The organism is Hallella faecis, from assembly GCF_018789675.1.
Classification (GTDB): domain Bacteria; phylum Bacteroidota; class Bacteroidia; order Bacteroidales; family Bacteroidaceae; genus Prevotella; species Prevotella faecis.
Genome location: NZ_JAHKBE010000017.1, coordinates 1 through 54,461, shown reverse-complemented (window position 1 = coordinate 54,461; position 54,461 = coordinate 1). Strand labels below are relative to the sequence as shown.

Here is a 54,461-nt window from a genome sequence, read left to right as displayed (position 1 = left end):
TTCTCATGGCTCTCGCTTGCACTATCTTTGCATAAGATAGGCTGCACTCGGCCATCCGAGAACAAGTTCTCATGGCTCTCGCTTGCACTATCTTTGCATAAGATAGGCTGCACTCGGCCATTCGAGGGCGAATTTTCATGGCGCCCACTTGCATTCGTTTTGTACGGAAATCAATTCACAGCAATAAATCTATCAGAAATGGACAAAGAAAAAGAAAAAGGGGCAGTAGTGTTGCCCGAAAACGCGTTTCGCGAGTTGAAGGACGGCGAGACCTACGAACCTCTTATGAGTCCCAACAAGACTTACCGTGAGGTCACTCCCTGGTCGGTTACCTGGGGTTTGGTCATGGTGGTACTGTTCTCGGCTGCCGCCGCTTACCTTGGCCTGAAGGTGGGACAGGTGTTTGAGGCCGCCATTCCCATTGCCATCATCGCCATTGGTCTCTCTACGGCCACACACCGCAAGAATGCGCTGGGCGAGAATGTCATTATCCAGAGCATCGGAGCTTGCTCGGGCGCTGTTGTTGCTGGCGGCATCTTTGTTATGCCCGCCATCTACATGCTCGACCTGCAGGCCGACTTCATCAAGATTTTCATCGCCGCCGCATTGGGTGGCATCCTGGGCATTCTCTTCCTCATTCCTTTCCGTAAGTATTTTGTGAAGGATATGCATGGAAAATATCCCTTCCCAGAGGCCACAGCCACCACGCAGGTGCTCGTGTCGGGTGGCGAGGGAGGCTCACAGGCCAAGCCGTTGCTCGTAGCTGGTTTGGTAGGTGGTGCCTACGACTTCATCGTTGCCACCTTTGGTTGGTGGAACGAGAATGTCACCTCACGCATGATTGGTCTCGGTCAGGACCTGGCCGACAAGGCCAAGTTGGTGCTGAAGGTGAACACCGGAGCCGCTGTGCTGGGCTTGGGCTACATCATTGGCCTGCGCTATGCCGCTATCATCTGCGCCGGTTCGGTGTTTGTGTGGTGGATTATCGTGCCGCTCATGGCCGTCATCTTCCCCAACACGGTGCTCAACCAGTGGGATCCCACCATTACCATCACCGTAGGCGACATGAGTCCTGAGGCCATCTTCACCAGTTATGCGCGTAGCATGGGCATCGGCGCCATCGCCATGGCCGGCATCATCGGCATCGTGAAGAGCTGGGGCATCATTCGCAGCGCCGTATCGCTGGCCGCCCATGAGATGAAGGGCAAGAGTCCTGACTCGGCTGGGGTGCAACGCACACAGCGCGACATCTCGTTTAAGATTATCGCCATTGGCAGCGTGCTGACCCTGCTGATCATCTATGCCTTCTTCTTCTTTGGGGTGATGAATCTCAACCTTCTGCACGCCACGGTTGCCGTGTTGGTGGTAGCCATCATCGCTTTCCTCTTTACCACGGTGGCCGCCAACGCCATTGCCATTGTGGGTAGCAATCCTGTGTCGGGCATGACGCTCATGACCCTCATCCTGGCCTCGGTGGTCATGGTGGCCGTAGGTCTGAAGGGTAGCGCTGGCATGCTGGCCGCTCTGCTCATGGGTGGTGTGGTGTGTACGGCTCTGTCGATGGCCGGTTCGTTTATCACCGACCTGAAGATTGGCTACTGGTTGGGTACCACACCCAAGAAACAGGAAGGATGGAAATTCCTCGGAACCATCGTGTCGGCTGCCACTGTGGCTGGTGTGATGATTCTGCTCAACGAGACCTATGGCTTCAAGGGCGACGCCCTGGCCGCTCCGCAGGCCCATGCCATGGCTGCCGTTATCGCTCCGTTGATGAGCGGTCAGGGAGCGCCTTGGCTGCTCTATGGCATCGGTGCCGTGATTGCGTTGGTGCTCGATCGTTGCAAGGTGTCGGCATTGGCCTTTGCCCTGGGTATGTTCATCCCCATCCAGCTCAACCTGCCGTTGCTTATCGGTGGCGCCGTCAACTGGTTTGTGGGTAGCCGCTCTAAGAGTGCCGAGGAGAATAAGGCACGTGTGGACAAGGGCACTCTTATAGCAAGCGGTTTCATTGCTGGTGGAGCGCTGATGGGCGTGGTGTCGGCCCTGATGAAGTTTGGTGGCATCGAGTGCTCGGTTGCCGACGCTTGGTGGCAGAACCCCATGTCGGAGGCCGTCTCCCTGTTGGCTTATGTCATGCTGATTGCCTACTTCGTGAAGGCTACACGTACGAAGAAGTAACCTTGGTAGGTATGGGCGGCCGATGCGTGTTGCGACATGCGCCGGTCGCTTATGCCACATTTATAAATATCAACAACAAATCCGCAACGCCCGTATGCTGGACGTTGCGGATTTGTTGTTGTTATAACGTGATGCTTAGCTCCCCGTTCTCACGTGGTCGCGAAAGAAGTGCGGGGGTGTTCGTGTGTATGCGAAATATGTCGACAAGCATCTCCCTTTTTTAACACTTATTCGTCAGCAAGTGTGAGATTGGTTGCAAACACGCGATTCTTGACGCGTCTTGTAACTGTCATGTATTCAGCTACTTATCATTAAAGCGAATCTTGTGCTATTTCTTGTCCAGCCTCCCGTCTTGCGAAACATGCCTAACCGCATTGCGAAACATGCCCGATCGTGCCTCGAAACATACGCAACCGAGGTGCGAAACATGCCTTTACGCAACTCGATACATGCCCAACCGCAACCGCATGGCTCGTTTTTGGGGCTTCCATCTCGTAAAAACGGCTGTTTCATTCTCTATTTCACGCAAAATCCTGACACAACTTTTTACCCAAAATTTCAAACAACCTTTGCTGCGTTACCATGAGCCATTCAATCTCACCGAATGGTGATGTTATTTTTAACCCGAATCGGTCTAATGACTGCTTTGGGTTAAAAGCAAATCCGCAACGCCCACGTTGTAGGCATTGCGGATTCGGTATGCTATGGCCCCCGCTCATGAAGGCGGATTGGCCGATGTCGGGGATGATTACTTAGTGGCCTGCTCAAACCGCTGCATGAGCCATGCGTTTTGCTCCTCGATGGTCATGTGCGAGTTGTCGAGCTCCAAGGCATCGTCGGCCTTGCGCAAGGGCGACACCTCACGATGCGTGTCGATATAGTCGCGCTCCTGCACGTTCTTCAGGATGTCGTCGTAGTTGGCCTCGGCGCCCTTTGCCTTCAACTCGTCGTAGCGACGTTGCGCACGCACCTCGGCCGATGCCGTTACGAAGATCTTCAGTTCGGCTTCGGGGAATACCGTTGTGCCGATGTCGCGTCCGTCCATCACGATGCCCTTGTCGCCGCCCATGCGCTGCTGCTGCGCCACGAGCGCCTCACGCACAAACGGGATGGCCGCAATCGGACTGACGTGCGAGCTCACCTCCATGCCGCGGATGTCGTTTTCCACACACACACCGTTGAGGTACGTGTCGGGGCGCCCCGTCTCCGTGTTGAACTTAAACGAGATGTTCACCTCGGGCATGAGTTTTTCCAGTTGGTCGGCCTTCACCGATCCGTCCTCGTTGAAGAGGTGGTGGTTCAGGGCGAAGAGCGTCACCGAACGGTACATGGCGCCCGTGTCTACATAGACGTAGCCTATGCGTCGGGCCAAGTCTTTGGCCATTGTGCTTTTTCCGCAAGAGGAAAAGCCATCAATAGCTATCACAATTTTCTTCATAGTGGTTATTTGTATGTTTTCGTTTCTACAACACGTAGCTCACATTGAACAGCAACGAACTGCTCGACACGTGGTACTTGGCGTAGGCAATGTTCAGTTTGAATCGGTTCAGGTTGAGACCGCCACCCAGCGACAGACCCGCTCCGTTGCTGCTCTTGCCATCGGTCGACTGTATTTTCATCTCGTTGGCCCTCCTGAAGTTGTATCCGCCGCCAATCCATATCTGGTCGGAGAGTTGGAAGTCGGCGCCCACCACGAGGTGGTTGATAAACTTATACTTGGGGTGGTTGATGTCGACCCATGTGAGATGTAGGCGAAGGGGCACGTTGGCAAACGCTTTCGATACGCCAATTTGCACGTCGAGCGGCATCTTGTCGTACTCCTCGTCGTAGGCCTTGAGCTGTCCGCCCAGGTTCTTGGCCACCATGGAGACCGACCATTGGTGCTTGTCGTCGAAATAGTTGAGGCCCAGGTCCACGCCGAACGCCACCGATGAGTAGTCGCCTATGAACGATGAGATGAGCTTGGCGCTGATTCCGCCTGCGATGTGATTGGTGAGCATATACGAGAAATAGCCCGCCATGGAGATGTCACGTGCCGAGAACTCGCCCGTCTGCACATTGTTTTCGTTCATCTCCTTCATCTTGCCATAGTCGAGATACTGGCCGCTGACGGCCCATGAGGCCCGCTCCTTCACCACGCGGTTGAACGAGGCGCTGGCCGTGTTGACCCCCGACATGTAGCTCATGTAGTTGAGGTTGATCGTCTTGTCGGTAACCGAGGAGAGCAAGGCGGGGTTATGGAAGATCATCGTTTCGTCGTCTTCGATGAGCGAAACGTTGTCGCCTCCCAAGGCGGCAGCGTGGGCGCTGACAGGCAGTCGGAGGAAATTATATCCTGTTTGGCTTTCGTCCTGAGCATGTGCCATCAGCGACGAGAGCGTTAACAGAAGGGCAAAAACCGCTTTTTTCATTTAAATTCTCTAATTATTGGGCAAAGATACGGCTTTTTTCAATATTTACTGTAAATTTGCATAACGTTTATCGTATAGATAACGCATGTAGGGAAAGATTATTGCTTGTCCATGGAAATCAAAAAAAACATCAGCGCAGACTTGGAACGGAGGAGGACGGGATTCTTCCTGCTCGGGCTTATCCTGTCGCTGTCGGTGTTCTTCGTGGCCATGGAGTATACCTCCTGGCCCGACAATGGGGCTGACGATGAAAGTGTGCTCGACGATATGGCGCAGGACATTGCCCTCATGCCTGCCATGGACACCCACGACATGATATCGGCTGTGTCGGCTCCGGCGGCGAAGGCTGTAACCAATAAGGTGGAGGAAAGCGCTGAGGCGGCCGACAATTCCGAAAAGATAGCGCCCGTTACCAGCAAGCTCGTCATAGGCGATGGTGAGGGCGTGCAAAAGGACGCCAACGTGACCGAGGCCCTGCCGCAAATCACCGTGAGCCAGGATAGCGATGTGCTCCGCACGGTGGAGCAACTGCCCGAGTTTCCCGGAGGCATGGTCGAATTTATGAAATGGCTGACACGCAACCTGAAATATCCACCTTATGCGCAGGCACAGAAGATCCAAGGCAAGGTGGTGGTGTCGTTCCTTGTCAATAAGGATGGCAGCATCGCCAGTCCGAAGATAGAGAAATCGTGCGACCCCATACTCGACCGCGAGGCCCTACGCGTCATTCGCATGATGCCCAAGTGGAAGCCCGGCCTCATGAACGAGAAGCCGTGCCGCACGATGGTGGCCGTGCCCGTCAACTTCCAATTGTGATAATCAATCAAGAAAAATATAGAACCATGATGTTTACTGCCGATGAACTTTTAAACAAGGTAAATGTATTTTTAGACAATCTGCCTTACGACCGTGAGCCCAAGAGTCTCTATGAGCCCGTGAGCTACACCCTCTCCATGGGTGGCAAGCGCATCAGACCCGTCTTGATGCTCATGGCCTACAACCTGTTTAAGAACGACCCCGAGAGCATCTTGATGCAGGCCGTGGGATTGGAGACCTACCACAATTACACCCTGCTGCACGACGACCTCATGGATAACGCCGACCTGCGTCGTGGCCACGAGACCGTTCACAAGCGTTGGAATGCCAATACGGCCATCCTTTCGGGCGACTCCATGTTGGTGCTGTCGTACCAACGCATGGCCAGCGGCCTGACCGACAAGCTCAAACCGGTGCTCGACACCTTCACCGAAACGGCTTTGGAGATAGGCGAGGGCCAACAGTATGACATGGAGTTTGAGACGCGCGACGATGTGGCCGAGGCCGAATACATAGAGATGATACGCCTCAAGACGAGCGTGCTCCTGGCTTGCGCCCTGAAGATTGGCGCCATCATGGCCGACGCTTCGCCTGTCGACGCCGACAACCTTTATAAGTTTGGTGAGCAAATTGGTTTGGCTTTCCAGTTGCAAGACGATTACCTCGATGTGTATGGCGACAGTAAGGTGTTTGGAAAAGAAATTGGTGGCGACATCACTTCCAACAAGAAAACCTTCATGCTCATCAACGCCTTCAACCACGCCAACGCCGAGCAGCTCGAGGAGTTGAAGCGTTGGGTGGCTGCGCCCACGTTCGACCGCAAGGAGAAGGTGGAGGCTGTGACACGCCTGTATAACGAGATAGGCATCGATAAGATGGCCCAAGAGCGCATCGCCTACTATTTTGAGCAGAGTAAGAAATATCTCGACGCTGTTGGTGTGTCGGCTGATCGCAAGGAGGAGTTGCGCCAGTATGCCCAGCGTATGATGAAACGACAATATTGATCGGAGCCTATTGCGGTTCCGTTCTTGTCCTTATTTTATTCGGAAAGATGATAAATGTGATAGATACCCATACGCATCTCGATGCCGTGGAGTTTAACGAGGACCGCGCGGCGGTCTTTGAGCGTGCTCGCGCAGCAGGTGTGTGCAAAGTGTTTTTGCCAGCCATCGACCTCAAGACGGCCCGCTTCATTATGGCTTTGAGCCAGGCTTACCCAGGCTATGCCTACCCCATGGTGGGATTGCACCCCGAGGAAGTGCGGGAAGACTGGTTTGAACAGTTGACGGAGTTGGCCAATATTATTCGGGCCGACAGGGCTGAGGCCAAGGAGAAGGGCGACGCTCGCGGGCGCATCATCGCCATTGGCGAGGTGGGGCTCGATTACTATTGGAGCCGCGAGTTTGCCCAAGAGCAGCTCGAGGCCTTTAAGATGCAGGTGCAATGGTCGGTCTCTACGGGCCTTCCCCTGATGATCCATTGTCGCAAGGCGCAAAGCGAGATGGTGCGTGTGCTGCGCAAGTACAAGTCGAATTTGCCTGGTGGCGTGTTCCATTGCTTCACCGGAAACCAGAAAGAGGCCGAGGAGTTGCTCTCGTTTGATAAGTTTGTGCTTGGCATAGGCGGTGTGTCCACCTTCAAGACCAGCCATCTGCGCGAGGATTTGCCGGCCGTGGTTCCCATGGACCGCATTGTGCTCGAAACCGATAGTCCCTATATGGCTCCCGTGCCGCATCGCGGACAGCGTAACGAAAGTGCGTATGTCATGGATGTGCTTTCCACGTTGGCGAAAAGCTATGGCGTGACCCCCGATGAATTGGCTCATCAAACCAACGAAAATGTGAAACGGGTGTTCGGTATCGAGGCGGTTTCAGACGTCCAATGTTAAACCATTAAAGAAACTTAAAAGTTACAGCTTTGTGCTTGCTTTCTTTTGGAAAGGAGTATCTTTGCGCTCGCAACAGAGATTTGCAGATTCAAACACATGAGGAAAGGTGCTCGAGTGGCTGAAGAGGCACGCCTGGAAAGCGTGTAACCGCCTAAAGCGGTTCGGGGGTTCGAATCCCCCTCTTTCCGCACCATGCGTTTGATAGTTGTGGCTTTAATCGATGTAAAGATGAAAAAGAAAATTGCATATCTCGCCATTTCCCTTGTGTTTGTTCTTTCTGCGTTGACGGTGGGCGTGCAGCCTGCTGAGGCTCAAGGTGCGCCGGCTACAGCCCAGGCGGCATCGGCAACGGCTCCATCGGCGTCCGCTTCGAAAGAAACGAAGGATAGTACGGCGACTGAGGCTGGGCAAGACAGCCTCGACAATGAGGCGTTGATGGACGAAACCATGGCCGTTGATAGCGCCTCTGTGGCCCCGGTCGAGGAAGTGGGGTTCCACAAGGCCTTGAAGACAAAGTTTATCGAGGGTAACGCAGGGTTCATGTCGCTGGTGGCCCTGGCATTGGTTTTGGGCTTGGCCTTTTGCATTGAGCGCATCATTTATCTCAGTCTTTCGGAGATCAACGCCAAGAAATTCATGAAAGACCTCGATGCGAAGATCATGAGTGGCGACGTGGAAGGCGCCAAGGCGCAATGCCGCGACACCCGAGGCCCCGTGGCATCCATCTGCTATCAAGGCTTGGAGCGCATTGGCGAGTCGATGGATAACGTGGAGCGGAGCATCGTTAGCTATGGTTCGGTGCAAAGCGCCAATCTCGAAAGGGGATGCTCATGGATTACCTTGTTCATCGCCATGGCACCGTCGCTCGGTTTCCTCGGCACGGTGATAGGCATGGTGATGGCGTTCGACCAAATCCAAACGGCGGGCGACATCAGTCCGACCATTGTGGCCGCGGGCATGAAGGTGTCGCTCATCACCACCATCTTCGGTATCATTGTGGCCCTGATATTGCAGGTGTTCTACAATTACATCCTTTCAAAGATCGATCATTTGACCTCACAAATGGAGGAGTCGGCCATCACTTTGCTCGACTCTATGATGAAATATAAACTCACAAGACAATGATTACGCTTCCCCATCGTTGGCGGCAACTGCCTGCGGAGAAGCTGTCGTCGAAAGTGCTGGGCCTGCTCATAGCCCTTGTTATCTTGCTGTTCGCATTGTTTGGACTGGTGGGTTACAACCGTCCTTACGATGAGGACCCTAACTTTGTGGCTCCTCTTTTCACGGATGTGCTCATCGTCTTCATGGAACTGTTGGTGGTTTTGGCCATGGGTTGTGCCGTGTGGTCGATGACGAGAAGCCTGAAGGTCAGAGGGAAGAGTGAGGCTTATGAGAACAATGTGCCTATCAAGAAGATAGGGTATGTTGTGTCGTGGGGCACGGCTGCGCTGCTCTTGCTGTCTTTTCTCTTGGGATCGGCCCACTCTATGGTCATCAATGGGGTGGAGTATACGGATGAGTTTTGGCTCAAAACGGCCGATATGCTCATCGTGTCGTCGCTGGTTCTGATAGTCGTTGCTATCGGAGCCATGGCGTATGGTGCCACAAATTTTATGAGGAGAGATCATGTTCGCTAAGCGTAGACATCAGGTTCCTGGACTGAACACCACGTCGACGGCCGACATCTCGTTCATGTTGCTCATCTTTTTCTTGGTGACAACAAACATGGATGTCGACAAGGGCTTGACGCGACAGTTGCCCCCGGCCGATAAGCAGGAGCAGCAAGTGTCGCAGGTGGAGAAGGGAACGCTGATGACCCTGACCATCACCAAGGACAACGCGCTGCTCGTTGACGGTAAGCCTACACCCGTGAACAAGGTGTGTGGACTGGCCGAAGCGTTTGTGAGAAGGGTGGGGCGCAAGCATCTGGTGAAGATTGAGGCGGCTCCCGAGGCCAACTACGACATCTATTTCCAATTGCAAAACCAATTGGTGATGGCTTATGGACGCCTGCGCAACGAAGCGGCCATGAAGACCTATGGTAAGCCTTTCGCTAAGCTTACAGAGGAACAGCGTAACCATGTGAAAGACATCTGCCCTCAGCGCATCGCTGAGGATTATGGGCAGGCTGCCGTTTCGGCGGCGAATGCTTACGGTGTGGGCGAAACGGAGGCCGCTGGTACGGGAAAGGAGGAACGCCCATGAGCATGTTCAAACGACGTAAATACGAGGTGCCAGGACTGAACGCAGCATCGCTTCCCGACTTGATCTTTACCGTGTTGTTCTTCTTCATGATTGTCACCCACATGCAGAAGGTGGCCGTAAAGGTAAAATATCAAGTGCCGCAGGGAACGGAGCTCACACGCCTGACTAAGAAATCGGCTGTTACTTACATCTATATAGGTTATCCTTCCGATGGATTGAGACGTAAGGTGGGTGGAGACATTCGCATCCAGTTGAACGATAAGTTCGCTTCGCCCGAGGATGTTGCCGATTACGTGAGTGCAGAGAAGGCTCGCATGTCGCCTTCCGACCAACAGCAAATGATGGTTTCCATCAAGGCCGATCGACACACCCCGATAGGCTTGGTCAACCAAGTGAAGCGCTCGCTCCAGCAAGCCAAGGCGTTGCGCATTAGCTATTCGGCTACCGAAACGAAGGAAAGAAAATAAGCATAGCGCGTTAGAGGCGCCTCAGGACGTTCGTGTTGCACCCTGGTAGGACGTTGACTATGCCTTGTTATTGCGCTTGTGGTAGGAAGGCGTGCCGTTTGTTGGGCGATAACCTGCTACTTGTTTTTTCGTGAAATCTCATGGGGTGGCAAAGCGTCTTTGGCCCCTACCAACAATGGTCGCTATATGCGAATTAATGATGAGTTTTGTATGTAATCTTGCATTTTTATGTCTTGTTTTTTGACCTGTGTGAAAAAACTGTGTGTTATGGGTGAGTATTTGTGTCAATCTGAAATAAATATGTGTTGAAAAGTTGCCAAATAGAATTATTATTGCTAACTTTGCGCAGTAATAAAAATAACATTATGGCAAATCATCGTTTGGATGCTTTAGACAGAAAGATACTAAAATTAATCTCTGCTGATGCGCGCATTCCCTTCCTTGAGGTTGCGCGCGCTTGTAATGTAAGTGGTGCTGCTATTCACCAGCGTATTCAGAAGCTTACCTCGCTGGGCATTCTGAAAGGATCCCAGTTTATCATCGATCCAGAGAAGGTGGGCTATGAGACGTGTGCCTATGTGGGCCTTTATCTGAAAGACCCCAGTGAGTTCGATGCAGTAGTTGAGAAACTGAAGGCTATTCCTGAAGTAACGGAGTGTCATTACACTACGGGCGGATACGACATGTTTATCAAGATCTATTCAAGGAACAATCATCATCTGCTCAATATCATTCACGATAAGTTGCAGCCTCTGGGCTTGTCGCGCAGTGAGACCATCGTTAGCTTCAATGCCGTGATCGACCGTCAGCTTCCCATCTTTGACAATACGGATGAGGAGGAAGACGAGGACGACGGCGAAGATTAAGCCATCCAATCGGTCATTAGGCCAATAATAGGAAAACAATTAGGACATTATAGCTTCCTTTTCTATTCTGATGACCTATTAGAGTTAAATCGTAGGAACCCCTTTATCTGTTAGAACGATACGTAATGAAGGAGAAGCCTGTGTGCTTCTCCTTTTTTATTTCTGTCCATTGGCTTCGGTCTATCTCGGGGAAGAAGGCGTCGGCGTTGGCCGGGCTGTCGTCGACCCTTGTGAGATAGATGACCGATGCCCACGGGAGTGCCTGCTCGTAGACGCTTGCCCCGCCAATGACAAACACGGTGTTGTCTGCCGATGCGCCTTGCGCGTCGCCCACCGAATGGCCGCTTGGGGCGTTGCAAGCCTCAAGGGCGCTCTCCAACGATGGGAACACTTCGCAACCAGGAATACTCTCGACCGTTCGGCTCACAACCATGTTGCGCCTTCCCGGCAGTGCGCCATGAGGCAACGAGTAGAACGTGTGGCGTCCCATGATAATGGTGTGCCCCATGGTAAGCTGTTTGAAGTGGGCCATATCCTCTGGGATTGACCATGGCAAGCGGTTGCGGTAGCCGATGGCACGATTGCGCCCCATGGCTACAATGATGGCGATGGTCATAACACGTTGATGGGTTGTTCGGGCAGATGCGTGGTCTTGATCTTCCATTCTTGGGGATAGAGGTTGTTGGCCCTATTGCCGATGTTCTTGCAAAAGCCAATGGCCTGTCCCCGATAGGTGAGCAGCACAATGCCCTGCGGGGTGGTGGGCGATAGGCTGATGGCCTCTTTTCGGAGGTAATGGATAGCTTGTTCCCAACCGATTTCCACTTGCGTGAAGGCGCTGCGGTTGAGCGCTGTCGACAGGGCCAGTGAGGCGGCGGGAACGAGTTGCTTGCCCTTGGGAACGCCCAGGCCAACGCCCGCATGGATGACGTGCAGTGATTTGGCGGCCTTTTCGTATAATGGCAACCAGCGTGTGGGAATGGCGCGAACGATGGTTGGCGTTTCCACCACGGTCCAAGCGCCCTTGCCTGAGGCCCCATTCTCCTGAAGCCACAGTTTGGCCACTTTGGCGTATGCACTTTGTTGGGTGTGCGCAGCGCTCTGGCGGTCTTTCTTACGGCGTGGCGCCTCGTCGTTGTCCTGCTTTCTCAGTACCGCCATGAAGATGCCTTCGCCTGGCGTGAAGCCCGGTATGAACCTGCAAACAGGCAACAGGCCCTCGTCTTCTCCACCATGCTGAGCTGCCGAGAGCCCGGTGCCCAAGGCGCTGGTGACGTGCCATGACGGGTCGACCGGTATGCTGATGAGTTGGGCTCCCAACTGGTCGATGATCCATTGGATGTTCTTCTCGTCCTCGTGCTCGTTGTAAGTGCAGGTGGAGTAAACCAATATGCCCCCCGGCTTGAGACTTGGCCAGATGTCCTCAATGATGCTACGTTGCAGTTCGGCGCATTTCTCCACGTTCTGTGGGCACCATTCCTGGATGGCCTGTGGGTCTTTGCGGAACATACCCTCGCCTGAGCAGGGCACGTCGGCCAGGATGAAGTCGAACGCCAGGTCGGCCTTGCGGAAGTCGCGTGGATAATTGTTGGTTACCACCATGTCGGGATGTCCCTGTTTCTGCACGTTCTCCGAGAGGATGGAGGCGCGTACCTTGATGGGCTCGTTGGCCACCACGACGCTCCCCTCGGGCAGTGCGGCGCGTAGGGTAGTGGTCTTGCCTCCCGGTGCGGCACACAGGTCGAGAGCCACAACAGGGCTGTCGACCAGATGTCTCACCACATGATGGATAAACATCGACGACGACTCTTGCACATAATAGACACCCGCATGGAGCAGGGGGTCGAACGTGAAGTCGGGGCGGTGGGGTAGCACGCGGCCCTCGCCACACCACGCAATGGGGGCGAAATTCTTGTCTGCCGCCAGTTCGCAGCCTGTGATCTTAAATGGGTTCAACCTGATGGTGGTTTGCGGCGCCTGTCGCAAGGCTTCGCAAAACTGCGCATATCGTGCCTCGCCAAACAAGGGTTTGGTGCTTTCTTCGAAGGCTTTGGGAAGAGCAATGTCGTTGGACATAAGTCAAAGTGTTAGTGTATCGTACCTCATGATTGGGAGGAAGAACGCATGGTTCCTCCTCCTTTGTCATACGATGTTTAGTCGAATATAATGCTGTAGCCATCCTCCTGAAGGTCTTTCTTGGATCCTTCAGTTTTCTTCTTGGGCTGTTTTTTTAATTTACCTTGTTCGTCAAAGAGACCGTAGGTGGTTCTCAGCACCATAAATTCGGTACGGCGGTTCAGCTGGTTGCAAATTTCCTGCTTCTTCTCGTCTTTCAGAGCCTTGATGAATTCCTCGGTCAGCACATCGCCCTCTTTGAGGAACGGGTATTTCTCTGTGAGCTTTTTCTTCACGGTCTTGGGTTTCAGCTTGCCGTAACCCACAGGTGTGAGTCGATCGGCGGCAATGCCGTGCTCAATGAGATAGTTGACCACCGATTCGGCCCTTCGCTGCGAGAGTCGCTCGTTGTAAGCCTCCGATCCCTTGTAGTCGGTGTGGGCGCTGAGCTCAATGGTGACATTGGGGTTCTCGTTGAGCAACGTAACCAGTTGGTCGAGCGCCGTCTTGGAACTGTCGCGCAGGGTGGCCTTGTCGAAATCGTAAAAGATGTTGTCGATGAGTGTGGGGGCTGAGATGTTGGCCAAGGCAAACTGCAAGGTCGTGTCGCGGCTCTCCTTGGGATTGGTCAGTGCGCGAACCTCCTCCTTGTGGTTGAGGAATCCCTTGCAGGTGGCTAAGAAAAGATACGTGACGCCCTCGTTGAGCACCTTGGTGAACGAGCCGTCGGATCGTACCGACAGTTTTTCGTTGGTGCCGTCGTCGCCCACCACGTACACCTCAGCCGCGGGCAATTCGTAGCCGTCCATTTCGTAAACCCATCCTTTCACCGTTTGAACAATCTCTGGGTTGTAGAACGAATAGATGTGGTCCCAACCACGACCGTCGCCTCGGTTTGATGAGAAGAAACCTTGGTTGTGCGGCCCCTCGAAGGTCATGCCAAAGTCGTCGCCTTGCGAGTTGAGCGGATAGCCTGGATGGGAGAGGTGGTATTTGTGATCCTTGCCTATCTTGGCAATGTAGATGTCGAGTCCTCCCAATCCCTTGTGGCCATTGCTTGAGAAGTAGAGGTCGCCGTTGGGTCGGAACGTTGGGAACATCTCGTCGCCGGGTGTGTTGACCGGCTCGCCCAAATTTTCCACTCCGCCAAAGCCGCCCGCTGTCAGGCGTACGCGCCAAATGTCGAGTCCGCCCTTGCCTCCTGGCATGTCCGACACGAAGTAGAGCCACTCACCGTCGGGCGATATGGCCGGATGGGCAAAACTCGACAGGGTGTCGTTGCTTAGCTTCACCTCCGACGCCTTGCTCCACGCTGCGTCCGACCGGTTCGACTTCACGATCTGCGCATAGCGGGGATACGACGGGTCGGTGGCGCATTGGGTGAGATACATCTCGCGTCCGTCGGGCGAAAAGCAGCACACTCCTTCGTCGTAGGCGGTGTTGAGGCCACCGTTGACAGGTTCGGGCTTGCTCCATTTGCCCTTGTCGTCTTTCTCAGAGAAGAACACGTCGGCTGGTTTGGTGCCCGTTATGCCGCTCAACTCATCGCCTTGCGCCTCGTTGCGGGTCGACGTGAAATACAGTTGGTCGAACTCGTCGCCAAACAACATGGGCGAGTATTCGGCGCGTCGTGAGTTGAAGATGTCCATCTTCTTCACGGTGTATCGGCTGCCCTGTTCCTTGATGGTGGGCGCGTCCTTGGAAGATTCCAATCCCTTGCGCGCCAATACGTTGTCGGGCATGGAGTCGAGCACGAGTTGGAACTCGGCCGCGGCCTCCTTGTAACTGCCGTTTTTCATGAGCAGTTGTGCCAAGGACAGGTGGTCTTGCGTCTTGGCTTGGTTGTATCGGATCACGTTGCGGTAGGCGGCAATGCCCTTGGCCGTTTGCAAGCTCTTGTCGTAACACAGCGCCATCTTACCAGCAGCCACCCCGCGCTTGTCGCGCTGCTTAGGTGGAATCTTCTGGTAAGCCTGCTTAAACTCATTGGCGGCATCGAAATATTCACCCAGGGCAAGATACTTCTCGCCCTTCTTCATGTTCCTTTCTGCACCGCAAGAGGTCAATACGGCGAGTGCTATCAGGAGGAAGCACAATGATGATATGTAATGAGGCTTGGTCATATAGATATAACGCAGAACGGCGGGTGTTATTATAGATAAGGTGGGCAATAGGACCATTATTTTTAATTTCACGGCGTTTGGATGCTACGCATTTTGCTTCCCGAGTGCTCAGAGCGGGCTTGTCATGCTATCGCTTAGGTTTGGCTCCGATACGGTGAGTTGTGAAAAAAGCCAATGGTGTATAGATGCTGGCTTTCGATAGAATTCAATCTGCACACAACATACTATGATTTCAGGTCGTCTTGCATTTTTCGTTGAGAAATAGTGCCTGTCTCGGGGGAATTCACTATCTTTGCATAAGATAGGCTGCACTCGGCAATTAGAAAGCAAGCTTTCATTGCGCTCGCTGGCACTATCTTTGCATAAGATAGGCTGCACTCGGCTTCACCTCCATTCGTGCGAGAGTTGCACCTGTTATAATAATTGATGTAAGGAAATGAAAAACATTATCACTATTTTGGCCGTATGGCTCTGCTGCATAGGGGCTACAGCACAAGTGCGCTCCCAAATGACAGCCTTCCCTGGTGGAAAATATCAAATATACCGAGTGGCTCTGCAAGACAAGCGGGGTTGTAAGGCGTCGCTTAAACATCCTGAGAAATTCCTTTCGGAGAAATCATTGCGCCGGCGCGCCAAGCAACATCTGCTGGTCGATTCAACGGACCTGCCCCTCTCGCGCACTTATCTGAAAAAGATGACAGAGCAAGGCTTTGCGATCATCGGTGGCAGTAAGTGGAACAATACGGTGCTGGTGAAGGACACCTGTGCATCGGCTCCCCAGCGCCTCTGTGCGTTGCCGTTCGTAACATCGGTGGTGAAGGTCTTTGGAGGAGTCGACTCCGTGAAGCTCACGCCTCCCTCCACGGTGAGGCCCGACACGCTTATCGCCCGATACAAGGCGAAAACCCGCTATGGACAAGGCGAGCATCAGATAAGCATGCTCAACGGACAAAAACTGCATGAGGCGGGGTTCAACGGCAAGGGCATCCTCGTTGCGGTGATCGACGGTGGCTTTATGAACGTTGATAAGATTGGTTATTTGAAGAACGTGAATATTGTGGGTACGCGCGATTTCGTGTATCCCTATACGGCGAATCTCTATGATGAGCGTGACCATGGCACCGAGGTGCTCTCCACCATTGCCGCCAATAGCGACAGCGTCTTTGTGGGAACGGCTCCGGGGGCATCCTTCTTGTTGTTACGGAGCGAGTTTGGACCGTTGGAGAATCTTGTGGAGGAGGACTTTTGGACGCAGGCTGTTGAGTATGCCGACTCGGTGGGTGCCGACATCGTGACATCCTCGTTGGGCTATACTGAGTTTGACGACAAGGCTGCCAGCCACAAATATCGCGAGCAAGACGGGCGCACGGCTCTCATCTCGCGCACAGCATCGATGATCTCGGGCAAGGGTATGATTCTTACCAATAGCGCAGGCAACACAGGCGCCGCCGAATGGAAGCGCATTGGATTCCCAGGCGACGCTCACGACGTTCTCACGGTAGGCGCTCTCGCTCCCGATAGCACGAACACCACGTTCAGCAGCGTGGGTCCTACTTACGACGGACGTGTGAAACCCGATGTGATGGCAATGGGTGGTTACTGCACCGTTATCAATGGAAAGGGCTTGGTGGCACATGCCAACGGCACTTCGTTTTCCACGCCCATCACTTGCGGCTTGGTGGCTTGCCTGTGGCAGGCGTTGCCCAACAAGACGGCATCGGAAATCATGCAGCTTGTAAGGGAGTCGGCAGATCGTGCCGATTACCCCGATAACATCTTTGGATATGGCATTCCCAATTTTTGGAAAGCCTATCAGATGGGTCTGAACAAATAACACGCTAAACGACAACGCATGGAGGGCAAGCCACTGACACTTTACGAACTGAACTCGCTGGTGCGCGGGGTCATCGAGTCGACACTCAACGCAGGCTACTGGGTTGAGGCCGAGCTGTCGGAGGCGCGTGAGGTGAGGGGGCATTGTTACATGGAACTCATCCAGAAGGAACCGTTCTCCTCCACTCCTGTGGCACGTGCTTCAGCCAAGTGTTGGAAGAACCGTTGGGGTGCGTTACGACCCAAGTTTGAACGCGTGACAGGTCAGCCGCTTCATGCCGGACTGAAGGTCTTGCTTTGGGTGACAGCCAGTTTCCACGAGGCTTACGGCTTTGCATGGATTGTGCAGGACATCGATCCAACCTACACCTTGGGCGACATGGCGCGCAAGCGCATGGAGATCATCCGCCAGCTGAAAGCGGAGGGAGTGTTTGAGTTGCAGAAGGAGCTGTTGTTTCCCATGTTTGCCCAGCATGTTGCTGTTATCTCATCAGAGAACGCTGCGGGCTATGGCGATTTCTGCAACCAACTCCACAACAACTCCCACGGCTTGTGGTTTTCAACTACCTTGTTCCCGGCCGTCATGCAGGGCGACCAAGTGGAACCTTCTGTCATCGACGCGCTCAACCGCATTTATGACGAGGCCGACCGCTTCGACGTGGTGGTTATTATAAGAGGTGGCGGCGCAACGGCCGACCTGAGCGGTTTCGACACGCTGGCGTTGGCAGAGAACGTGGCCAACTTCCCCATCCCCATCATTACGGGCATAGGCCATGAGCGCGACGAGAGCGTGCTCGACATGGTGGCCTACCAACGGGTGAAAACCCCGACAGCAGCAGCGGCTTACATCATCGACAACCTGATGGCGGTGAGTCTGCTGCTTGACCGATGCCAGGAAACCATCGTGCAACGCATCGGGCAGCGCCTTTCGTTGGAACATGCACGTCTCGATCGCGCTACAGCGCGCATTCCCACACTTTTCTCATTGGTGAAAGCCCGACAGGAATCCCGTCTCGACCGGCTCTCTACAGCTATCGCAAGCCACATGCGTGAGCTGCTGGCCAAGGAGCAGTTTCGTCTCGACCGACTCGCCTTGGGCATGGCGCCATTGGTTCAAAAGAAGATGGACGGTGAGAAACATCGCATCGAACAACTTGCGTTGCGCGCCAAAAGTCTTGACCCCAACGTGTTGCTGGCGCGCGGATACAGCATCACACTGGTCAATGGACGCATTGTTCGCGACCCCGACACACTGCAGGTGGGCGACGTGGTGGAAACCCGTGTGGAGAAAGGGTCGTTCCTGTCGACAGTCAAAGAAACACATACCCAACAACCCTCATAAAACTATAGAAAGCCATGGCCAAAGAAACCAAATACGAAATGGCGATTAGCCAACTCGAGGAAATCGTGGAACGACTGGAAAACAACCAGTTGGGAATCGATGAGATGACCGCCCAGCTGAAAAAGGCGCAGCAGCTTATCAAGCTCTGCAAAGACCGTCTCACCAAGACCGACGAGGAGATTCAGAAAATCCTCGGCGAAGGAAAGAACTAACAAACACAAGGAAATACAGCGCCTAAAAATTGCAAGTGATGATTATTATTTATACCTTTGCAAGGTGACTGTATGTAGAACTCTTAACAATAGATATTATGAAAGATTTAGACTGGGGTAAATTGACGTTCGGTTATATGAAGACCGACTACAACGTGCGTTGCTACTACCATGATGGTAAGTGGGGCGAGATCGAAGTATGCAGCGATGAGTACATCAACATGCATATGGCAGCCACCTGCTTGCACTATGGTCAGGAGGCTTTTGAAGGCCTCAAGGCTTACCGTTGTCCTGACGGTAAGGTGCGCATTTTCCGCGTGGAAGAGAATGCCAAGCGCCTGCAAAGCACTTGCGACGGTATCGTCATGCCGCAGGTGTCGACCGAGATGTTTGTCGAGATGGTGGAGAAAGTGGTAAGGCTGAACCAAGAGTACATCCCTACATACGAGAGTGGTGCAACGCTTTACATTCGTCCGCTGTTGGTCGGTATAACACCGCAGGTGGGTGTGCATCCTGCTCACGATTACCTCTTCATGATCTTCGTAACACCCGTGGGTCCCTACTTCAAGGGGGGATTCCAATGCAATAAGTACGCCATCGTGCGCGACTGGGATCGCTCGGCTCCGCTCGGAACAGGCGTGTATAAGGTGGGTGGCAACTACGCCGCTTCGCTCAAGGCCCACATGTTCGCTGCTTCGAAGGGTTACGGATCGGAGTTTTATCTCGACGCCAAGGAGAAGAAGTATGTCGACGAGTGCGGTGCAGCCAACTTCTTCGGCATCAAGGATGGCACGTATGTCACTCCGAAGTCTACATCGATCTTGCCTTCTATCACCAACAAGAGCCTGATGCAGATTGCCGAAGACCTCGGATTGAAGGTGGAGCGCCGCCCCGTCCCCGTGGAAGAGCTCGACTCTTTTGAGGAGGCTGGCGCTTGCGGTACAGCCGCTGTGATATCGCCCATCTCTGAGCTCGACGACCTCGATACGGGAAAGAAGTATGCGTTCGGCGACAAGCCCGGACCATGGTCGACCAAGCTCTATGAGACGCTGCGTGGCATTCAGTATGGAACGGTCGAGGATAAGCACGGTTGGACAAGGGTTGTCATCGACTAATCTGACACGACCACTCCCGTTGGGCATCGTTCCAACGAAGCATAAATAACAAGAGCCATCGTCTTTTTCGGTTGCCATAAAACCGAAAGGATGATGGCTCTTGGCGTTTTTGAGGCACAAGACAATCGCTTTTGCCGCATATTTTTGTAACTTTGCAGCCAAAAAACATCAATATGGGAAAAGGTAAATTAGCCAAATTTGCAGAGATGAAGACCATGAAGAACGTCTTCGAGTATCCATTCTCCGTTGTCGACAACGTGCCCTTTACCATGAAGGGACATTGGCGTGAGCAATATTTCAATAACGATAATCCCATCGTTTTGGAGTTGGGATGCGGCAAGGGCGAATACACTGTGGGCTTGGGGCGCCTGTTTCCCAATGTCAACTTTATCGGCGTTGACATAAAGGGAGCGCGTATGTGGACCGGAGCCAAGCAAGCGCTTGAGGAGGGGTTGGACAATGTGGCGTTCCTGCGCACTAATATCGAGATTATCGACCGTTTCTTTGATCCGGACGAAGTGCAGGAGATATGGCTTACTTTCTCCGATCCGCAGATGAAGAACCCGCGCAAACGCCTGTCGTCGACCTATTTCCTGGAGCGTTATCGCCACTTCTTGGTCGACGGGGGAATTATGCATCTGAAGACCGACTCTAACTTCTTGTTCACCTACACCCGTCTGATGGTGGAAAAGAACCAGTTGCCTGTCGAGGTGTGCACGGAGGATTTGTATCACGATACGCCTGCCGCCATCGTCGATTCGCCCATTCTTTCCATCCAGACCTATTACGAGTCGATGTGGATGGCGCGTGGGCTCAACATCCGATACATGCGTTTCCATTTGCCACATGAGGGACAACTGCAGGAACCCGAAGAGGAAATTGAACTCGACGACTATCGTAGTTACCACCGCACAAAGCGCAGTAGTTTGAAGACTGCCAAATAAACTCCAATCTGGTTATTAGACCGAAACGGGAAGATTGTTAGGCTGTTATAACTTTCCTCAATTCTGGTTAGCGTTTTTCCGGCATCTTGCTTCCATTCTCGTCTCGTCATCGCCTGTTATGGCTTCACCGCGCCTATGGCAGCCTGCTTGAAAAAAGCACTGACAAGAATGGAAATCTAATGACAGGTTTGGGATAAGTCGACTGCGAAATATGCCTTGCGTACGGAAGGCTTCAAGACGAAACAACAATACGGAAACAAATACAGGCTGAGAGTTGCATTGTAAAACGCTATTGAAGAAAGCGTTGCAACCCTCAGCCTGTAGTGTAAAGGCCGGTGTGTTATAAGGCCGGTTGGGTGGGGAATACGTAGAAATGGCGGTCGGGATGGTAATCGATCATCCATTGGTCGACGACGATGTGGTTGTCGAGGGCTTTGATAACCAATGTGTGATAGCCACCTTTCAGTTTGATGTCTGTGGTTCGCAAAGCCTGTCCGCGTAGCACATTCACTTTCCAACGCTCTGAGCGATAAGGCTCCTTGAGTGAATAAATCACGGGGTCGCCATCGTCTATGCTGATGGAATAACGTATGTCGCCATTGTCGTTCGACTGCGTGGGAATCAGCGCGGTGTAAAGTACAGCGTTGCCATCCTTGGCGTAAAAACGATAGGTCAACGATTCGCCCTTGGGCAGTTTGACAGCTTTCATGGAGTGGCCCAGCATCTCTATGGGTTGTGCCCCGTCGGTTGCCGATTGGTAATCGCAGGCGTTTCGCACCACGCAACCATCCTGTTCCATCTTCGCTTCGAGCGGTTCCTGCACATACTTGCGCATCTCTTCGGCGGTCACCTCGCCAGGAAGCGAGGGCGCTTGGAATACTAACAGACTGCGGGGAGCCATGTCCATCAGCCCGTTCCATTTGCCGTGGGCCATTTGCTTGTTATAATATTCGGTGAGAGTCTGTATCTCTTGATAGGCCTTTACGCTTCTCACGGCAGCCTCCAAGGCTTCTTCGTCCCTATGGAAGTTCTCCTTTCGAGCGATATGGCGTGCCTCTTGGGCTTGCAACTGCTTCGTGGCCATAGCGGCCGCGCAATAAACAGGATACTTGATGGCTGCGAAGAAGGCATCTTTGAGCTCCGGACGAATCATTTGTTCGGCTGCGGCGATCTTGTGCTTCACGGCCTCATAATCGTTCAGGTAACGTTCCAACTCATTGCCAAACTCGTCGGCAGAGAACTCTGTGTCTTGCACGGGTGACCATCCGTTCTTATAGCGGTTCCGATCAAGCTCCACCTGGTTCCATCCCATAAACTCCGGACGGCGTATGCCGCAGAGATGATAGAACTCTGTCATGGCTTCAGTAAGCGGTGCGGCGGCTTCCTCGCCAAACTGCTGCGTGAGCCAGTCGCGTAGATGTTGCTGTAGTGATGAGGCTGTAACCGAATTGATATTCCACGCCATGTCCATAAACAGCGACAGGTCGTAGGCTGCCACCTTGGGATCGTGCACATTGGCAATCCAAAGGCGTTGGGCGTTATGGTCCCACGCCTCACGCATCTCCGAATAAACCAAACCGGGTTGCGTGGTGGTCAGCCACAGGTAATCGTGGGGGCGACCCCAATAAGAAAGGTGGTAATACACACCGCTGCCACCTGCGCGTTTTTGTTCAGCGGCATCGGGTAGGCGGGTCAGGTAACCATAGTTGTCATCACACCACATGAGCATCACGTCATCGGGCACCTTCAGGCCGGATTCGTATATCTGTAGCACCTCCTTGTAAGGAATGAACACCTGCGGCACTTTCTTTAGGTCGCGGTTAACGGTTTGATGAAGAATGTTGCGTTGCTCGTCGATGACGCTCTGCAAGGCCTTTACCCGATCGACATTCCCGCCCACGCCTTCCATCGAGCCATCGTGAATGCCACGCATGCCCAACGTGTAGAGCCCGTCCATGTGGGCCGTCTCCTGAGCGCGCTCACGCCAATAGTTTTCTACCTGCTTGCGGTTGGTTATCCAGTTGTACGGTCCCCGCTGCTTACTGTTCCACTCGGCCACATTGTTCCTTAGAATGGGCTCGCAATGCGATGATCCCAACACGATGTCGAACGAATCGGCCACCTCCTTGTTGCCTTTTACCTGGAAGAATCCATCGGTCCCCTCGTGCATGGCAGGCCACAGTGTGTTGGCGCGCAGACGAAGCAACAGTTCGAAGAGACGGTGATAGTAGCGAGGGCCTATGATGCCTGATTTTGAATGGGCGTCGACCAATTGTTTGTCCCACACGCGTGTGGACCAGTCTTCGTCGTTGATAAACACGCCTCGGTACTCCACCGATGGATGTTGTAGGGTCTCAAATTGCTCATTGAGCACCAGGTAATGTTTGCGCTGTGGTGTCACGTCACCCCAATCTATCCAGGGCGAAACACCCGCCTTGCGCGAAAGCTCCAAAATGCCGTATGCCGTGCCGCGACCATTGCTGCCTACAATCACGACCTTGCCATTGCGGATGCCCATCCAGAAGGCATCGGGCTTGGCAATGAATTTCTCAAGGGGAATCTTATAACCAGACAGACGCTTGAACTCCTTGTTGTTCAGCATGTCGAGCTGGTATATTTCTATCTTGCCCTCACCCTTGCGAGCCGATTTGCCAGTGACGGCTTTCATGTCGGCGGAAAACATGTCCAAGGCCTTGGCGACAACGGTTCCATAGTTTTTTTGAGTAGAGTAGGTGACATGGCCACCCGCGTACCACACCACATCCTTGGCCGACACGGTGGTCGACAAACCAAGGATGGCATGAAGAAGGAGGTATCTGATTTTCATGAATACGAATATGTTATGATGGGGTTCAGCAGAACCTTTTGTCATCCTCGCCCTCAACAGGCAATGCGTTCCGGTTGACCGCGAAGGTGAAAGATCAGTAGCAAAGTTACTGAAAAATGGTAGAACAGAGGAAGATTCTTCCTTAAAACCATCATTCTCAATAAAAAAAGTAGTAATTTTGCGTAGAAATAGAACCGAGAAACGGTTTGGCCCAACCCACCGATGGGCTGCAAATGGCGTTTCTCCGATGAAATACAAAAACATAATATGACCCAAATGACGATTTATCCCAAGCTGATTACAGATGCATTGGCCACCGTGACCTACCCAGGAACCAAGAAGAACCTGGTGGAAAGCGAGATGGTGGCGGACGACATCCGCATCAATGGCAACAAGGTGAGCTTTACGCTCATATTCCCTCGCGACACCGACCCATTCATCAAGTCGACCATCAAGGCTGCCGAAGCAACCTTGAAGTACAAGTTGGGCGAGGACGTTGAGGTCACCATCTCTACCGAATTTACCAGCGCTAAGCGTCCTGAGCCCGATAAGTTGCTGCCTCAGGTGAAGAATATCATTGCCGTAAGTTCAGGTAAGGGAGGCGTAGGTAAGTCGACCGTGTCAGTGAATCTCGCCATCGCTTTGGCCAAGTTGGGCTACAAGGTGGGATTGCTTGACACCGACATCTTCGGTCCGTCGATACCCAAGATGTTAGGCGTCGAGGGCGAGCGTCCATACGCTGTGGAGAAAGAAGGCCGCCAACTCATTGTCCCCGTTGAGAAATACGGCATCAAACTGCTGTCGATCGGTTTCTTCGTAAACCCCGAAACGGCAACCCTTTGGCGTGGCGGAATGGCTACGTCGGCGCTGAAACAACTTATCGCCGACGCCGATTGGGGCGATCTCGACTATTTTATCCTCGACACCCCTCCTGGCACATCCGATATCCATCTGACCCTGTTGCAGACATTGGCCATCACGGGCGCTGTTATCGTGTCGACCCCGCAGAAGGTGGCGTTGGCCGATGCGCGCAAGGGAATTGACATGTATAAGAACGACAAGGTGAACGTTCCCATCCTTGGTTTGGTTGAGAACATGGCATGGTTTACGCCCGCCGAACTGCCCAATAACAAGTATTACATCTTCGGCAAGGAGGGATGTAAGAACCTGGCCAAGGAAATGGGTTGTCCGTTGCTGGCCCAGATTCCTATCGTTCAGAGCATTTGTGAGGACGGCGACGACGGTCAGCCAGCTGCAACGAAGACCGACACTGCCACTGGTTTGGCGTTTATCAATCTCGCCCAAGCCGTGGTGACAACTGTCAATGTGCGAAACAAGAATCTGCCTAAGACTCATATCGTGCAGATTAAGAACGAAGGCTAATCATCGCAGGGTGGCATAGCCGATACCTACGCATGGCCAATTGGTCCCAAGTGCGTAGGATCAAAAGCATTATGGGTGCCGGGTAAATAACAGGATTTGCGTCCTATGTTATTTGCCCAGCACCTTTTTTCATAGCCTACGCGTCACCCGCTACCTTATAAATAGGTACGCCAAGTGGCTTTATTTTGATTTTTATGGCATATTTGTCGTCACTATCTGTTGCAAAAGTGCACATCTATTCGGATATTTTTGTAACTTTGCGGTAACAATGAACAACGATAACAAGAAAGCTACATTGGAGCTGGGCACCAAGCCCGTAGGCTCCCTTCTGCTGCAATATGCGCTGCCGGCCATCATTGCGATGACCGCCTCGTCACTTTATAACATCATCGACCGCGTATTCATTGGTCAGGTGGTGGGCGCCGAGGCCATTTCCGGCCTCGCCATTACTTTCCCGTTCATGAATCTGGGCGCCGCGTTTGGTGCCGCCGTGGGTGTTGGAGCGTCTACTTCCATTTCGGTGAAGTTGGGACAACGCGACTATCTGACGGCAGAGAATTTGCTTGGCAACACCGTTACGCTCAACCTCATCATTGGTATTGCGTTCAGTTTGGTTTGCCTGTTGTTCCTCAATCCCATCTTGCGTTTCTTTGGAGCCAGTGATGCCACTTTGCCTTACGCACGCGATTTCATGGAGATTATTCTTGCGGGCAACGTGGTGTCGCACATGTATTTCGGCATGAACGCCGTGCTTCGTGCGGCCAGCAAGCCTCGTCAGGCTATGATGGCCACTATCTTTACCGTGGTGATGAACATCTTGCTCGACGTGGTGTTCATCCTTTGGTGGCACTGGGGCATTCGCGGAGCTGCCTTGGCCACAGTGCTTAGTCAGTCGATGGCTTTGTGCTACCAGATGCATTTGTTTACCAACAAGCGTGAGTTGCTCCATCTTAAGCCTGGTATCTATCGCCTGAAGAGCGCCTTGGTGAAAAACATTATAGCCATTGGCGTGTCGCCCTTCCTGATGAATGTGTGTGCCTGCGTGGTGGTTATCTTCGTCAACAACCAGTTGGTGCGCTTGGGTGGCGACATGGCTGTGGGCGGCTATGGCATCGCCAACGCAGTGGCCACGGTGTTCGTCATGTTCGTTTTGGGCTTGAACCAAGGCATGCAGCCCATTGCCGGTTATAACTACGGAGCGCAAAATATGCACCGCGTGCTGCGAGTGCTCAATCTGGCCATTGTCTGCGCCACCTGCATCATGGTGGTGGGCTGGGCGGTGGCCATGTTCCTGCCTCACACCATAGCGCGCCTGTTCACCACTGATAGCCGACTGATTGATATGGCCGTCACTGCCATTCGGTTTGTCCTTTTGGTGTTCCCCGTCATTGGGTTCCAAATGGTGGTAACCAATTTCTTCCAGTGCATAGGCAAGGTTCGCATCAGCATCTTCCTCAGTCTATCGCGGCAATTGCTCATCCTTGTGCCCCTGTTGGGCTTGTTGCCCCTGTTCTTCCAGCTCAATGGCGTGTGGTATGCCATGCCCGCCTCCGATGCGGCGGCCTCGGTCATAGCCTTTTTCGTCATGGCCAATTACATTGGAAAACTCAAGGCCCAGGTGAAGGAGCGTCAAACAACACTTACCCATTGAAAACATTTCGTGATATGAACGATAAGAAAATCATCATCAACGTTGGCCGCCAGATAGGCTCGGGAGGCCGCATCGTGGCACAGCAGTTGGCCAAAGACTTCGGCTGCAAGTTCTACGACAAGGAGCTCCTCAACCTTGCCGCCAAGGAGAGTGGCTTTAGCGAGAAGTTCTTTGAGCAGAACGACGAGCAGAAGGGCTTCCTCAAGAACCTCTTCCATGTGCACGTCCCTCTCTTGGGAACCAGCGATTTCTATAAGAACGACTTCTCACAAGAGAGCCTTTACCAGTTCCAGAGCGACGCTATCCGTAAGGCTGCCAGTGAGGGCAGTTGTGTGTTTGTGGGTCGCACTGCCGACTATGTGCTGCGAGATGAGCCCAATATGGTGTCGGTGTTCATCACGGCCAATATCGACCAGCGCATTCAGCGTGTGTGTAAGCGCCACGGTTTTGACCGAGCCACGGCCCGCAAGTATATCCGCAACCATGAGGAAGAGCGCGCCTCGTATTACAATTATTACACCGGTAAGCAGTGGGGCCACAGTGAGAGCTACGATCTCTGCATCAACTCATCGCTTCTTGGCATTGAGGAGACGGAACAGTTTATAGCTGAGTTTATCCGCAAGCGCTTCGGATTGTAAGAGGACAAAGGAGGAAAAAATCATGAAGATTGGCATCATATCGGACACCCACGGCTTTTGGGACGACAAATACGCCACCTACCTCGGCGAGTGCGATGAGGTGTGGCATGCTGGCGACATTGGCAGTATGGAGGTGGCCGATAGGTTTGAGGCCTTGGGACCTCGCTTCCGCGCTGTTTATGGCAACATCGACGATTACGACATGCGGTCGCGCTATTGTGAGCTGTTGCGTTTTGAGGCAGGCGGTGTCGATGTGCTGATGAAGCATATTGGCGGTTACCCCGGCCATTACGACCGCTCGGTGGAGCGCATCATGCGCACAAGGCCGCCTCGGTTGTTTGTCTCCGGACACTCGCACATCCTCAAGATCATGCCCGACAAGCAGTTGGGCCTGCTTCATGTCAACCCTGGAGCCGCTGGGCATGCGGGCTGGCAAAAAGAACGAACGTTGGTGAGGCTGACCATAGAGCATGCTACCTTTACCGATTGTGAAGTGATAACCTTGGGAGTAAGATAAATGGACAAATACGCAAAACAGCTGAACGATTACCTCGAGCTGATGAGTCGGTCGACGCTTCTCGTAGATGATGGCGACCGCCGCAACATGAAGGTGCTGCTCACCATGCTCGGACCTATCGATGAGCAGATCATCGAGGCGCGTTATGGTCTGTTTGGCCAAGAGCGCATGCCTATCGACGACATTGCTCGCCGTTACCGACTTGCCGCAGAGAACCTCGTTGATATCATAGAGAAAGACTTGCGGCGGTTGGCCATCACGCCCGAGTGGCAGATGTTGCTCAGGCGTTTCAGTCCGTTGGTCAGGAGCCGGTTGGGACTGGAGCCCTGACATTACTGACAACGGTTAACAAGAGTTTGAAACAACTAAATATAGGGATCGATGAAAAAGATATTGTTGCTTGGCTCAGGCGAACTGGGCAAGGAGTTTACGATTGCCGCCAAACGGGCTGGCCAGTATGTCATTGCTTGCGACCGTTACGATGAGGCGCCAGCCATGCAGGTTGCCGACGAGCGCGAGATTTTCTCCATGCTCGACGGTGATGCGTTGACTGCCGTTGTGGAGAAGCACCATCCCGACATCATTGTGCCGGAGATTGAGGCCATCCGTACCGAACGTCTCTTCGACTTTGAGCGCGAAGGCATTCAAGTGGTTCCGTCGGCCCGCGCCGTGAACTACACCATGAACCGCCGCGCCATTCGCGACCTTGCCGCCCAGCAGTTGGGACTGCGCACGGCTAAGTATTTCTATGCCAAGACGTTTGATGAGTTTAAGCGTGCTGCCGACGAGATCGGATTCCCCTGTGTGGTGAAGCCCCTGATGTCGTCGTCGGGTCACGGACAAAGCTATGTCCATAACGACGACGAGTTGCGCGAAGCCTTCCGCGAGGCCATGGAAGATGGCCGTGGCGATGTGAAGGAAGTTATCATCGAGGAATTTATCGACTTCGATTCGGAGTTCACCCTGCTCACCGTAACCCAGAAAAACGGTCCCACGCTCTTCTGCCCGCCCATTGGTCATGTGCAGAAGGGTGGCGACTACCGCGAGAGTTGGATGCCTTACGCCATTCCTGAGGAGTCGTTGCGCCAGGCCGAGCATATCGCAGCCGAGGTAACTGCCGCCCTGACCGGTTATGGCCTGTGGGGTGTGGAGTTCTTCCTCACCAAGCAGGGCGAGGTAATCTTCTCTGAGTTGAGTCCGCGTCCCCACGATACCGGTATGGTGACCTTGAGCCACTGCACCAACCTCAGCGAGTTTGAACTTCATTTCCGCGCTGTCATGGGTTTGCCCATCCCCGCCATCCATTTGGAGCACAGTGGCGCGTCGGCCGTTATCCTCTCGCCTGTTGAGAGTCACGAGCCATTGGACTACAACCTGCTCGACGTGTGTTCCGAGGACCGTTCACGCGTTCGCATCTTTGGCAAGAAGGATGCCCACGTGGGTCGCCGCATGGGTGTGGTGATCTGCTACGATGAGGTGGGTTGCGATATCAATGCCCTGCGCGATAAGGCCAAGCGTTTGGCCAAGACGGTGTTGGGCACCGATCCTTACATGAAAAAATAATCATTCACATGGAAAAGACAATGGGGCGTGTTATCGACCTGCCCAAAATCGTGGATCCACGGGGCAATCTTACCGTGGCAGAGCAGATGAAGTCGGTTCCCTTCGAGATCAGAAGGGTTTATTGGACGTATGATGTGCCGTCGGGAGAGCATCGTGGTGGTCACGCCCATCGCCATTGTCGTGAGTTCATTGTTGCCGTGAGCGGATCGTTCACCGTAACGCTCGACAACGGGCACGACAGGCACTCGTTTCTCTTGAACCATCCCTATCAGGGCCTTTTGGTGGAAACGGGTGTCTGGCGCACGCTCGAAGATTTCTCCTCGGGTGCTGTATGCCTCGTGCTGGCTGAGGACCTCTTTGAGGAAGCCGACTATATTCGTGACTATGATGACTATCTGCAAGTATACGCCCGATAAGGCTGCATTGTGGGATGAGTTTGTTGGCCGCAGCCGACAAGGCACATTCCTCTTTGAGCGAGCTTACATGGACTATCACCAGGACCGCTTTGCCGACCACTCGTTGATGGTTTATCGCAAGGCCCGTCTGTTTGCTTTGTTGCCCGCAAACGCAACCGATGGTGTGTTGTGGAGCCATCAGGGGTTGACCTATGGTGGATTGCTCACAGGACCAGAAGCCACGGTGGAGGATGTGTGTGACGCCTTTCGATCCATCAACGCTTACCTCCGGCAAGTGGGAATAACGCGTGTGGTTTACAAGGCCATGCCGTGGATTTACCATCGTTTGCCTGCCGAGGAGGACCTATATGCGCTGACCAATGTTTGTGGCGCGCAACTCATGGCGCGCCATATCTCGTCGACCCTCATCGCCAACCATAGGTTGCGGTTCATCGAGTCGCGTCGCGGCGGCATACGCAAAGCTCTCAGACAGGGCGTGTTGGTGCGCGAGAGCGATGATTTGGAGGCCTTTTGGAATATTCTCGACAACAATCTCGAGCATAAATATGGGGCACGCCCTGTTCACTCGTTGGCTGAATTGCAACTGTTGAAGAAGCGTTTCCCCGCGCAGATCCGGCTCTTCATGGCCTACCGTGGGAGTGAAGCCTTGGGCGGAACACTCATCTATGAAACACCCCAGGTTGTGCATACGCAGTATATTTCGGCCTCACCCGAGGGCAAGGCATGTGGTGCGCTCGATCTGCTTTTCGACGAACTGCTGAATAAGGTGTATCTTCAAACGCCGTTTTTCGACTTTGGCAAGTCGAGCAATGGTGACGGGCACGATCTCAATGAGGCGCTTATCTTCCAGAAGGAAGGTTTCGGTGGTCGTGGCGTGTGTTACGACTGGTATAGCTATCTGCTCTGACCTGCGCCTTGCCGAATGCCAGTGGAATATAGTACGGGCATTGGCGGAATCCTTTAATAAGTAATTATCAATCATAACACAGAAAGCTGTGAACATACCCTATCTTTCCCTTCAACAAGTCAACCGGCCGCATCTCGAGGAGATGGAGCGTGCGGTGGCGGATGTCATGGCGAGTGGCTGGTTTCTCAAAGGTGAGGCTACGCGCCTGTTTGAGACCGACTACGCCCAGTATATTGGCACGCGCCATTGCGTGGCTTGTGGCAATGGGCTTGATGCCCTGACCCTCATCTTCCGTGCCTACAAGGAAATGGGAGCGATGAAAGAGGGCGATGAGGTGATTGTTCCGGCCAATACGTATATCGCATCCATCCTTTCGATCACCGAGAATCAACTGACGCCCGTGTTGGTGGAACCAAGAATGGATACGTTGCAAATCGACGACACACTCATAGAGCAGGCCATTACGCCGCGTACACGAGCCATCCTCTTGGTCCACTTGTACGGCCGATGCGCTTACAGCTCGACGATTGAGCGGTTGTGTGAGAAGCATCATTTGAAGTTGGTTGAGGACAATGCGCAAGCCCATGGATGCCGTTATGAGGAAGACGGACCGGCTCGTCACACAGGATCCTTGGGCCATGCTGCCGCCCACAGCTTCTATCCGGGCAAGAACCTGGGTGCCTTGGGCGATGCGGGCGCCGTTACTACCGACGATGATGCGTTGGCCGAACTGGTTCGGGCCTTGGGCAACTATGGGTCGTCGCGTAAGTATGTGTTCCCCTACAAGGGACGCAATTCGCGCATGGATGAATTGCAGGCCGCAGCGCTCCGGGTCAAGTTGAAGTATCTCGACCAAGAGAACGAGCGTCGTAGGGCGATAGCCGATGTTTATTACAGACATATCGACAATCCCCATGTCATACTTCCAGGAAGGGAAACGTGGCTTAGTGGTACCTCCCATGAGGAGGTTCGGTGGGCCAATGTGTTCCATATCTTCCCCGTGTTGTCGCCCCATCGCGATGCGCTCCAGCAATATCTCAAGAGCAATGGGGTGGGAACGATGATCCATTACCCCATTCCCCCGCATCAGCAACAGTGTTACGCCGAATGGAACGAACGCTCGTTGTCCCTCACGGAGGAAATCCATCAGCAGGAGTTAAGCTTGCCATGCAACCAATCCATGACCGATGAGGAGGTGGAATATGTGGTGAATTGTGTCAACGCCTTTGTGCCCGAAACGACGGTATGACGAAGGCTTGGTCGACGCTTAACCGCATTTTGTAAGCGTTGCGAGTATAACTATCCGCCGCAGAACTTCATGCTTGTTGTTGCAGAGGCCATGAGGCTGGATGATAAAACAAAGAAATAAGAACAGATGATCGTTTGTATCGCAGAGAAACCGAGCGTCGCTCGTGACATTGCGCGCATACTTGGAGCCACCGCTCAGCGCGATGGATATATGGAAGGCAACGGCTATCAGGTGACCTGGACGTTTGGTCACCTGTGTGAGTTGAAGGAGCCCAACGACTATTTGGTCAACTGGCGCTTCTGGACGTTGGCTGCCTTGCCAATGATTCCGCAACGCTTTGGCATCAAGCTCATCCCCGACAGGGGCATAGAAAAGCAGTTTGAAACCATTGCCAAGCTCTATGCCGAGGCCGATGAGATCATCAACTGTGGTGATGCTGGCCAGGAGGGAGAGCTGATACAGCGATGGGTGATGCAACTGGCCAAGGTGAAATGTCCCGTGAAACGCCTTTGGATTTCCTCCATGACCGACGAGGCCATCAAGGAAGGATTTGCCAATCTCAAGGACCAAGCACAATATGAGAGTCTCTATCTGGCAGGATTGAGCCGCGCTGTGGGCGACTGGTTGTTGGGCATGAACTGCACTCGGCTTTACACGTTGATGTATCGGCAACAGCGCGGACAGGTGTTGTCTATTGGCAGGGTGCAGACGCCTACGTTGGCGCTCATCGTGCAGCGTCAGAAGGAGATCGACCATTTCAAGCCCGAGCCCTACTGGGTGTTGTCCACCATTTATCGCGACACGCTTTTTACCGCCATGTCGGGCAAGTTCCTGTCTGAGGAAGAGGGTAAGAACGCCTTCTCGCTCATCGAGGGCAAGCCCTTTGTCATTACCGACGTGAAGAAGAAACAGGGCAAGGAGCCCCCCAAGCAGTTGTACGACCTCACTTCGTTGCAGGTCGACCTCAATAGGAAATATGGTTTCTCCTCACAGTTGTCGCTCAACCTGATACAAGGTCTTTACGAAAAGAAACTCACCACCTATCCCCGTGTCGACACGCAATATTTGTCCGACGACATCTATCCCAAGTGTCCGGGCATCCTCAATGGCGTGAGCCAGTACATGGTGGCGGGAACGAAACCGTATCTTGCCATCATACAAAACCTGGCGGCCATGGGTAAAAAACTGCCCAAGTCGAAGCGTGTGTTCGACACTTCGAAGGTAACCGATCACCACGCCATCATCCCCACGGGTGTCGTTCCGTCGGGTCTTACCGATATGGAGCAGAAAGTTTACGACCTGATAGCGAGACGCTTTGTGGCCGCGTTCTATCCCGATTGCTTGTTCTCCACTACCACAGTCAATGGTGAGGTCGATAACGTAGGGTTCAAGGCGTCGGGCAAGGAGATCCTTCAGCCCGGCTGGCGCGATGTTTATTCGAAGGAGGAACAGACGGTCTATGAGAGTCCGAAGGCTGATGCCGAGGAGAAAACGTTGCCCACTTTCAATAAGGGAGAATCGGGTGAGCACCAGCCTACGCTCACCCAAAAGATGACAATCCCGCCCAAGCATTACACCGAGGCGTCGCTCTTGCGTGCCATGGAAACAGCAGGCAAACTGGTCGACGATGAGGAGTTGTCGGCTGCCATGAAGGAGAACGGCATCGGGCGGCCATCGTCGCGCGCTGGTATCATCGAGACGCTGTTTAAGCGCCATTACATACGTCGTGAGCGAAAGAATCTTGTGGCGACGCCAACAGGCATCCAACTCATCGACACCATACACGAAAAGCTGTTGACCAGCGTTGAGTTGACGGGAATGTGGGAGAAGAAGTTGCGCGACATCGAGCACCACAAGTACGATGCTGCAACGTTTATCAATGAGTTGAAGGAGCAAGTGTCACGAATCGTGACGGATGTGTTGCACGACAATTCGGGGCGTAGCATTGAGAGTGGAGACACTCCTTCCGCACCGAAACCCAAGGGTCCTTCGTCGGCTGCGGGCGAAAAGTCGAAATCGGCTTCGCCCAAAAAGCGAAAGAGCACCGCGAAGAAGGCGTCGGTGAAGGAACAAGTGGAAGCGCAGCGGCAGGCTGTTCCCCAAGAGGGTGCTGAGTGTCCCGAATGCCATCAGGGACATATCATCAAAGGCAAAACGGCGTACGGTTGCTCCCGCTGGAAGGAAGGTTGCACGTTCAGGGTGCCATTCGCCTAATCTGTGGCATTAAGCAATAAGCCTTAGGCTATCCATGGTGATAGTCTAAGGCTTAAATTGTAATAGCCTACCGCATCTTTCTTGATGCCTATAGGCGCTCGTTGTTTCGTTTGTCATTCCAACCGCCCATTGCCGGTCTAATGACCGATTGGGGTTTATGAGTCCTTCTGCGTATCGATGTCGCTCCCTGCTCCCTTTAGTTGCTTCGCTGTTTCGGCCATTTCCTTCAGTCGCTGCATGTGGTTAAAGGCGCGACGGCGTGTAGAGATGATCTGATATCGGTAAACCACGCATGTCGCAAAGAAGTAAACCAGCACCTGAATCCATAAGGCTTGGTATTCGGTCTGTATGTCTTGAAGGGTTGCGCCCATTGAGGAGATGCGCATGAAACCACGCACACCGAATGTGGAGGGGATGATGGTTGCCACGCCTTGCCAGAAGCCAGGTATGTTCGATTGTGGCCAACTCAGTCCGGTCATGAACAGGAAGGGCACAGAAGAGAACACCACTAATAGCATCACATTCTCGCGATAGCGCACCAGGCACGAGAGCATCATGCCGAAGAACGTGCAGGCAAGGATGTAAGGCACCATCAAGCCGATAATGGCCTGGGCTGAAACCAACGAGGTGAAATGGTAAAGATGGGGTATGACGAGTGCCAAGTAAGCGCCCATCACCATGTAAATCATGAAGTAACACAAAGATTTGCCCAGCACAATGCGGAATATTCCGTTGTAATGCTTGGAGATAGGCACCAGGTCTTTGAAGCGGTTGTTCTCGCGAGCGGTGCCCGCTGCCAGTCCTATGCCGAGCAGCAAGGTTTGTTGGAGGATAAGCATCAGCACGCCAGGGAGGATGGCGTTGCCGTAGCCGCCTGTGGTGTTGAAGATCGGAACCTCGTCGAAATCAAGTGGCTTGGTTGTTATCTCGTTATCGCGCTTTGTGTAATCGGTGCTTTGTGCAATTTGTATTTGTGCGTTCATGTCCGACGCCACGACTTGTGCCGTTTGGTAGATGGCCTTGTAGGTAAGCATCAGGCTCATGTCGCAATACACGCCCACCTTCGTTTGCTCCCCGCGATAGAGACGGCGCTCAAAGTCCTCGGGGAAGTAAAGCGTGCCATGCACCTGTTGCTTCGCGGTGAGATCCTTGGCCTCTTCCAGTGAGGTGCAATAGTAAGCCACTTTCGTGTCGGGCGAAGCGTCAAACTTTCTTATGTATTCGCGTGAGGCATTCGTGTGCGATTGGTCCACAATGGCCACGGGCACCTCGCGCACCACCTCATTGTTGTAAATCCATGAATAAAGCAGCGGATAGAGCAAAGGTACCAACACGCAGAAGATGAGCACACCCTCGTCGGTGATGGTGCCACGCATCTCACGCACGCAGATATAGCAAGTGTCGAGGATGCCCTCCTTAATCCTATGAAGCAGACTGTTGTTTTCCATGCCTTAAGGTATGTAAGTGTAAATAAGCATCGCCCTTTTTATGTTCCAAACCGTGAATATCGGGAGGATGATAAAGACGCAGAGGGCCATGATGTTGAACCATGAGTCGACGAGTGGGAACCCGTTGAAGATGCTCATTTGGTAAATCATGTAGTAATGGCGCAAGGGGAACATCTGTGCGATCGACTGTATGGCTGAGTCCATGGCGAACAAGGGATAGGTGGCGCCGCATACCGACAAGCTAACCACCGACCAAAGAGAACAGGTCGACATCGACATTCGGAGCGAGGGCATCAGGCCAAAGGCGAACGCGCCGAAGCCCTGGCATGCCAGCACCGAGAGTAAACCCAACAGCAAGATGGGAACGATGCCGCCCGGATGGGGGAACCCGAGATGGTAGTAAACGTAGAACTCAAACCCGTACATCATCGTTAGGAATAGCACGGTCTGCGGCAGAAGCTTGCCGATGAGTGCGATGTAGGGGTTGCCGCCTGCCATCTTGATCCATTGGCGCGAACGACGAAACTTCAGTTCGGTGCCGATGGAGTAGGGCGTCAGCAAGAAAATGAAGATCATCAGCACACCTGGAACCATGGTGGTGCTGAGGTAAACGTTATAGTTGACCCATGGATTGTTGATCATGTGAAGGTCAACGGCGATGGGTTGCAAGAAGGTACGTATCTCGTTTTCGGTCTTTCCGATGGCCGATAGCTTTGTCATGCCCACTCCTGCTGACCCTAAGGTGGAGATTGTTTTCAAGTCACGATAGAGCAAGGAACCTGACACCAGCGACACGCTGCTGTAGTAAAACGAAATTTTAGGTTGCTTGTCCGACATCAATCCTGTCGTGGTGCCTTTGGGGATGAGCAGGAACGCGTAGATCTGGTTGCGTTGTATGGCTTCGCGCGCCTCGTTCATGTTTGGGTAATGTGCCACCACATGCGTGGTCTGAAAGGCGTCGAGCTGACGGATGAGCTGTCTTGACGTGGCGGTGTTGTCCTGATCCACTACGCCGACGGGCATTTCCACCGGCTGTCCTTCGTTCATGAGCGAGGTGAAGAACAAGATGACGACCATTGGGAAGAAGATGGTGCAGAAAGCATAAATGGGATTCTTGCGCATAATGCCCACCTCTCGATAGGCAATGTGCAAGATGCATCCAATCGTCTCCTTGATCGAAACGTTGCGTGAATGTCTGTGGTATGATTTGTTGCCAGCCAATGTTCTGTCCCTATTACTTTAAGTCCTTTTTCTTCACGATGAGCGACATGCCAGGACGCAAGCCCTCGAATTTGTCGGCGAAATGGGCTTTCACCTCAAACGTCTTCAGGTCATACTGGCCCATGCTCTTGGTGGCTTTCCACACGGCATAGGCTCCCTCGTCCTTGATGGAATATACCTTCATCTTCACATCCTTGTTGAAGGCGGGAGAGAAAGCGGTGAACGTGTCGCCCACCTTCAGGCCGTTGAGCAGATCCTCGCGCACGTTGAATGTTCCCCACATATCGCTCATGATAGATATGCTCATGATGGGCGAACCCATCCCCACCAGTTCTCCCACCTTGGGATAGATGGTGCTGACCTCACCTTCAACGTTCGATACCTGTACGGTCTCGCGCAACACCGACTTAACCACGTCGACAGCGTTCTTGGCCGCTTCCGCGTTCTTCTTGGCGGCTTCCTTTTCTTGGGTGCGCGCTCCGTTGCATGCCATGTCGTATTGGCTTTGTGCCACCTTCACCTGTGCCTCCGTTGCTTTGTAGGCGGCAAACGCCTCGTCGCGTTTCTGTGCGCTGATCACACCCTCGTTGAAGAGGTTTTGCATGCGGACATAGGTTTTGTGAGTGATTTCCGCAGCCGCCTTGGCTTGTTGCAACAGTTGGTAGGCGCCCTGCACCTGCTCCTTGCGCGCTCCGGCATCGGTCAGGCTGCTCAAGGCTTGCGTGGCGCCCTCGGTGGCCTCCATCACCTTTTGCTGCGCGTTGGCCTCCGGCACGTCGAGGATGGCCAGCGTGTCGCCCACATGGACGTAGTCGCCCTCCTTGACACGAAGTTCCACAACGCGCCCGGGCAGTTTGCAACTGACGCGGAACTCGGAAACTTCCACTTCGCCCTGTATGATTTCTTCGGTCTTTCCTAACGTGAAGAAGCCAATCAAACCTACCACAACTACCGCTGTGGTAAAGCCGAGAATGGCAAGAAGAATATTGTTATGTTGTGTTTTTGCTGACATAAATGTTTGGTTTGTTCTTATTCGGTTTGTGTGAGTGATCGTATGTTATTCCAATAAGCCCAATGCCTTTTGCAGGTTCACCTGACTTAGTTTCATGTCCACTTCGGCGTCGATCTTTTGGCTTTGTGCCTGTTGCCACGCTGTTTGTGCGGCCAGCACATCTGTCGATTCCATGACACCCTCTCTGAATCCCACCTGTGCGCATCGCAGGTTCTCTTCAGCGCTCTTGATGTTTTTCTCAGCCATCGACAGTCGCTTATAGGCTTCTTTCACCTTGTATCGGCTTTGCGCCACTTGGAGGTGTATCTTCTCCTGCGTGTCAGACAGGTCCATCTGTGCCATGGCGGTGGCAGCCTTCGACGCATTCACTTTGTATTTGCCCTCAAACCAGTTCCATACGGGCACCTGAACCATCACGCCAATGTTGAACGCTCCGGAGAAGTTGCGTTGGAATCCGTTATAGAGGTTGGGGTTCGAGAGCATGTATCCCGCTGTGAGGGCTATGTGTGGCAGATAGGCCGAACGCACCAGCTTGGTGGCTTGCTGGCTCATCTCCACTGCGTTTTGCAGCAGTCGGACCTCCGGGCGGGTCGACAGGGTGGAGTCGGTGGGTTGCGAGAGATCGCAGGTGGCCACGCTGAGTTGCTCCTTGTCCTCATCGGCCAATAGCACCTCCTCGTCCATGGGCAGTCCGCAAAGCTGGCAGAGCAGCATGCGCGCCAATGAGAGGCCATCCTCCACTTGTGTGATCTGCATGTCGGCCTCGTTCACCTTCACATCCACTTTCAGTCCGTCGGCGCGTGTGGCCACGCCTTCTTTGATCATTCGGTGCACATCGTCGTCGAGCTTCTTCACCAAGTTGCGGTAGCTGACAGCCAACTTTTGCTTCTGCTTCAGCGACACCACCGTCCAATACGTCTGGTCGATGGTGTAGAGCGTGGCCTGCCTTTTCATGTCGAGGTCGTTGTCGGCCATGCTTTCTGTGATGTCGGCCATGCGGTTGGCAGCGGTGATGGCACCACCCAGATAAACCGGTTGGCGCAGCATGATGGCGCCACCAAACACATGTTGGGTCTTCGTTTGCAGCGCGTCGACCACCTCCTTGCCGAGCGCGTTGCCAAAGGCGCTGGCATATTGGCTGATGGGACCATTGCCCATTTGCTGCAACAGGGTACCCAACTGCTGGGCCTGATCGGGCGTGATGACACCCTGCGTCACCAGGTCGGTGATGCTTCCCGATATGCTCCCCGACAGGTCGCCCGTTATCTTGTTCACGGTGCCTGTGCCGATGTTGCTCAAGGTCGTTTTCTGCGATTTGCTCAGCAGGTTGATGTCGCGGCTGCTGAACTGGTAGCCGGCCACCACGTCGACCTTGGGCAGTGCCTTGGTGCGTGTGGCTTTGCGTGTGTTGACGGCCACCTCCTTGCTCAACCGCGACACGTTGACCTGCTTGTTGTTGCGCAAGGCCAACGCGCGGCAACTGTCAAGGTTCAAGACCCGTTGGCCCTGAACCGTGATGGAGCAGCCTATCAAACAAATGATGAAAGCGAACTTTCTCATATTACTTCTTTTTAATCAAGCGTGAAGCTCTTGCTGCCGATCATGTTTCCATCGGCGAAGATGCTCACGCGGTAGGTACCACCCTGCAGGGCTTGATTGATGTTATAATATAAGGTCATAGGCGTTTCCTTACCGCCATATTCCACAGTTCTCTTCATGGTGCACTGCAGCGAACGGTTCTCATAGTTGAACGACCCGCCGCCGCCCAGCAATGCGCCCGTCGGCGTGTTCACCCTCACATACACCGTCTTGTTGCCGCTGGCCGCCGTAACGTTCTTGGCCAGTGCGAAGCTCACCTGGAGCGCCTTGGCTTTCTTCAGCTTCTTGGTGGCTTTCTGGTGCTTGTCGAGCTGGGTGAGGTTGATGTTGATGGCATCCAGCTGGGCGGCGATGGCCACCTGCTGCGAGAGGCTCTGCTTCTCCGAGCTCAAACCCTCAATCTGCCTGTTGGCCTGCTCATACTGCCCCTTGATGCGTGTGTTCTCTGCCGTGAGGTTCTGGTTGAGCCTGTTGAGCGAGTCGATCTGGAACACGTAGCTGCGAAGCACGGCTCTCACCGTGGCGAGCTCCTTCTTCAAACGGGCAATCTCCTTGGCGTCGGAGCTCTTGGTCTCCTTCAGCTCCTTCAGCAGGCGCTGTGTGCGCTCCTGCTCTTGTGTCAGTTGGGCCACGATGGAGTCGTTGTTGATCTGCGTCTTCATCTCACTGTATTGGTTGGCAAACTGCTGATACTCGTTTTCCATTTCCTTCTTGTCGAGCGCAGCCAACTCCAGCATGGCTTTGTTCTCTTCCTTCTGCTTGTTCAGGCTGATGTAAAGCCAAGCGGCACCTCCGGCCAGCAACAGGATGACGATCACCAGAGGGATGAGTATTTTCTTATTCATGGTTGTGTATTTTTGTTTGCTTGAATTGTTTACAAATACTTGTTTTTCTTTTTAATACTTATTATATGCAAATTTAATTCTTTTCGACGAATCGGCAAAGAAAACGGTCGGTTCAATGAATGATTCTCTGAAAAATTAATAATTTTGAGGATAATTAGACTATTTTTAATTCTTATTTTGTAATTTTACCCACGTTAACCCGTCTTGCCGTAGGCGTGATAGTCATGCCTTTCGACCGACTAAATACAAAAGCATAGCAATGAAGAAGTTTTTTCTCTTATGGATGTTAGTGTTCGCCCAGTTGCCTTTGTTGGCACAAGTGGACTCGTTGGTGGTGAAGACCGACTCGTCGGCCGTTCGCCATCAGGTGTTGTTGCAAACCTCGAAGGGCGACATTGTGTTGGAACTCTACAATGAGACACCGCTCCACCGCGACAATTTCCTGCGCTTGGTGCGCTCAGGCTATTACGATGGCATCCTGTGGCATCGCGTCATTGCCGACTTCATGATTCAGACGGGCGACTCCACCACACGCCATGCCAAGCCCGGCGTGACGGTGGGCGAGTATGATCTCGACTACCGTTTGCCCGCCGAGATCGTTTATCCTAAGTATTTCCACAAGCGTGGTGTGCTGGCTGCGGCCCGCGAGGGCGATGCCGAGAACCCCGAGCGCAAGTCGTCGGCAGCCCAGTTCTACATCACTTGGGGCTACAATTACAGCAAGTCGGCGCTTGATAAGGTGCAGGCTCGTCTCGACGAAACCACCGGTGGCAAGGTGAAGTTTACCCCCGAGGTGTGCGACGCATACCTGAAGTATGGTGGCACGCCTCACCTCGACGGCCAGTACACGGTGTTTGGCGAGGTGGTGAAAGGTCTGAATGTGGTGCGCGACATCGACTACGTGGAGACCGACGACAACGATCGTCCAGTGTGGGACGTGAAGATACTGAAGGCCACGGTCATCAAATGATCAGGGATGAAAACAGCGAAAGCGCAGGCATCGAATGACGACGCCTGCGCTTTCGCTTTGTCCCCAAAGGGTCATTATACCGATAGGGAGTTGTCTTTGTAGGGTCATGACGCCCCAATCGTGTGCGTTAGCCCTGCCTTATTGCCCCTCCTCGTCCTGGGTCAGTTCGGTAATCTTGTCCATAAACGACTTGGCCCTTTGCAGGAACGACATGCGCATGGTGTGCTTGGGGTGATGCGTGGGGCGTGGCAGTGGTTCCTCGTGGGCCACGGTTTCTTGCGGCTCCATATGCGGTTCCATTTGCGGTTCTTGCTCTGTCGCCGTTATGGAAGCTTCGGTCTCCCGGACTGCCTCCTTGGGTGCCTCTGTGGTGTCGTCGGTGTCGTTGTCGGTAGGCAGTTGGATGTTGATGCTCACCTCGTCGGGCGTTTGTTGCACGGGGTTGATGGGCTTCATGGTGGTCAAGTCCCAATTCTTCTTTTTGTAAGGCGTATAGAGTTGGCCGATCAAGTTCTCCACATATTCCTTCGACATGAGTTGGTCGTTGCCCAATTCCTCCAAGTGGAGCGTGTCCTCGAATCCCGTGGCCAAGATGGTCACCTTGGCGTCTTCGTCGAGCGTGTTGTCGTCGCTGACACCCCATATCACATCGATGTTGGGATCAAGCATGTCCATAAACGAGTCGATTTCCTCCATCTCGCTCACAAACAGTGGGTGGCGCTCGTCGGTGTAGATGTTGAAGAGTATGCGTGAGGCCTTGTCGATGTCGCTTCCATAGAGCAATGGCGACTCTAAGGCGTCGATCACGGCCTTCGCCACACGGTGCTCGCCGCGGCCGCGTCCCATGGCCATGATGGCGCCCCCGCCCCCTCTCAACGTGGTCTCCACGTCGCAGAAGTCGAGGTTGATGTCGCCCTCCACGGTGATGAGCTCCGATATCGATTTGGTGGCGTTGCTCAGAATCTGGTCGGCGCGCTTAAAACTCTCCTTGATGGAGATGTCTGAGTCGGCATACACGTCGCAGATGCGCTCGTTGTTGATGATGAGCAGGGCGTCGACGTTCTTCCGCATCTCGGCCACGCCTTTCAGCGCCTTGACAATCTTGTTTTTCTTCTCAAAGAAGAACGGGATGGTCACGATGCCAATGGTGAGGATGCCCTTTTTCTTGGCGATGCCCGCCACCACGGGGGCTGCTCCTGTGCCTGTTCCACCGCCCATTCCGGCCGTAACAAACACCATCTGCGTGCCATCGTCGAGCAGGTGCTCTATCTGTTCGGCGTGGTCGATGGCCGCCTGTTGCCCCCTCTTGGGGTCGCCGCCCGCCCCCAGGGTGCCAATGGCTATCTTCACGGGCACGGGCGATTTCGACAAGGCCTGCGTGTCGGTGTTGCATACCGCAAACGTTACGTTGGCTATGCCTTCCTCATACATGTTGCCCACGGCGTTTTGTCCACCGCCGCCCACACCTATCACCTTGATGATGTTTTTCGACTTGTCCTCTACGGGGGCCACAAAGTCGATGAGTCCGTTCTGCAGATTGCCTATTTCCATGTGTTCCAACTCTGTTGTTTTGTTGCAAAATTATAAAAAATATGAAAGCGCAAGCGATTTTTGCAAGCCTTGCGGTGGTCGAAAGTTCTTTTTGCTTATCTTTGCATAAGATAGGCTGCACTCGGCCACAGCCCCACAGCTTTATCGTAACCCTATAAGATCAATACATTGCGTACAATTCATAAAAAGGTAAACCCCTCACTCATCGCCCATCGCATGCTCGGCTGGATGCTCGTTGTGGTGCTCGCTTGTGTCCCTCTGTGGGCGCAAGCCACCGTTTGGTCGGCCGATAACCTACAGATGGTTCATCTGCAAGACCGCGAGCGTTACGTGTGCGACCCCGATGGGGTGATGTCGCAAGCCTTGCGCGACACGGCCGACCATTACCTGCGTCGGCTCCAAGTGGAATGTGGCATACAGACGGTGTTTGTCGTGGTTCGCCACGTCAAGGACGAAAACACGTTCCGCATGGCCCAGGACCTGGGCAATAAGTATGGAGTGGGAACGAAGAAAGATCGCCGTGGACTGGTGGTTGTGGTGGCCATCGACGACCGCCGTTACACCATCGCCCCAGGCATGGGACTGGAGGCCGACCTCACCGATGTGGAGTGCGATGACATTGCGCGGGCCTGCATCGTGAAGAACCTGAAGGTGAACCAAACCGACCGCATGGTGGTGGAGACGGCGCAGGCGCTCTACCGCAAGTTCTCGACGGGTAAGACCGGCGTGCCGTCGGTCGACGAGACAGAGGAGATGACCACGTCCGATTGGCTTACTGCGCTGCTCTTTCTCTGTCTTTTCCTCGGATGGCCCACGTGGGAACTGCTCAAGTTGCTACTCATCGCCTTGGGCCTGATGAAGAAACCCAAGGAGAAGCCCCGTAGGCGTCGTCGTCGCGACAACGACGACTGGATGCCGCCTTTCATCTTCGGAGGCGGTGGTGGCTTTGGCGGCGGTTGCGGTCCCATCGGTGGCAGCTTTGGTGGTGGCAGCTTTGGCGGTGGCGGCGCAAGTGGCGGTTGGTAACAGATAAGTAATCATTAAGTAAATTGAAAATATGAAGAAAAGCAACAAGATTCTTTTGGTGATCGTAGTTCTCGTCGTGCTGGTATGCATGGGCGGTTGCAACGCGTATAATGGCATGGTGGGCAATCAGGAGGCGGCCACCACAGCCTTGGCCAATGTGGAGGCCACCTATCAGCGTCGTGCCGACCTCATTCCGAACCTCGCCAAGACGGTTCAGGCCTATGCTAAGCACGAGCGCGAAACCATGGAGGAGGTGGTGAAGGCTCGTGCCGCCGCCAGCCAGGTGAAGCTCGACGCCGACAACCTCACGCCCGAGAAGATGAAGGCGTTCCAGGAGGCGCAGGGCCAGCTGTCGCAGGCCTTGGGCAAGCTCATGGTGGTGGTGGAGAAGTACCCCGACCTGAAGGCCAGCGAAAATTTCCGTAGCTTGCAAGTGCAGTTGGAGGGAACGGAGAACCGCATCAATGAGGCCCGCCAGAAATACAACGATGCCGTGCAGACCTACAACAAGGATGTAAGAAAATTCCCGAACGTTATCTTCGCGGGTATGTTTGGCTTTGAGAAAATGGAGAAGTTTGAGGCTGCCACCGGAGCGGAGAAGGCACCCGAGCTCAACTTCGATTAACCCAAACCGGCATCGTGTGAGTCTCGACGGGATGGGGCGCCTATGGTCCCTATCCTGTCGAGACCGCTTGTCATATAGGGACCTCGCTTCTTGTAGGCTCCGAAAAACTTGAGCGTATGACCGACGACACCAACGATCAGTTGGAGCAACAGACTCCCGAGCAACTCGCCGCCGAGCTACGGCAGCGAGTGGCTTGCCTGCAACGCATGGGGCGAAACGACCTTTTGCTCCAAGCCATTGGTGTGCCCCTGCTCGAGCAGTTGCGAATCGAGGCGGCGCGGGGCAACCTCAGTCAGCTCCACATCGATACCGACTATCGCTTCTTCCTCACGGCATACAACAACCGGGAGGTGGAGCTGTCGCCCGTTCACAAGGCCGTTTACCTGCTGTTCCTAAACCATCCCGAGGGTATCGAGTTTAAGCGTCTGGGGACCTACCGCACCGAGTTGCTCCGCCTCTACAAGGAAACGTCGCGTTGGACGGATGTCGATAAGGTGGCTATGGCCGTCGACCGACTGGTGGATCCCTTCGACAATGCCATCAATGAGAAATGCTCACGCATCAAACGCGCCTTCACCTCGTTGATGGACGAGTATTCTGCCTCCTATTACATCATTGGCAGTCACACGCTCCGCCATGTGTCGGGGTCGTCGCGTGTGTGGTATGAACGCCTCAAGGTCATCACCCTTCCTCGCCACCTGGTGGTCAACGACAACGCCCCTCGCCCATAGGGCGCCACCCCCATCATGGCTATTCCCAACGCATCTCCATGTTGCCTTTCGCCTCCATGCGTTCCGAAAAACGGTAACAATCTATAGCCAAATCTACACGTTTCTTTTCCACGACGCAAACATTTGCTGCAAATACTCCATTCTCGGCGTGTTTTTGTAATTGCTTAACAATCAGCGTGTTGTGTTGTTTCTTTGTATTCGGCAGCTCCACATTCAGCATTTTGTATTGCCGTTAGGCATCTTTCGTCCCTCGAAACATGCCTAACCCCGCTGCGAAACCTTCCCAATCGAGGCACGGTTAGCCATCTTTCGCAACTCGATACATGCCCAACGCCAACCGCTGCTCTTATTTTCGCCATGTCCATCCCGCAAAAACGGCGTTTCCGCTCTCTGGTTCACGCAAAATCCCGACACAACTTTTTGACCATATTTTATAACAAAGCTTCTTCGCGGGAAATTTTCATTGGGCCCGCTAAACGTTGTTGGTGTAGTAGAACTTTATAAGAACGGAAAATGATATACAATCCCTAAATGGTCTTGAAATTTGTTGCTTTGAGTGAGTATTATGATCCGTTTGGCAGAAAACACACGAGATAGATGAAGGCTATTTTCAAAACGGGGTTTGCTCATGGCTCTTTTGCGATGGGAGCGTGAGGCCTTATGCAGCGCGACTCATCGCCACGGATTATTTGAAACCGAATAAGCGAGAATTAGCGACGTTTATACCGCAATAGTGACGTATAGGCACCGCGTGCGCTTGTTATGAAATGAGATTTTGCAAATTTTTATATAATTTTGCAATTGGATAATTAGACCACTAACTAACTTTTAGGGATATGAATCATAAGTTTTATCGTTTCTCGTTTTTCCTGATGGCCTTATTGTTGTCGTTGGCCTCGTGTAGCGAACTGAAAAGTTTGATGAACCCTGATGAAGACCCGGATGAGCCGGGTGATGATCCCATTGAGGTGAATATGGTGTCGTATTCGCTCTCGGGTATAGTGAAGGATGTGAATGGAACACCGCTTGCGGGTGTGCTCGTAACCTCGGGTACAGCCAGTTCAACAACCAATACTGAGGGATTGTTTGATCTCTCGGAGCAGGCGATGGTGGAAAGAAGATCGCTTGTGCGCTTCAGCAAGGATGGTTATTTTGACGTGGTGCGCTCCGCTCCCATTGCCTATGACGATACTTGGAATGTGGTGATGTGCAAGAAGGCGAACAACGACTATACCTCCATCAAGACCTTCAACGCATCGACGGCGCAAACCCTGACGGCAGGAGGCATGACCATTGACCTGCCGAAGAACGCTTACCGGATAGACGGCGACGACGAGACCTACTCGGGGAAGGTGAAGACGGAGATGGTGTATCTTGATCCCAACCACGACAGTTTTGCCGAGATGATGCCCGGCGGCGATCTGGCTGCTGTGCGCTCGGACAACTCGAGAGTAGCATTGTTATCGTATGGCATGGCCGACCTGAACATGTTTGGCGACAATGGCGAAAAGCTGCAACTGAGGAAGGGCGTGAAGGCCCAGCTCACGTTCCCCATCCCTACGGGAATGGAAAGCAACCGACCCGCCAGCATTCCCCTGTGGAGCTTCAACGAAAAGACGGGCCTTTGGGAAGAAGAGGGTAGCGCCACCTTGCAAGGCGATGTCTATGTGGGAGAAGTGTCCCACTTCTCATGGGTTAACCTCGACTGGCCTGAGAACCAGGGCCTTGTGATGGGTTACGTGAAGGATACAGACGGCAATAGGTTGCCTGGCGTGCGTGTGAATGTGGGACAGGTGGTTTCGAGTGTAACCGACGATAACGGCTATTACAGTCAGGTTGTGCCGGCCAACACCGATTTCAGCATCACGGTGAAGCCCAAGAATTACGGCGGATATAATAAGGTGGTGAAGGTGGATGTGCCCGCCCTTACTCCTGGAGAGCAGCGCCAGGTAGATATTGTGTTGCCACGATTGGTGCGCGTGTATGGTAAGGTTATTGATGGCGAAAGCCAAGGTGTGCGAGCCTCGGTATGGGTGGAGACCAGTAAGACCTGTACGGAAAGCGTACAGACCGATAAAGATGGACAGTTCAGCATATATGTTCCTGAGGGAATGAAGGGCGACGCCGTGGTGAAAGCCCGCTCGCAAAGCGGACAGGAAGCCTCGGAGCAGATTACCATTCGTAAGGAAGATGTTTGTGTGCTGTTGAAAATGAAGGGGAACGGCGGAGCCGGTGAAAACAAGATACATATCTATTCGGATGCGCTGGGCGATGTGGATTGGCCAGTGCCAACAACGAACGGTGCGCAGAATGTGGTGTGCGTGGTGGATGGGACCTTGCTGTTGGTTCCTGGCGATGAGCAACATGTAAACATGGGCATGCAGGTATCCAACTACAACAAGGACCAGACGAAATACGACCAGGGTGTTGGTGTGATGGTGGAAAACATGGTTACGGGAGGATCCTTCCATTCTGAAGATGGCAAAAACATGGAGTGTACGGTGGATAAGGCCGACGACGCTTTCGTGATCGCCTTGAGTGGTTATGGAACGTTCTATAGCAAACAACAAGGGATGAGCGATGAGAACGCAAAGATTGTGGCGAAAAACATGAAGTTTAACCATCTGTTTACAGGTAAGACCTTACGCAACGTTATGCCTCGCGATGCAGGCTTCCCGTCGTTCACGCCACAGTTGGATGTAAAGGCGCCGTTGGCCATGAACATTACTGAGAGCCCACACCTGGGTAAGGGCGGAATGATATATTATAATGGTGATGAGGCCGACTATAAGACCTTAAGGGCGGCAGCCGCTAAGTTGGGCCTCGACAAATTGGGCGAGGACAACGAGGCCGGTTACATGGAAGTTATTTACTACTCGGCCAAGAAACAAACATTGGTGATGATAGAATACGACGCTGGCAGCTCTCCTATAGATGAGGACGCCACATGGGAAGATGCGGATGCTCCAATCATGGTGACGGTTCTCGATGGCATCAGCGAAGACTGGTTGGAGCTGATGTTTGGAGACGACGACACAAGAAGCCGCGCCAACAGTAAGACCGTTGCCAACAAGCTTCGTTATTTGGGTAAGATGAACAGGGTAGGAAGAAAATAACATAGGTGTTGCCCGAATGAAACAAACCAATGACAATAGCGAGATAGGCTGCCGCACGATACACATGCGGCAACCTATTTTCGCGTTTCAGATGGATCGCGTAGGACGGAGATCACGCCTTCCGGTTTGTGGACACGTGTGGGTTGGTAGTAAGGAAATGAGTAGATAAACGTTTAAAAAGTAGATAAAATAGCGTCAAAGGCTTGCTGGTTTGCTGCGTTTTTATTAATTATGCAGTGTGAATAACTACTGTTTGATTGATAAAGGAAGAAAATGAAAAGGAATTGCAAGAAAAATATAGGGCTCGTGTTGCTGCTCCTGATGGGATTGATGGCTTCGTGTGGACACACAGTAGATGAGAAGGCCGACGCGCAGCGTGTCGGCCGGTTGCACCAGTTGGACGAATTGCTCGGAGCACAGTCGCCCGACGCCTTGAAGGAGATTGAGAAAGGCATGCGCGAAGCGAAGGACAGCATGGCGTACTATGAGTGTTACGTTAGAAAGGGTAGGTGGTTCTGCCAATCGGATACGCCCGACTCTACGGTCAACTACATGGACCGCACGATACGGTTTGCGCTCAGTCAGCCCGACACACCGCGACGCAACGGACTCTTGGCATATACTTACAACTGCCAGGCTATCAACTACCACAACTTCCATCGTAAGGCGGATGAGGTGGTGAGGCTCTACCGGTTGGCCTATGAATATTCCATGCGGAGCGATATGCAGCATCAGGCTCCCAGCATCTGCGCCAATCTGGGCGACGCGTTTGTTTACAAGAACCAGTTGAGGGAGGCGGCCTGTTGCTATCGTAGGGCTTTGTTTCTCGTCGATTCCCTGCAGTTGCCTAAGGAGGAGAACGTGACGCTTTATGTGGGATTGGCCGACATCTACCTGAAGCTGAACGACTTTGAGAGCTCACTCAAGTGTTACCAACAAACAGAAGCCTATCTCTCGGTGTTGTCGCTGTCGATGCAAGCTTATTACTTGAACAACTATGGCAGTTTCTACTATTACAAGAAAGACTATCCGCAGTCGCTTCGCAAGTTCCTGCAGTTGGAAAGGCTGCTTGTAAAGAACGGTAAGGAGAATTGCTTCGACATGTATCTCTGTAAGCTCAACATGGCCGATGTGTACCTCAACCTCGACAGCATTGCCTTGTCGGAGAAGTATCTGGCAGAGTGTGAGCCTTTCCTGGTGGCCAACCATGATGTGACGGCGGTGTATTATTGCAACACCATTCATATCGGACAGGATGTGAAGAAAGGCAATATGGCGGCTGTTGCGCGCACACTGAGCGACGAGAGGCACCTGCTGGGGCCGGATGCCGAGAGCCAGGTGGCCTTCGGCTTGCGACAGATACGCAACAAGTATTTGCGCAAATATTATTTGGCCACAGGCAATTATAGGATGGCCTACGAGAACTTGCGTGAGGACATGCAGAAAAACGACTCGTTGGAGCACAACCTGACCAATATGCGCGCTTCGGAAATTATGGACCGTTTTGCGCAAGACACGCTGAAGTTGCACCATGAGTTGGCGCTCGAACATAAGTCGGTGGAACTCAACAAGACGCGACAGATGGCCTTGGTGGCGCTGTTGGTTGTGCTGGTGGTGTGTATGTTCTTTGTCATGAAGAGCATGCGATCGGGCAAACGATTGGAGGAGAGCAAGCGACGCGTATTGCAGTTGAAACTCGAGGGGGCGCGAAACCGCATATCGCCCCACTTCGTGTTTAACGTGCTTAACAACAAGATATTGCATGCCAATACGGCCGAGGCGAACGAGCTGATTACGTTGGCGCGATTGATACGCAGCAACCTCGACCTGTCGTGCCAGATGAAGGTGGCGCTGGGAACTGAGTTGGATTTCGTCAGGCAATATCTAACGTTGGAGAGTCCGTTGATGGGCGACGATTTCGACTATGCCATTGAGGTGGACCCCGAGGTGGACTTGGAGAACACCAGCATTCCTTCGATGTTTGTGCAGATCTTGGTGGAGAACGCCTTGGTGCATGGCTTGAGAGGTTGGGATGGCAAGAAGACGCTGCGGATTGATGTGCTACGTGAGCAGGCAAGCACGGTGGTTGCCGTTGTGGACAATGGAAAGGGATTTGATATTCGCAAGAAAGGCAAGAAACGCACCGGATTGGGAATCATTACCCAGACATTGGCGGTTGTAAACGAGCATAACCGCAACAAGATGACATTCGCCTTGCAGAATGTTAAGGCGGATGATGGAAGGGTGTTGGGATGTAAGGCGCAGGTGTGCATTCCCGATGGCTTCGTAATGTAAATTTGAAACGATTAACGCAAACAGTATGAAAGTTGTAATCATTGACGATGACAAGAACGCAGGATTGGCTTTGGCCGACTTGTTGGAAACCCGATACGACATGGAGGTGCTGGGGCATGCCCTGTGCGCTTTGGACGGATTGGCCCTGTTGAACAAGCACCAGCCAGACGTGCTGTTTCTGGATGTTCAGTTGCCGGATGTCAATGGATTGGATTTTATCGACAAGTTGTCGGAGTTTACCCATGGGCGCTGTCAGGTGGTGATGTACACGGCATACGATGAGTTTGTGGTGACGGCCTTCAGAAAGCAGGCGTTCGATGTGTTGCTGAAGCCCATCGATACGAAGGAACTCGACACGGTGGTGAAACGCTTGGAGAAGGAGCATGAACGGATCGTGGAGAGAGGAGACCGGGAAATGCCGGCCACGCTGAACGGCAAATTGCTGTTCTATACCAATTCGGTCGACTTCAAGGTGGTCGACAAGGATGACGTGTGCCTATTCCAATACGACCACGATATGCGCTGCTGGGAGGTGGTGGTGGCTGAGACCAAAAAGGCCATCAAACTGAAACGCAATGTGAAGAGCACCGACCTGCTGGCGCTCGACAACCACTTCCTGCAAGTCAACCAGAAGTATATTGTTAACGTGAACTACCTGATTGAGGTGGTCGACAATGTGTGCCATTTCTATCCTCCATTCGATGAGATCGACTATGTGAAGGTGGGACGGTTGTTTAGAAAGAGACTGATCGATAGGTTTTTAAGTATTTAATGTAATAAAGGAAAGATGAAGCAAAAGTTTTCAATCGTCGTGGTTATGATGATTGCCCTCTGTTGGGGACATGATGCGTTCGCTCAGAAGGCGAAACGTGCCAAAAAATCGAAAGCCCCGAAAGTTGAGGTGGCGAAGGTTGTAGAGGAAGTGCCTGTCGCCCCAGTGGATACGGTGGTGGTGGATACGGTTGTGCCTGTGGCGCCCCCAGAGCCGCAAGACCGTCTTGACACCATCTATTATAATAGGAACTGGAAGGTGACGAAGAACAAGGCGTTTGCCAATTATTATCGGTTGGCACTGTATCCGGCCGACTCGACGGCTGCCAAGGAGTTTCGCACCTATTATATGACGGGCGAGTTGCAAGGCGAAGGTGTATTCGTGGAGCTCGACAAGGCTGATGATACGAAGAGCGAGTTCAAAGGCTTGGTAACCAACTACTTTAAGAATGGTAAGTTGAAGGAGCAGAAGACTTTCGAGAACGGAAAACTCACCAATGAGTACACTTCTTATTATGAGAATGGCAACGTTAAGGAGCACTTCTTCATGAAAGAGGGTAAGAAGCTGGGGGTAGGCGCCGTTTTCACAGAGGATGGCAGGGTGTGCACGCTGACACCGTACAAGAACGATGCGTCTGAGGGCTTTTATGTTGTGGTGGATGCAGACGGTAACTACTCTAAGTATTCATCAACCGACAATCAGCCTATCCTGGAAACACCGTCGATTGAGGAAATTGAGACCGAATATAAGAATGGTGTGGCATGGCCATATTATAACAAGAACGGACTTATCGTGGGCGTGAGCAACTCTATGGTGGGCGAGAATATTGGCGATTATAGGGAAATTGGACTGTTTATAGTCAACAAGAGCATGATCAACGTGGACATTGACCCCTCGCAAATCGAGATCTACGACATGAAGGGTGGCAAGCGTAAGGACTTCGAACTGGTTGGCGCTGACGAATACGACAATAAGATTTTGAAGTTTAAGAAAAAGGTAGCCAAGCGTAAGGTGAAGAACAAGGTGGTGGTGGAGACCGAACGTGAGAACAATGTGAACGCTAACTTGGGAGCGCAGGTGTTCGACGCTGGCTCGTCTAACACCCTGAAGAATTTCCAAATGCGCATTTGCAAGATGCGCCAATTGGAGGCCGGTAATCGTATGAAGTATTCGGAGAAGATGCCGGAGGACCTGGGATACCTGGAGCGAACCACCATCCATCCGGGTGAGGTGGTGTCGGGTTACCTCTATACTTCCGACCGTAAGACCAATGATCTGTTTGTCAAGGTGAAGATCAGTGGCATCGATTATCTCTTCGAGTGGAAGGCTAATAAGAAGAAGTAAGTTTGAATGATAAAATATTAACTGTTTATATAGATTCTGTGATGAAAAAAATCGTAATGATGGCTGCTTTGAGCCTTGTGTTTGTAACCAGTGGCTATGCGCAGTTTAAGAGAACGGCCTTCAATCATGTTGGTCTGAACGTGGGTGCAGGTACCGAGGGTATCAGCTTGGGCGTAGCAACTCCTGTCACCAATTTCTTGGAATTAGAGGCCGGTGTCAATGTCATGCCGGGATTTAAGGTGAACGCTGATGTTGATCTGGAAACCAACGGTTCTTTGAACATGGGGGGTGTTGACGTGCCCATTCCTGTTTCTACAATGGAGTTGAAGGGCGATTTCGCTCGCACGACATTCAATGTCAAAGCGAACGTGTATCCTTTTGGTGGCAATAGTAAGTTGTTTGTGGCTGCGGGTTTCTCAGTCGGTGGTAACAAAATCGCGAAGCTGAGTGGTCATAGCGATGAACTGGAGAACTTCATCAATCGATATCCTGGCTACAAGCAGGAGATCTTGGATCAGGTGGGTGTGGCACTCGCCGATTATCAGGTGAAGCTGGATGAGAACTGCAATGTAGATGGCGATATTCGTTGCAACTCGTTCCGCCCTTACCTGGGATTGGGATTTGGACGTTTGGTGCCGAAAAATCGTCTGGGATTCCGCGTGGAACTCGGATGCCAGTTTATGGGATCATTGAAGGTCTATCAGAATGACGAGGAACTCGATATCCATGAGATACTTGACGGTACCCTTGGAGCTGGTGATGAAAGCGACAAGATCTCTAAGTTTATCGAAAACTGGAAGTTCTATCCTGTCCTTAAATTTCAGTTGGTGGGAAGAATCTTATAAGACATTAGATTTTTTTGTAATTTTTCCGATTTCTTGCGTTTATGTGTTGTTTTATCTTGTATCTTTGCAAATAAAACTAACACTTGACCGCATATGAAACTATTTGTTCGCCTCATGGTGTTCTTTATAATGAGCGCCGCCTTCTCCTCGTGTCAAAAAGCCGTATTCGACGAAGACGATGGAGGAGGCGGCGCTGTTGATGGTGTGGCGATCCGTTTTCAAGTCACACAGTTTGAACAAATACCATTTGGAAGCACCAGCACGAGTCGTGCAACGGATGTGGGGAAAGCATGCACACAGATCAACTTTGCCATTTACCAAAATGGAACGAGGGTAAAGCAAATCAATCAAAAGGCATCGGATGCTGATTTCGGCGCTGTCAACCTGTCGTTGAAAGAGGGACGTTATTTGGTGGTGGTGCTTGCGCATAGCTGTGATGGCATTGCAACGATGACCGATCCGGCGAAGATCACTTTCCCCAATAATAAGGTGACCGATACGTTTTGGTATAGTGATAGCATCAATGTCGAACAAGATTGCACTTATCAGTTGAAGTTGAAGCGCGCGGTGGCCATGTTCCGATTGCAGGCCACGGATGCGGTAACCGCTGATGTTAAAATGGTCCGCCTATATTATACGGGCGGTAGCTCCACATTCGATGCCATCAATGGGGTGGGGTGTGTCAACTCCAAGCAGTGGGAAAACTTTAACATAACCGATGACATGGTTGGAACAGTCCGTAACTTTGAGGTTTACTCTTTTCCAAAAGCCGATAACAAGGGATTGAATGTGACGGTAACCACGCATGATAAGAATAGCAATAGAATATTCGAGAAAGAAATAGCTAACGCGCCCATCCAGCGCAACGTGATTACTGTTTACAAAGGGCGACTGTTCAGCAAAAACGCCGATAGTAAGGGCGATTTTAACGTTGACCTTAGCTCGGATGACGAGTGGACAACCAACGAATTTACATTCTGAAATACTGAGGGGCGGGTCATTCGCCCCTCTTTTCTCATTTTTGTGCCGTTCCCATTCCTTTTTTTTCTCTTTTTTCTTCTTTTTCTTTCTTCTTTTGCATGCTTTTTTCTCCTTTTTGATGTTCCCCCTTCCCATCTTTTTCCTCCTTTTCGTCCTTCCCGTTCCCTTTGGGCGCATATTTGCGCCCACCCGTTAGC

At 52.8% G+C, this 54,461-nt stretch carries 47 protein-coding genes and 1 tRNA gene; 35 read left to right on the top strand and 13 right to left on the bottom strand.

Translation table 11 applies throughout. The annotated features are described in order from the left end of the window. Nucleotides 1-198: 198 nt before the first annotated feature. Entirely contained in the window at nt 199-2,178 is a 1,980-nt protein-coding gene (locus tag KM934_RS05925; protein ID WP_215759697.1) for an OPT family oligopeptide transporter, read from the top strand. A 748-nt stretch (nt 2,179-2,926) separates the two neighbouring features. On the opposite strand, the gene cmk is transcribed toward KM934_RS05925, so the two are convergent. Both cmk and porQ read right to left on the bottom strand, forming a co-directional pair. Beyond that, nucleotides 2,927-3,616 (bottom strand): (d)CMP kinase, encoded by a 690-nt coding sequence (gene cmk, locus KM934_RS05920; RefSeq protein ID WP_215759696.1) that lies wholly within the window; start codon nt 3,614-3,616, stop codon nt 2,927-2,929. 25 nt (nt 3,617-3,641) lie between these two features. After that, complete coding sequence (gene porQ / locus KM934_RS05915; protein WP_215759695.1) at nt 3,642-4,589, bottom strand: type IX secretion system protein PorQ; 948 nt, start codon at nt 4,587-4,589, stop codon at nt 3,642-3,644. Between the two features lie 111 nt (nt 4,590-4,700). On the opposite strand from porQ, the gene KM934_RS05910 reads away from it, so the two are divergent. From KM934_RS05910 to KM934_RS05870, 9 genes are all read left to right on the top strand, one after another. Further along, entirely contained in the window at nt 4,701-5,405 is a 705-nt protein-coding gene (locus tag KM934_RS05910) for an energy transducer TonB (protein WP_215759694.1), read from the top strand. A 29-nt stretch (nt 5,406-5,434) separates the two neighbouring features. After that, nucleotides 5,435-6,409 carry a polyprenyl synthetase family protein gene (locus KM934_RS05905; RefSeq protein WP_215759704.1) on the top strand — a complete coding sequence of 325 codons (975 nt, stop codon included), beginning with the start codon at nt 5,435-5,437 and terminating at the stop codon, nt 6,407-6,409. A gap of 47 nt (nt 6,410-6,456) precedes the next feature. After that, nucleotides 6,457-7,293, top strand: coding sequence for a TatD family hydrolase (locus tag KM934_RS05900; protein ID WP_215759693.1), 837 nt, complete (start codon nt 6,457-6,459; stop codon nt 7,291-7,293). Between the two features lie 100 nt (nt 7,294-7,393). Beyond that, nucleotides 7,394-7,481, top strand: a tRNA-Ser gene (locus tag KM934_RS05895). 40 nt (nt 7,482-7,521) lie between these two features. Beyond that, on the top strand, nt 7,522-8,418 hold the full coding sequence (locus KM934_RS05890; protein WP_252344911.1) for a MotA/TolQ/ExbB proton channel family protein: 897 nt from the start codon (nt 7,522-7,524) through the stop codon (nt 8,416-8,418). Further along, on the top strand, nt 8,415-8,933 hold the full coding sequence (locus KM934_RS05885) for a hypothetical protein (RefSeq protein ID WP_215759692.1): 519 nt from the start codon (nt 8,415-8,417) through the stop codon (nt 8,931-8,933). The genes KM934_RS05890 and KM934_RS05885 overlap by 4 nt, the downstream gene beginning before the upstream one ends. Further along, nucleotides 8,923-9,501, top strand: coding sequence for an ExbD/TolR family protein (locus KM934_RS05880; RefSeq protein WP_215759691.1), 579 nt, complete (start codon nt 8,923-8,925; stop codon nt 9,499-9,501). The genes KM934_RS05885 and KM934_RS05880 overlap by 11 nt, the downstream gene beginning before the upstream one ends. Continuing rightward, nucleotides 9,498-9,968 (top strand): ExbD/TolR family protein, encoded by a 471-nt coding sequence (locus tag KM934_RS05875; RefSeq protein WP_215759690.1) that lies wholly within the window; start codon nt 9,498-9,500, stop codon nt 9,966-9,968. The genes KM934_RS05880 and KM934_RS05875 overlap by 4 nt, the downstream gene beginning before the upstream one ends. 365 nt (nt 9,969-10,333) lie before the next feature. Further along, nucleotides 10,334-10,834: an Lrp/AsnC family transcriptional regulator gene (locus tag KM934_RS05870; protein ID WP_215759689.1), complete on the top strand. Its 501-nt coding sequence runs from the start codon at nt 10,334-10,336 to the stop codon at nt 10,832-10,834. A 103-nt stretch (nt 10,835-10,937) separates the two neighbouring features. Here KM934_RS05870 and KM934_RS05865 read toward each other — a convergent pair whose 3' ends face one another. From KM934_RS05865 to porE, 3 genes are all read right to left on the bottom strand, one after another. Beyond that, on the bottom strand, nt 10,938-11,450 hold the full coding sequence (locus tag KM934_RS05865; RefSeq protein WP_215759688.1) for a dihydrofolate reductase: 513 nt from the start codon (nt 11,448-11,450) through the stop codon (nt 10,938-10,940). Next, nucleotides 11,447-12,910: a methyltransferase RsmF C-terminal domain-like protein gene (locus KM934_RS05860; RefSeq protein WP_215759687.1), complete on the bottom strand. Its 1,464-nt coding sequence runs from the start codon at nt 12,908-12,910 to the stop codon at nt 11,447-11,449. The genes KM934_RS05865 and KM934_RS05860 overlap by 4 nt, the downstream gene beginning before the upstream one ends. Before the next feature lie 77 nt (nt 12,911-12,987). Beyond that, complete coding sequence (porE, locus tag KM934_RS05855; RefSeq protein ID WP_215759686.1) at nt 12,988-15,072, bottom strand: PorE family type IX secretion system protein; 2,085 nt, start codon at nt 15,070-15,072, stop codon at nt 12,988-12,990. A gap of 436 nt (nt 15,073-15,508) precedes the next feature. On the opposite strand from porE, the gene KM934_RS05850 reads away from it, so the two are divergent. The 5 genes from KM934_RS05850 (at nt 15,509) to trmB (ending at nt 20,518) form a co-directional block, all read left to right on the top strand. Beyond that, nucleotides 15,509-16,906, top strand: a complete 1,398-nt coding sequence (locus tag KM934_RS05850; protein ID WP_215759685.1) for a S8 family peptidase — start codon at nt 15,509-15,511, stop codon at nt 16,904-16,906. Nucleotides 16,907-16,924: 18 nt separating this feature from the next. Beyond that, entirely contained in the window at nt 16,925-18,247 is a 1,323-nt protein-coding gene (xseA, locus tag KM934_RS05845) for an exodeoxyribonuclease VII large subunit (RefSeq protein WP_215759684.1), read from the top strand. A 14-nt stretch (nt 18,248-18,261) separates the two neighbouring features. Beyond that, complete coding sequence (gene xseB, locus KM934_RS05840; RefSeq protein ID WP_215759683.1) at nt 18,262-18,459, top strand: exodeoxyribonuclease VII small subunit; 198 nt, start codon at nt 18,262-18,264, stop codon at nt 18,457-18,459. A gap of 98 nt (nt 18,460-18,557) precedes the next feature. Beyond that, a complete protein-coding gene (locus tag KM934_RS05835) occupies nt 18,558-19,574 on the top strand; it encodes a branched-chain amino acid aminotransferase (RefSeq protein WP_215759682.1) in 1,017 nt (338 codons plus the stop codon). 173 nt (nt 19,575-19,747) lie between these two features. After that, nucleotides 19,748-20,518 (top strand): tRNA (guanosine(46)-N7)-methyltransferase TrmB, encoded by a 771-nt coding sequence (gene trmB, locus KM934_RS05830; RefSeq protein WP_215759681.1) that lies wholly within the window; start codon nt 19,748-19,750, stop codon nt 20,516-20,518. A 340-nt stretch (nt 20,519-20,858) separates the two neighbouring features. Here the strand turns inward: trmB and KM934_RS05825 are convergent, their stop codons facing one another. After that, nucleotides 20,859-23,345 carry a glycosyl hydrolase 115 family protein gene (locus tag KM934_RS05825; protein ID WP_215759680.1) on the bottom strand — a complete coding sequence of 829 codons (2,487 nt, stop codon included), beginning with the start codon at nt 23,343-23,345 and terminating at the stop codon, nt 20,859-20,861. A gap of 276 nt (nt 23,346-23,621) precedes the next feature. Here KM934_RS05825 and KM934_RS05820 point away from each other — a divergent pair, with 276 nt between their 5' ends. From KM934_RS05820 to KM934_RS05775, 10 genes are all read left to right on the top strand, one after another. After that, nucleotides 23,622-24,728 carry an Mrp/NBP35 family ATP-binding protein gene (locus KM934_RS05820; protein WP_215759702.1) on the top strand — a complete coding sequence of 369 codons (1,107 nt, stop codon included), beginning with the start codon at nt 23,622-23,624 and terminating at the stop codon, nt 24,726-24,728. A 268-nt stretch (nt 24,729-24,996) separates the two neighbouring features. Further along, nucleotides 24,997-26,379 carry an MATE family efflux transporter gene (locus KM934_RS05815; RefSeq protein WP_215759679.1) on the top strand — a complete coding sequence of 461 codons (1,383 nt, stop codon included), beginning with the start codon at nt 24,997-24,999 and terminating at the stop codon, nt 26,377-26,379. A 14-nt stretch (nt 26,380-26,393) separates the two neighbouring features. Then, nucleotides 26,394-27,017 (top strand): cytidylate kinase-like family protein, encoded by a 624-nt coding sequence (locus KM934_RS05810; protein WP_215759678.1) that lies wholly within the window; start codon nt 26,394-26,396, stop codon nt 27,015-27,017. A 19-nt stretch (nt 27,018-27,036) separates the two neighbouring features. Next, a complete protein-coding gene (locus KM934_RS05805; protein ID WP_215759701.1) occupies nt 27,037-27,534 on the top strand; it encodes a metallophosphoesterase family protein in 498 nt (165 codons plus the stop codon). Beyond that, nucleotides 27,535-27,864 carry an RNA polymerase subunit sigma gene (locus KM934_RS05800; RefSeq protein WP_215759677.1) on the top strand — a complete coding sequence of 110 codons (330 nt, stop codon included), beginning with the start codon at nt 27,535-27,537 and terminating at the stop codon, nt 27,862-27,864. Between the two features lie 51 nt (nt 27,865-27,915). Beyond that, complete coding sequence (gene purT / locus KM934_RS05795; RefSeq protein WP_215759676.1) at nt 27,916-29,097, top strand: formate-dependent phosphoribosylglycinamide formyltransferase; 1,182 nt, start codon at nt 27,916-27,918, stop codon at nt 29,095-29,097. Between the two features lie 8 nt (nt 29,098-29,105). After that, a complete protein-coding gene (locus tag KM934_RS05790; RefSeq protein WP_215759675.1) occupies nt 29,106-29,513 on the top strand; it encodes a sugar 3,4-ketoisomerase in 408 nt (135 codons plus the stop codon). Further along, nucleotides 29,482-30,420 (top strand): GNAT family N-acetyltransferase, encoded by a 939-nt coding sequence (locus KM934_RS05785; RefSeq protein ID WP_215759674.1) that lies wholly within the window; start codon nt 29,482-29,484, stop codon nt 30,418-30,420. Before KM934_RS05790 ends, KM934_RS05785 begins: the two co-directional genes overlap by 32 nt. Before the next feature lie 142 nt (nt 30,421-30,562). Beyond that, nucleotides 30,563-31,669 carry a DegT/DnrJ/EryC1/StrS family aminotransferase gene (locus tag KM934_RS05780; protein ID WP_215759700.1) on the top strand — a complete coding sequence of 369 codons (1,107 nt, stop codon included), beginning with the start codon at nt 30,563-30,565 and terminating at the stop codon, nt 31,667-31,669. Nucleotides 31,670-31,795: 126 nt separating this feature from the next. Then, the gene (locus tag KM934_RS05775; RefSeq protein WP_215759673.1) at nt 31,796-33,883 is read left to right on the top strand and encodes a DNA topoisomerase 3; all 2,088 of its coding nucleotides are present in this window, start codon (nt 31,796-31,798) and stop codon (nt 33,881-33,883) included. Between the two features lie 155 nt (nt 33,884-34,038). Here the strand turns inward: KM934_RS05775 and KM934_RS05770 are convergent, their stop codons facing one another. The 5 genes from KM934_RS05770 to KM934_RS05750 form a co-directional block, all read right to left on the bottom strand. Continuing rightward, nucleotides 34,039-35,331: an ABC transporter permease gene (locus tag KM934_RS05770; RefSeq protein ID WP_215759672.1), complete on the bottom strand. Its 1,293-nt coding sequence runs from the start codon at nt 35,329-35,331 to the stop codon at nt 34,039-34,041. Nucleotides 35,332-35,334: 3 nt separating this feature from the next. Further along, nucleotides 35,335-36,453: an ABC transporter permease gene (locus KM934_RS05765; RefSeq protein WP_215759671.1), complete on the bottom strand. Its 1,119-nt coding sequence runs from the start codon at nt 36,451-36,453 to the stop codon at nt 35,335-35,337. 112 nt (nt 36,454-36,565) lie between these two features. Beyond that, on the bottom strand, nt 36,566-37,564 hold the full coding sequence (locus KM934_RS05760; protein ID WP_215759670.1) for an HlyD family secretion protein: 999 nt from the start codon (nt 37,562-37,564) through the stop codon (nt 36,566-36,568). A 45-nt stretch (nt 37,565-37,609) separates the two neighbouring features. Beyond that, nucleotides 37,610-39,124 carry a TolC family protein gene (locus KM934_RS05755; protein WP_215759669.1) on the bottom strand — a complete coding sequence of 505 codons (1,515 nt, stop codon included), beginning with the start codon at nt 39,122-39,124 and terminating at the stop codon, nt 37,610-37,612. Between the two features lie 11 nt (nt 39,125-39,135). Then, nucleotides 39,136-40,008 (bottom strand): hypothetical protein, encoded by an 873-nt coding sequence (locus tag KM934_RS05750; RefSeq protein WP_215759668.1) that lies wholly within the window; start codon nt 40,006-40,008, stop codon nt 39,136-39,138. A 259-nt stretch (nt 40,009-40,267) separates the two neighbouring features. Between KM934_RS05750 and KM934_RS05745 the strand changes: the two genes are divergently transcribed. Continuing rightward, complete coding sequence (locus KM934_RS05745) at nt 40,268-40,978, top strand: peptidylprolyl isomerase (RefSeq protein ID WP_215759667.1); 711 nt, start codon at nt 40,268-40,270, stop codon at nt 40,976-40,978. 138 nt (nt 40,979-41,116) lie between these two features. Here the strand turns inward: KM934_RS05745 and ftsZ are convergent, their stop codons facing one another. After that, a complete protein-coding gene (gene ftsZ / locus KM934_RS05740) occupies nt 41,117-42,529 on the bottom strand; it encodes a cell division protein FtsZ (RefSeq protein WP_215759666.1) in 1,413 nt (470 codons plus the stop codon). A 168-nt stretch (nt 42,530-42,697) separates the two neighbouring features. Between ftsZ and KM934_RS05735 the strand changes: the two genes are divergently transcribed. The 3 genes from KM934_RS05735 (at nt 42,698) to KM934_RS05725 (ending at nt 44,911) form a co-directional block, all read left to right on the top strand. Then, the gene (locus KM934_RS05735; protein ID WP_252344909.1) at nt 42,698-43,555 is read left to right on the top strand and encodes a TPM domain-containing protein; all 858 of its coding nucleotides are present in this window, start codon (nt 42,698-42,700) and stop codon (nt 43,553-43,555) included. Nucleotides 43,556-43,586: 31 nt separating this feature from the next. Further along, a complete protein-coding gene (locus KM934_RS05730) occupies nt 43,587-44,180 on the top strand; it encodes a LemA family protein (protein ID WP_215759665.1) in 594 nt (197 codons plus the stop codon). Between the two features lie 116 nt (nt 44,181-44,296). Beyond that, on the top strand, nt 44,297-44,911 hold the full coding sequence (locus KM934_RS05725) for a hypothetical protein (RefSeq protein WP_215759664.1): 615 nt from the start codon (nt 44,297-44,299) through the stop codon (nt 44,909-44,911). A gap of 19 nt (nt 44,912-44,930) precedes the next feature. Here the strand turns inward: KM934_RS05725 and KM934_RS05720 are convergent, their stop codons facing one another. Continuing rightward, entirely contained in the window at nt 44,931-45,131 is a 201-nt protein-coding gene (locus KM934_RS05720; RefSeq protein ID WP_215759663.1) for a hypothetical protein, read from the bottom strand. Nucleotides 45,132-45,747: 616 nt separating this feature from the next. On the opposite strand from KM934_RS05720, the gene KM934_RS05715 reads away from it, so the two are divergent. From KM934_RS05715 to KM934_RS05690, 6 genes are all read left to right on the top strand, one after another. Beyond that, complete coding sequence (locus tag KM934_RS05715) at nt 45,748-48,027, top strand: carboxypeptidase-like regulatory domain-containing protein (RefSeq protein WP_215759662.1); 2,280 nt, start codon at nt 45,748-45,750, stop codon at nt 48,025-48,027. A 273-nt stretch (nt 48,028-48,300) separates the two neighbouring features. After that, a complete protein-coding gene (locus KM934_RS05710; RefSeq protein WP_215759661.1) occupies nt 48,301-50,322 on the top strand; it encodes a histidine kinase in 2,022 nt (673 codons plus the stop codon). A 25-nt stretch (nt 50,323-50,347) separates the two neighbouring features. Then, nucleotides 50,348-51,094, top strand: a complete 747-nt coding sequence (locus KM934_RS05705) for a LytR/AlgR family response regulator transcription factor (protein WP_215759660.1) — start codon at nt 50,348-50,350, stop codon at nt 51,092-51,094. Nucleotides 51,095-51,109: 15 nt separating this feature from the next. Further along, nucleotides 51,110-52,438 carry a toxin-antitoxin system YwqK family antitoxin gene (locus tag KM934_RS05700; RefSeq protein WP_215759659.1) on the top strand — a complete coding sequence of 443 codons (1,329 nt, stop codon included), beginning with the start codon at nt 51,110-51,112 and terminating at the stop codon, nt 52,436-52,438. A 2-nt stretch (nt 52,439-52,440) separates the two neighbouring features. Continuing rightward, nucleotides 52,441-53,283: a hypothetical protein gene (locus KM934_RS05695; RefSeq protein ID WP_252344908.1), complete on the top strand. Its 843-nt coding sequence runs from the start codon at nt 52,441-52,443 to the stop codon at nt 53,281-53,283. Between the two features lie 93 nt (nt 53,284-53,376). Beyond that, nucleotides 53,377-54,264 (top strand): hypothetical protein, encoded by an 888-nt coding sequence (locus KM934_RS05690; protein ID WP_215759658.1) that lies wholly within the window; start codon nt 53,377-53,379, stop codon nt 54,262-54,264. The last annotated feature ends 197 nt before the right edge of the window (nt 54,265-54,461 follow it).

Bases quoted from the DNA above. Each gene is read 5' to 3' on its own strand.
- ftsZ (WP_215759666.1), bottom strand. From the start codon at position 42,529: ATGGAAATAGGCAATCTGCAGAACGGACTCATCGACTTTGTGGCCCCC.
- KM934_RS05910 (WP_215759694.1), top strand. From the start codon at position 4,701: ATGGAAATCAAAAAAAACATCAGCGCAGACTTGGAACGGAGGAGGACG.
- KM934_RS05775 (WP_215759673.1), top strand. From the start codon at position 31,796: ATGATCGTTTGTATCGCAGAGAAACCGAGCGTCGCTCGTGACATTGCG.
- KM934_RS05850 (WP_215759685.1), top strand. From the start codon at position 15,509: ATGAAAAACATTATCACTATTTTGGCCGTATGGCTCTGCTGCATAGGG.
- KM934_RS05810 (WP_215759678.1), top strand. From the start codon at position 26,394: ATGAACGATAAGAAAATCATCATCAACGTTGGCCGCCAGATAGGCTCG.
- KM934_RS05825 (WP_215759680.1), bottom strand. From the start codon at position 23,345: ATGAAAATCAGATACCTCCTTCTTCATGCCATCCTTGGTTTGTCGACC.
- KM934_RS05770 (WP_215759672.1), bottom strand. From the start codon at position 35,331: ATGGAAAACAACAGTCTGCTTCATAGGATTAAGGAGGGCATCCTCGAC.
- KM934_RS05820 (WP_215759702.1), top strand. From the start codon at position 23,622: ATGACGATTTATCCCAAGCTGATTACAGATGCATTGGCCACCGTGACC.
- KM934_RS05745 (WP_215759667.1), top strand. From the start codon at position 40,268: ATGAAGAAGTTTTTTCTCTTATGGATGTTAGTGTTCGCCCAGTTGCCT.
- KM934_RS05870 (WP_215759689.1), top strand. From the start codon at position 10,334: ATGGCAAATCATCGTTTGGATGCTTTAGACAGAAAGATACTAAAATTA.
- KM934_RS05885 (WP_215759692.1), top strand. From the start codon at position 8,415: ATGATTACGCTTCCCCATCGTTGGCGGCAACTGCCTGCGGAGAAGCTG.
- xseA (WP_215759684.1), top strand. From the start codon at position 16,925: ATGGAGGGCAAGCCACTGACACTTTACGAACTGAACTCGCTGGTGCGC.
- KM934_RS05835 (WP_215759682.1), top strand. From the start codon at position 18,558: ATGAAAGATTTAGACTGGGGTAAATTGACGTTCGGTTATATGAAGACC.
- KM934_RS05720 (WP_215759663.1), bottom strand. From the start codon at position 45,131: ATGCTGAATGTGGAGCTGCCGAATACAAAGAAACAACACAACACGCTG.
- KM934_RS05815 (WP_215759679.1), top strand. From the start codon at position 24,997: ATGAACAACGATAACAAGAAAGCTACATTGGAGCTGGGCACCAAGCCC.
- porQ (WP_215759695.1), bottom strand. From the start codon at position 4,589: ATGAAAAAAGCGGTTTTTGCCCTTCTGTTAACGCTCTCGTCGCTGATG.
- KM934_RS05880 (WP_215759691.1), top strand. From the start codon at position 8,923: ATGTTCGCTAAGCGTAGACATCAGGTTCCTGGACTGAACACCACGTCG.
- cmk (WP_215759696.1), bottom strand. From the start codon at position 3,616: ATGAAGAAAATTGTGATAGCTATTGATGGCTTTTCCTCTTGCGGAAAA.
- KM934_RS05710 (WP_215759661.1), top strand. From the start codon at position 48,301: ATGAAAAGGAATTGCAAGAAAAATATAGGGCTCGTGTTGCTGCTCCTG.
- purT (WP_215759676.1), top strand. From the start codon at position 27,916: ATGAAAAAGATATTGTTGCTTGGCTCAGGCGAACTGGGCAAGGAGTTT.
- KM934_RS05860 (WP_215759687.1), bottom strand. From the start codon at position 12,910: ATGTCCAACGACATTGCTCTTCCCAAAGCCTTCGAAGAAAGCACCAAA.
- KM934_RS05875 (WP_215759690.1), top strand. From the start codon at position 9,498: ATGAGCATGTTCAAACGACGTAAATACGAGGTGCCAGGACTGAACGCA.
- KM934_RS05905 (WP_215759704.1), top strand. From the start codon at position 5,435: ATGTTTACTGCCGATGAACTTTTAAACAAGGTAAATGTATTTTTAGAC.
- KM934_RS05780 (WP_215759700.1), top strand. From the start codon at position 30,563: ATGGAGCGTGCGGTGGCGGATGTCATGGCGAGTGGCTGGTTTCTCAAA.
- KM934_RS05730 (WP_215759665.1), top strand. From the start codon at position 43,587: ATGAAGAAAAGCAACAAGATTCTTTTGGTGATCGTAGTTCTCGTCGTG.
- KM934_RS05725 (WP_215759664.1), top strand. From the start codon at position 44,297: ATGACCGACGACACCAACGATCAGTTGGAGCAACAGACTCCCGAGCAA.
- porE (WP_215759686.1), bottom strand. From the start codon at position 15,072: ATGACCAAGCCTCATTACATATCATCATTGTGCTTCCTCCTGATAGCA.
- KM934_RS05790 (WP_215759675.1), top strand. From the start codon at position 29,106: ATGGAAAAGACAATGGGGCGTGTTATCGACCTGCCCAAAATCGTGGAT.
- KM934_RS05900 (WP_215759693.1), top strand. From the start codon at position 6,457: ATGATAAATGTGATAGATACCCATACGCATCTCGATGCCGTGGAGTTT.
- KM934_RS05865 (WP_215759688.1), bottom strand. From the start codon at position 11,450: ATGACCATCGCCATCATTGTAGCCATGGGGCGCAATCGTGCCATCGGC.
- xseB (WP_215759683.1), top strand. From the start codon at position 18,262: ATGGCCAAAGAAACCAAATACGAAATGGCGATTAGCCAACTCGAGGAA.
- KM934_RS05760 (WP_215759670.1), bottom strand. From the start codon at position 37,564: ATGTCAGCAAAAACACAACATAACAATATTCTTCTTGCCATTCTCGGC.
- KM934_RS05765 (WP_215759671.1), bottom strand. From the start codon at position 36,453: ATGCGCAAGAATCCCATTTATGCTTTCTGCACCATCTTCTTCCCAATG.
- KM934_RS05890 (WP_252344911.1), top strand. From the start codon at position 7,522: ATGAAAAAGAAAATTGCATATCTCGCCATTTCCCTTGTGTTTGTTCTT.
- KM934_RS05800 (WP_215759677.1), top strand. From the start codon at position 27,535: ATGGACAAATACGCAAAACAGCTGAACGATTACCTCGAGCTGATGAGT.
- KM934_RS05705 (WP_215759660.1), top strand. From the start codon at position 50,348: ATGAAAGTTGTAATCATTGACGATGACAAGAACGCAGGATTGGCTTTG.
- KM934_RS05785 (WP_215759674.1), top strand. From the start codon at position 29,482: ATGATGACTATCTGCAAGTATACGCCCGATAAGGCTGCATTGTGGGAT.
- KM934_RS05700 (WP_215759659.1), top strand. From the start codon at position 51,110: ATGAAGCAAAAGTTTTCAATCGTCGTGGTTATGATGATTGCCCTCTGT.
- KM934_RS05750 (WP_215759668.1), bottom strand. From the start codon at position 40,008: ATGAATAAGAAAATACTCATCCCTCTGGTGATCGTCATCCTGTTGCTG.
- trmB (WP_215759681.1), top strand. From the start codon at position 19,748: ATGGGAAAAGGTAAATTAGCCAAATTTGCAGAGATGAAGACCATGAAG.
- KM934_RS05690 (WP_215759658.1), top strand. From the start codon at position 53,377: ATGAAACTATTTGTTCGCCTCATGGTGTTCTTTATAATGAGCGCCGCC.
- KM934_RS05755 (WP_215759669.1), bottom strand. From the start codon at position 39,124: ATGAGAAAGTTCGCTTTCATCATTTGTTTGATAGGCTGCTCCATCACG.
- KM934_RS05925 (WP_215759697.1), top strand. From the start codon at position 199: ATGGACAAAGAAAAAGAAAAAGGGGCAGTAGTGTTGCCCGAAAACGCG.
- KM934_RS05715 (WP_215759662.1), top strand. From the start codon at position 45,748: ATGAATCATAAGTTTTATCGTTTCTCGTTTTTCCTGATGGCCTTATTG.